Source organism: Actinomadura decatromicini (genome assembly GCF_008121305.1).
Lineage (GTDB): Bacteria > Actinomycetota > Actinomycetes > Streptosporangiales > Streptosporangiaceae > Spirillospora > Spirillospora syzygii.
Map to the genome: position 1 here is coordinate 1,034,855 of NZ_VSRQ01000001.1, position 53,988 is coordinate 1,088,842.

At 73.2% G+C, this 53,988-nt stretch carries 58 protein-coding genes, 1 tRNA gene and 2 riboswitches (2 of these 61 only partly in view); of the genes, 26 read left to right on the top strand and 33 right to left on the bottom strand.

Translation table 11 applies throughout. The features are described 5' to 3' along the window. Positions 1-111, top strand: the 3' end of a protein-coding gene (locus FXF68_RS04050; protein WP_148757525.1) for an SDR family NAD(P)-dependent oxidoreductase. The gene continues 750 nt to the left of window position 1, outside the view; only the last 111 of its 861 coding nucleotides appear in the window; its start codon lies off the left edge, out of view; it ends in the stop codon at positions 109-111. Between the two features lie 333 nt (positions 112-444). On the opposite strand, the gene FXF68_RS04055 is transcribed toward FXF68_RS04050, so the two are convergent. After that, complete coding sequence (locus tag FXF68_RS04055; RefSeq protein WP_148757526.1) at positions 445-1,221, bottom strand: hypothetical protein; 777 nt, start codon at positions 1,219-1,221, stop codon at positions 445-447. Between the two features lie 123 nt (positions 1,222-1,344). On the opposite strand from FXF68_RS04055, the gene FXF68_RS04060 reads away from it, so the two are divergent. After that, on the top strand, positions 1,345-2,871 hold the full coding sequence (locus FXF68_RS04060; RefSeq protein ID WP_148757527.1) for an ATP-dependent DNA ligase: 1,527 nt from the start codon (positions 1,345-1,347) through the stop codon (positions 2,869-2,871). On the opposite strand, the gene FXF68_RS43610 is transcribed toward FXF68_RS04060, so the two are convergent. After that, entirely contained in the window at positions 2,861-4,048 is a 1,188-nt protein-coding gene (locus FXF68_RS43610; RefSeq protein ID WP_246178297.1) for a hypothetical protein, read from the bottom strand. The two genes, FXF68_RS04060 and FXF68_RS43610, sit on opposite strands and share 11 nt — an antisense overlap. A gap of 80 nt (positions 4,049-4,128) precedes the next feature. On the opposite strand from FXF68_RS43610, the gene cds1 reads away from it, so the two are divergent. Beyond that, positions 4,129-5,226, top strand: a complete 1,098-nt coding sequence (cds1, locus tag FXF68_RS04070; protein WP_148757528.1) for an L-cysteine desulfhydrase Cds1 — start codon at positions 4,129-4,131, stop codon at positions 5,224-5,226. A 17-nt stretch (positions 5,227-5,243) separates the two neighbouring features. On the opposite strand, the gene FXF68_RS04075 is transcribed toward cds1, so the two are convergent. Next, entirely contained in the window at positions 5,244-6,545 is a 1,302-nt protein-coding gene (locus FXF68_RS04075; RefSeq protein WP_148757529.1) for a M50 family metallopeptidase, read from the bottom strand. A 151-nt stretch (positions 6,546-6,696) separates the two neighbouring features. Further along, positions 6,697-6,792, top strand: a riboswitch (glycine riboswitch). Position 6,793: 1 nt separating this feature from the next. Further along, positions 6,794-6,893: riboswitch (glycine riboswitch) on the top strand. A gap of 67 nt (positions 6,894-6,960) precedes the next feature. On the opposite strand from FXF68_RS04075, the gene gcvT reads away from it, so the two are divergent. From gcvT to FXF68_RS04095, 4 genes are all read left to right on the top strand, one after another. After that, on the top strand, positions 6,961-8,079 hold the full coding sequence (gene gcvT / locus FXF68_RS04080; protein ID WP_148757530.1) for a glycine cleavage system aminomethyltransferase GcvT: 1,119 nt from the start codon (positions 6,961-6,963) through the stop codon (positions 8,077-8,079). A 73-nt stretch (positions 8,080-8,152) separates the two neighbouring features. Further along, positions 8,153-8,557 (top strand): glycine cleavage system protein GcvH, encoded by a 405-nt coding sequence (gene gcvH, locus FXF68_RS04085; RefSeq protein ID WP_148757531.1) that lies wholly within the window; start codon positions 8,153-8,155, stop codon positions 8,555-8,557. 2 nt (positions 8,558-8,559) lie between these two features. Then, positions 8,560-9,816 carry a serine hydroxymethyltransferase gene (locus FXF68_RS04090; protein WP_281292122.1) on the top strand — a complete coding sequence of 419 codons (1,257 nt, stop codon included), beginning with the start codon at positions 8,560-8,562 and terminating at the stop codon, positions 9,814-9,816. A gap of 59 nt (positions 9,817-9,875) precedes the next feature. Next, complete coding sequence (locus FXF68_RS04095) at positions 9,876-11,249, top strand: L-serine ammonia-lyase (protein WP_148757532.1); 1,374 nt, start codon at positions 9,876-9,878, stop codon at positions 11,247-11,249. A 10-nt stretch (positions 11,250-11,259) separates the two neighbouring features. On the opposite strand, the gene FXF68_RS04100 is transcribed toward FXF68_RS04095, so the two are convergent. From FXF68_RS04100 to purU, 7 genes are all read right to left on the bottom strand, one after another. Further along, positions 11,260-12,759 (bottom strand): serine/threonine-protein kinase, encoded by a 1,500-nt coding sequence (locus FXF68_RS04100; protein ID WP_148757533.1) that lies wholly within the window; start codon positions 12,757-12,759, stop codon positions 11,260-11,262. Between the two features lie 311 nt (positions 12,760-13,070). Further along, positions 13,071-13,280: a hypothetical protein gene (locus tag FXF68_RS04105; RefSeq protein WP_148757534.1), complete on the bottom strand. Its 210-nt coding sequence runs from the start codon at positions 13,278-13,280 to the stop codon at positions 13,071-13,073. A gap of 48 nt (positions 13,281-13,328) precedes the next feature. Continuing rightward, positions 13,329-14,000 (bottom strand): response regulator, encoded by a 672-nt coding sequence (locus FXF68_RS04110; protein WP_148757535.1) that lies wholly within the window; start codon positions 13,998-14,000, stop codon positions 13,329-13,331. A gap of 73 nt (positions 14,001-14,073) precedes the next feature. Then, positions 14,074-15,696 carry a sensor histidine kinase gene (locus tag FXF68_RS04115; RefSeq protein ID WP_246178298.1) on the bottom strand — a complete coding sequence of 541 codons (1,623 nt, stop codon included), beginning with the start codon at positions 15,694-15,696 and terminating at the stop codon, positions 14,074-14,076. 308 nt (positions 15,697-16,004) lie between these two features. After that, positions 16,005-16,571 (bottom strand): hypothetical protein, encoded by a 567-nt coding sequence (locus FXF68_RS04120; protein WP_148757537.1) that lies wholly within the window; start codon positions 16,569-16,571, stop codon positions 16,005-16,007. Between the two features lies 1 nt (position 16,572). Beyond that, positions 16,573-17,223 (bottom strand): DUF6286 domain-containing protein, encoded by a 651-nt coding sequence (locus FXF68_RS04125; RefSeq protein WP_148757538.1) that lies wholly within the window; start codon positions 17,221-17,223, stop codon positions 16,573-16,575. A 117-nt stretch (positions 17,224-17,340) separates the two neighbouring features. Then, positions 17,341-18,189 (bottom strand): formyltetrahydrofolate deformylase, encoded by an 849-nt coding sequence (gene purU / locus FXF68_RS04130; RefSeq protein ID WP_148757539.1) that lies wholly within the window; start codon positions 18,187-18,189, stop codon positions 17,341-17,343. 134 nt (positions 18,190-18,323) lie between these two features. Between purU and FXF68_RS04135 the strand changes: the two genes are divergently transcribed. The 4 genes from FXF68_RS04135 to FXF68_RS44695 all read left to right on the top strand — a co-directional run bounded on the left by FXF68_RS04135 (position 18,324) and on the right by FXF68_RS44695 (position 21,750). After that, entirely contained in the window at positions 18,324-19,241 is a 918-nt protein-coding gene (locus FXF68_RS04135) for a CE1 family esterase (protein WP_148757540.1), read from the top strand. A gap of 63 nt (positions 19,242-19,304) precedes the next feature. After that, a complete protein-coding gene (locus FXF68_RS04140) occupies positions 19,305-20,489 on the top strand; it encodes an amino acid deaminase/aldolase (RefSeq protein WP_148758186.1) in 1,185 nt (394 codons plus the stop codon). A gap of 181 nt (positions 20,490-20,670) precedes the next feature. Beyond that, the gene (locus tag FXF68_RS04145) at positions 20,671-21,348 is read left to right on the top strand and encodes an SIMPL domain-containing protein (RefSeq protein WP_148757541.1); all 678 of its coding nucleotides are present in this window, start codon (positions 20,671-20,673) and stop codon (positions 21,346-21,348) included. 36 nt (positions 21,349-21,384) lie between these two features. Beyond that, entirely contained in the window at positions 21,385-21,750 is a 366-nt protein-coding gene (locus tag FXF68_RS44695; protein ID WP_222869793.1) for a zf-HC2 domain-containing protein, read from the top strand. On the opposite strand, the gene FXF68_RS04155 is transcribed toward FXF68_RS44695, so the two are convergent. Further along, positions 21,701-22,024 (bottom strand): DUF3618 domain-containing protein, encoded by a 324-nt coding sequence (locus FXF68_RS04155; protein ID WP_148757542.1) that lies wholly within the window; start codon positions 22,022-22,024, stop codon positions 21,701-21,703. The genes FXF68_RS44695 and FXF68_RS04155 overlap by 50 nt on opposite strands. A 150-nt stretch (positions 22,025-22,174) precedes the next feature. Here FXF68_RS04155 and bcp point away from each other — a divergent pair, with 150 nt between their 5' ends. Beyond that, complete coding sequence (gene bcp / locus FXF68_RS04160) at positions 22,175-22,642, top strand: thioredoxin-dependent thiol peroxidase (RefSeq protein WP_148757543.1); 468 nt, start codon at positions 22,175-22,177, stop codon at positions 22,640-22,642. A gap of 118 nt (positions 22,643-22,760) precedes the next feature. On the opposite strand, the gene FXF68_RS04165 is transcribed toward bcp, so the two are convergent. After that, positions 22,761-22,845 (bottom strand) — tRNA-Leu (locus FXF68_RS04165). A 245-nt stretch (positions 22,846-23,090) separates the two neighbouring features. Between FXF68_RS04165 and FXF68_RS04170 the strand changes: the two genes are divergently transcribed. The 3 genes from FXF68_RS04170 to FXF68_RS04180 all read left to right on the top strand — a co-directional run bounded on the left by FXF68_RS04170 (position 23,091) and on the right by FXF68_RS04180 (position 26,114). Further along, a complete protein-coding gene (locus FXF68_RS04170; protein WP_148757544.1) occupies positions 23,091-24,086 on the top strand; it encodes a sensor histidine kinase in 996 nt (331 codons plus the stop codon). A gap of 100 nt (positions 24,087-24,186) precedes the next feature. Continuing rightward, a complete protein-coding gene (locus tag FXF68_RS04175) occupies positions 24,187-25,116 on the top strand; it encodes an MEDS domain-containing protein (RefSeq protein WP_148757545.1) in 930 nt (309 codons plus the stop codon). 74 nt (positions 25,117-25,190) lie between these two features. After that, positions 25,191-26,114 (top strand): sensor histidine kinase, encoded by a 924-nt coding sequence (locus FXF68_RS04180; RefSeq protein ID WP_148757546.1) that lies wholly within the window; start codon positions 25,191-25,193, stop codon positions 26,112-26,114. Between the two features lie 10 nt (positions 26,115-26,124). Here FXF68_RS04180 and rdgB read toward each other — a convergent pair whose 3' ends face one another. From rdgB to clpS, 9 genes are all read right to left on the bottom strand, one after another. Beyond that, a complete protein-coding gene (gene rdgB, locus FXF68_RS04185; protein ID WP_148757547.1) occupies positions 26,125-26,730 on the bottom strand; it encodes an RdgB/HAM1 family non-canonical purine NTP pyrophosphatase in 606 nt (201 codons plus the stop codon). After that, complete coding sequence (rph, locus tag FXF68_RS04190; RefSeq protein ID WP_148757548.1) at positions 26,727-27,446, bottom strand: ribonuclease PH; 720 nt, start codon at positions 27,444-27,446, stop codon at positions 26,727-26,729. The genes rdgB and rph overlap by 4 nt, the downstream gene beginning before the upstream one ends. A 20-nt stretch (positions 27,447-27,466) precedes the next feature. Further along, a complete protein-coding gene (locus FXF68_RS04195) occupies positions 27,467-28,216 on the bottom strand; it encodes an MBL fold metallo-hydrolase (RefSeq protein ID WP_148757549.1) in 750 nt (249 codons plus the stop codon). Between the two features lie 348 nt (positions 28,217-28,564). Next, entirely contained in the window at positions 28,565-29,353 is a 789-nt protein-coding gene (locus FXF68_RS04200; RefSeq protein WP_148757550.1) for a thioesterase family protein, read from the bottom strand. Between the two features lie 77 nt (positions 29,354-29,430). Further along, entirely contained in the window at positions 29,431-30,378 is a 948-nt protein-coding gene (locus tag FXF68_RS04205; RefSeq protein WP_148757551.1) for a PLP-dependent cysteine synthase family protein, read from the bottom strand. Between the two features lie 20 nt (positions 30,379-30,398). Beyond that, positions 30,399-30,671, bottom strand: a complete 273-nt coding sequence (locus tag FXF68_RS04210) for a MoaD/ThiS family protein (protein ID WP_067903054.1) — start codon at positions 30,669-30,671, stop codon at positions 30,399-30,401. Between the two features lie 330 nt (positions 30,672-31,001). Continuing rightward, positions 31,002-31,430, bottom strand: coding sequence for a M67 family metallopeptidase (locus tag FXF68_RS04215; RefSeq protein ID WP_148757552.1), 429 nt, complete (start codon positions 31,428-31,430; stop codon positions 31,002-31,004). Positions 31,431-31,501: 71 nt separating this feature from the next. Continuing rightward, positions 31,502-32,026 carry a DUF2017 domain-containing protein gene (locus tag FXF68_RS04220; protein ID WP_148757553.1) on the bottom strand — a complete coding sequence of 175 codons (525 nt, stop codon included), beginning with the start codon at positions 32,024-32,026 and terminating at the stop codon, positions 31,502-31,504. Positions 32,027-32,028: 2 nt separating this feature from the next. After that, positions 32,029-32,325 carry an ATP-dependent Clp protease adapter ClpS gene (gene clpS, locus FXF68_RS04225; protein ID WP_148758187.1) on the bottom strand — a complete coding sequence of 99 codons (297 nt, stop codon included), beginning with the start codon at positions 32,323-32,325 and terminating at the stop codon, positions 32,029-32,031. A gap of 139 nt (positions 32,326-32,464) precedes the next feature. On the opposite strand from clpS, the gene FXF68_RS04230 reads away from it, so the two are divergent. From FXF68_RS04230 to FXF68_RS04245, 4 genes are all read left to right on the top strand, one after another. After that, positions 32,465-33,817 (top strand): nicotinate phosphoribosyltransferase, encoded by a 1,353-nt coding sequence (locus FXF68_RS04230; RefSeq protein WP_148757554.1) that lies wholly within the window; start codon positions 32,465-32,467, stop codon positions 33,815-33,817. A gap of 121 nt (positions 33,818-33,938) precedes the next feature. Next, positions 33,939-34,520: an isochorismatase family protein gene (locus FXF68_RS04235; protein ID WP_148757555.1), complete on the top strand. Its 582-nt coding sequence runs from the start codon at positions 33,939-33,941 to the stop codon at positions 34,518-34,520. Positions 34,521-34,526: 6 nt separating this feature from the next. Further along, positions 34,527-35,054, top strand: a complete 528-nt coding sequence (locus FXF68_RS04240; protein WP_148757556.1) for a gluconokinase — start codon at positions 34,527-34,529, stop codon at positions 35,052-35,054. Between the two features lie 99 nt (positions 35,055-35,153). After that, on the top strand, positions 35,154-35,735 hold the full coding sequence (locus tag FXF68_RS04245) for a Uma2 family endonuclease (RefSeq protein ID WP_148757557.1): 582 nt from the start codon (positions 35,154-35,156) through the stop codon (positions 35,733-35,735). A gap of 335 nt (positions 35,736-36,070) precedes the next feature. On the opposite strand, the gene FXF68_RS04250 is transcribed toward FXF68_RS04245, so the two are convergent. The 5 genes from FXF68_RS04250 to FXF68_RS04270 form a co-directional block, all read right to left on the bottom strand. Then, positions 36,071-37,825 carry a DEAD/DEAH box helicase gene (locus FXF68_RS04250; protein ID WP_148758188.1) on the bottom strand — a complete coding sequence of 585 codons (1,755 nt, stop codon included), beginning with the start codon at positions 37,823-37,825 and terminating at the stop codon, positions 36,071-36,073. A gap of 36 nt (positions 37,826-37,861) precedes the next feature. After that, positions 37,862-38,845 carry a zinc metalloprotease gene (locus FXF68_RS04255; protein ID WP_148757558.1) on the bottom strand — a complete coding sequence of 328 codons (984 nt, stop codon included), beginning with the start codon at positions 38,843-38,845 and terminating at the stop codon, positions 37,862-37,864. 195 nt (positions 38,846-39,040) lie between these two features. Then, positions 39,041-39,301 carry a DUF3039 domain-containing protein gene (locus tag FXF68_RS04260; RefSeq protein WP_174564937.1) on the bottom strand — a complete coding sequence of 87 codons (261 nt, stop codon included), beginning with the start codon at positions 39,299-39,301 and terminating at the stop codon, positions 39,041-39,043. 10 nt (positions 39,302-39,311) lie between these two features. Then, positions 39,312-39,887 carry a YqgE/AlgH family protein gene (locus FXF68_RS04265; RefSeq protein WP_148757559.1) on the bottom strand — a complete coding sequence of 192 codons (576 nt, stop codon included), beginning with the start codon at positions 39,885-39,887 and terminating at the stop codon, positions 39,312-39,314. 141 nt (positions 39,888-40,028) lie between these two features. After that, positions 40,029-40,244, bottom strand: coding sequence for a hypothetical protein (locus FXF68_RS04270; RefSeq protein ID WP_148757560.1), 216 nt, complete (start codon positions 40,242-40,244; stop codon positions 40,029-40,031). A 7-nt stretch (positions 40,245-40,251) separates the two neighbouring features. Here FXF68_RS04270 and FXF68_RS04275 point away from each other — a divergent pair, with 7 nt between their 5' ends. Beyond that, positions 40,252-40,674, top strand: a complete 423-nt coding sequence (locus tag FXF68_RS04275) for a hypothetical protein (protein ID WP_148757561.1) — start codon at positions 40,252-40,254, stop codon at positions 40,672-40,674. A gap of 125 nt (positions 40,675-40,799) precedes the next feature. Here the strand turns inward: FXF68_RS04275 and FXF68_RS04280 are convergent, their stop codons facing one another. Continuing rightward, positions 40,800-42,203 carry an NAD-dependent malic enzyme gene (locus tag FXF68_RS04280; protein WP_148757562.1) on the bottom strand — a complete coding sequence of 468 codons (1,404 nt, stop codon included), beginning with the start codon at positions 42,201-42,203 and terminating at the stop codon, positions 40,800-40,802. A 213-nt stretch (positions 42,204-42,416) separates the two neighbouring features. After that, the gene (locus FXF68_RS04285; RefSeq protein WP_187437704.1) at positions 42,417-43,373 is read right to left on the bottom strand and encodes a tetratricopeptide repeat protein; all 957 of its coding nucleotides are present in this window, start codon (positions 43,371-43,373) and stop codon (positions 42,417-42,419) included. 474 nt (positions 43,374-43,847) lie between these two features. On the opposite strand from FXF68_RS04285, the gene FXF68_RS04290 reads away from it, so the two are divergent. The 3 genes from FXF68_RS04290 to FXF68_RS04300 are packed head-to-tail and all read left to right on the top strand — an operon-like array spanning position 43,848 to position 46,793. Continuing rightward, entirely contained in the window at positions 43,848-44,735 is an 888-nt protein-coding gene (locus tag FXF68_RS04290; RefSeq protein WP_246178427.1) for an ATP-binding cassette domain-containing protein, read from the top strand. Further along, on the top strand, positions 44,728-46,044 hold the full coding sequence (locus tag FXF68_RS04295) for a hypothetical protein (protein ID WP_187437705.1): 1,317 nt from the start codon (positions 44,728-44,730) through the stop codon (positions 46,042-46,044). Before FXF68_RS04290 ends, FXF68_RS04295 begins: the two co-directional genes overlap by 8 nt. A 29-nt stretch (positions 46,045-46,073) precedes the next feature. Continuing rightward, positions 46,074-46,793, top strand: coding sequence for a DUF4230 domain-containing protein (locus FXF68_RS04300; protein WP_148757564.1), 720 nt, complete (start codon positions 46,074-46,076; stop codon positions 46,791-46,793). A 7-nt stretch (positions 46,794-46,800) separates the two neighbouring features. On the opposite strand, the gene FXF68_RS04305 is transcribed toward FXF68_RS04300, so the two are convergent. Next, the gene (locus FXF68_RS04305) at positions 46,801-47,991 is read right to left on the bottom strand and encodes an acetyl-CoA C-acetyltransferase (protein WP_148757565.1); all 1,191 of its coding nucleotides are present in this window, start codon (positions 47,989-47,991) and stop codon (positions 46,801-46,803) included. Between the two features lie 105 nt (positions 47,992-48,096). Here FXF68_RS04305 and mce point away from each other — a divergent pair, with 105 nt between their 5' ends. The 3 genes from mce (at position 48,097) to FXF68_RS04320 (ending at position 51,829) form a co-directional block, all read left to right on the top strand. Continuing rightward, positions 48,097-48,531: a methylmalonyl-CoA epimerase gene (mce, locus tag FXF68_RS04310; RefSeq protein WP_067903105.1), complete on the top strand. Its 435-nt coding sequence runs from the start codon at positions 48,097-48,099 to the stop codon at positions 48,529-48,531. Between the two features lie 350 nt (positions 48,532-48,881). Further along, entirely contained in the window at positions 48,882-50,204 is a 1,323-nt protein-coding gene (locus FXF68_RS04315; protein WP_148757566.1) for a DivIVA domain-containing protein, read from the top strand. A 161-nt stretch (positions 50,205-50,365) separates the two neighbouring features. Continuing rightward, the gene (locus tag FXF68_RS04320) at positions 50,366-51,829 is read left to right on the top strand and encodes an AI-2E family transporter (protein WP_246178299.1); all 1,464 of its coding nucleotides are present in this window, start codon (positions 50,366-50,368) and stop codon (positions 51,827-51,829) included. Between the two features lie 13 nt (positions 51,830-51,842). Here the strand turns inward: FXF68_RS04320 and FXF68_RS04325 are convergent, their stop codons facing one another. The 4 genes from FXF68_RS04325 to FXF68_RS04340 form a co-directional block, all read right to left on the bottom strand. Continuing rightward, entirely contained in the window at positions 51,843-52,634 is a 792-nt protein-coding gene (locus tag FXF68_RS04325; protein WP_148757567.1) for an alpha/beta fold hydrolase, read from the bottom strand. 64 nt (positions 52,635-52,698) lie between these two features. Continuing rightward, positions 52,699-53,421, bottom strand: coding sequence for an alpha/beta hydrolase (locus FXF68_RS04330; RefSeq protein WP_148757568.1), 723 nt, complete (start codon positions 53,419-53,421; stop codon positions 52,699-52,701). 22 nt (positions 53,422-53,443) lie between these two features. Beyond that, entirely contained in the window at positions 53,444-53,758 is a 315-nt protein-coding gene (locus FXF68_RS04335) for an ATP/GTP-binding protein (protein ID WP_148757569.1), read from the bottom strand. Between the two features lie 13 nt (positions 53,759-53,771). Beyond that, positions 53,772-53,988 carry the final stretch of a 3-hydroxyacyl-CoA dehydrogenase family protein gene (locus tag FXF68_RS04340; RefSeq protein WP_148757570.1) on the bottom strand. 1,355 nt of this gene lie beyond the right edge of the window, so only the last 217 of its 1,572 coding nucleotides appear in the window; the start codon falls outside the window, past its right edge; the stop codon is at positions 53,772-53,774.

A 53,988-nucleotide genomic window follows, 5' to 3' on the forward strand; every position in this document is an offset into this window, starting at 1 on the left:
AACAAGCCGGTGGTGCCCGTCACCGCCGAGGGCCATCTCCTGCGGGCGCTGTCGCGGGTCTCGCCCGCGTCCCTGCGCCTGCTGGCGCGAATCCCCGCGCCCCGCGGCTAATGGCATTCGGCGGCCATTTCCCGGTTTCCGAACGGGGAGTAGAAAATGGTTCACAAATGGTAGGCATTGGTACACCACCCGGAACCGAGGAGGCCGCGGAGCGGTGGTCCACTCCGCGGCCCGTCGACGTGAGAGGTTACTGACCTGGGCTCACCGGACCCAGGACACTCCTACCGATTGCACGGTCACGACGCCGACCTCCTCCTCCCCGGGCTGTGCGAGCACGCCGATCACCTGGCCTGCTCCGGGAGCAAGACCGGCGCACACCCGCCCCTTTACCGAATCACCCTAGAAGGTACTGACAGAAGATATGCCATGATCGGCCGATTCAGGTCAGAAATGATTTAGCGCCGTCATGACTTCGAGGGCGACGTCGGTCGCCTTGGCGAGACACGCGCGTTTCCGTTCGTCCTGCCGCCCCTTGGCCGGGGCGCGTTCGCTGTAACTGACGGTGAAGACCGCGTTGCGGAGCCGGGCGGTCACCTGCCCGACGACGGTCGGCTGGCCCTCGTCCGCCTTGAACCAGCGGTACGCCTCGTCGCCGAGCCCCTTGTGCGGCTCCAGGGAGATCGTCCGGACGAGGGGGGCGTGGTGCGCCTGCGTCCACTGCGCGTCGTAGTAGCTCTCGGCGTCGCGGACGGGGTTCGGGGTGTCGCCGGGCGCGTAGAGGTGCGCCTCGATGCGGAGCCAGCGGAAGTCCCGTCCGGTGGAGGAGTAGGTGCAGGTGGTGAGCGTCGAGTTCGCGCTCTCCCGCCGCGTCGCCTTCGGGACGGTCTTGTCGACGGTGCGCTGCGAGACCGTCCCGCAGGGCGCGGGCAGCGCCTTGACGACCTGGCCGCCGCTCTCCGCGGGCGTCTCGCCGTCCGTGGGCGTGCTGTCGGCGGTGGGCGTGCGGGACGTGGTGGCCGTGCGGGACGTGGTGGGACGCACGGCCGCGCCGTCCCCGCCGCCCCGGACGGGCGCGAGCAGGAACACCGCCACCGCCGCCGCGCCGAACGCGACGACCGCTACCAGCACCGCGACCCGCCGCGACCGGCGGCGGCCCGGCGACGGCGGCTCGGGCGCGGAATAGACCCGGTCGAACGGGTCCGGAGGACGCTGAAGGCCCAAACCCCGCTCCCCCTCCCCCGTAGCGCTTCCCGGTCCGCCACCCGTCAAGGTAGTAAGGACCGCGCCCGCTGACCAGGCCCCCTGACGGAGCCCGATGTCAGACCCCGTGGTCACAATGGAGGGGTGCTGATCGCGGACATCGCCCGGACCTCGGCGGACGTCGCCGCGACCTCGGGCCGGAAGGCCAAGGTGGCGTCGCTCGCCGAGTGCCTGCGCGCGGCCGAGCCCAGGGAGGCGGCGATCGTCGTCGCGTACCTGTCCGGCGAGCTGCCGCAGCGCCAGATCGGGGTGGGCTACGCGGCGCTGCGCGACGTCCCGCCGCCCGCGCCGGAGCCGTCGCTGACCGTGCTCGCGGTCGACGCGGCGTTCACCGAGATCGGCGCGGTGGCCGGGGCCGGGTCGGTGGCCCGGCGGCGCGAGCTGGTCGCGGCGCTGTTCGGCCGCGCCACCCGTCCCGAGCAGGACTTCCTGATCAGGCTGCTGGCGGGCGAGCTGCGGCAGGGCGCGCTGGACGGCGTGATGGCCGAGGCGATCGCGGCGGCGGCCGGGGTGCCGTCGGCGGAGGTGCGGCGCGCGGTCATGCTGCGCGGCTCGCTCGGCCCGGTCGCCACCGCCGCGCTCGCCGACGGGGTGGCCGGGCTGCGCGGCTTCGCCCTGGAGGTCGGACGCCCGATCAAGCCGATGCTCGCGGCGTCCGCGCCCGACGTCGACGCCGCGTTCGGCAAGCTGGCGGCCGAGGCCGCCGTGGAGTGGAAGCTCGACGGCATCCGCGCGCAGATCCACGTGTCCGGCGGCGAGGTGCGGGTGTTCACCCGGACGCTCGACGAGATCACCTCCCGGCTGCCCGAGGTCGTCGCGGCGGTGCGGGAGCTGCCCGTCCGCGACGCGGTGTTCGACGGCGAGCTGATCGCCCTCCGGCCGGACGGAAGCCCGCACCCGTTCCAGGTCACTTCCGCCCGCACGGCTACCCGCACCGCCAAGACCACCGGCACGGTGCCGCTCGCGGTGTTCCTGTTCGACGTGCTGCACCTCGACGGGCGCGACCTGCTCGACGCGCCGGGCGCGGAGCGGAACGCGGCGCTCGCGGAGGTCGTCCCGGAGGGCCTGCGCATGCCGCGCGTCGTCACCGCCGACCCGGCGCGGGCCAAGGAGGTGTTCGACGAGGCCGTCGCGCGCGGCCACGAGGGCGTCGTCGTCAAATCACTCGACACCCCGTACACGGCCGGGCGGCGCGGCGCGGGCTGGATCAAGGTGAAGCCCCGGCACACGCTCGACCTCGTCGTCCTCGCCGTCGAGTGGGGGCACGGGCGGCGCCGGGGGCTGCTGTCCAACCTGCACCTCGGCGCCCGCGACCCCGAGACCGGCGGGTTCGTCATGCTCGGCAAGACGTTCAAGGGGCTCACCGACGAGCTGCTCGCCTGGCAGACGGCGAAGCTGCGCGAGCTGGCCGTGCGGGAGGACGACTGGACCGTCCACGTCCGTCCGGAGCTGGTCGTCGAGATCGCGTTCGACGGCGTCCAGCACAGCCCGCGCTACCCGGGCGGCATCGCGCTGCGGTTCGCCCGCGTGCTGCGCTACCGCCCCGACAAGTCGGCGGCGGAGGCCGACACGATCGACACCGTCCGCGCCGTCGCGCCCGTCATGGACTAGCCGACGGTTCCTGGCGCTCTTCGCCCAGCCGCGCGGTGGCGTGGGTGGCGGTCGGCGGATCCTCCTCGGGGACGGGACGGCGCGCCCGGCGGGACGCGGCGCGCATCCGCAGCCGCGACGCGGGCTTCCCGCGCTCCCTGGCGACCCCGCGGTTCCGGGTCAGGGCGCGGCGCCGCTCGCGGGCCTCGGCGCGGCGTTCGGCCCAGGCCGCCTTGCGGCGTCCGGTGCGGCGGCCCGGCGACCGGCGTCCCGTGCGGGCGGCGGCCCGGCGCTCCAGGCGCACGGCGGCGCGCCGGTCCGAGCGGGCGGCGGCGCGGCGTTCGGCGCGGGCGGCGGCGCGCCGCCGGGCGCGCGCGGGCGAACGTCCGCCGCGCAGCCTGCGGCGCGCCCGCTCGGCCGCGTCGGCGCGGCGTTGCAGCAGCTCGGGCGGGATCAGGTCGTGCCGCCCGGCGATGAACTCCTGCACCCAGATCTTCCCGTTGATCAGCGGCCGCCGGTACAGCTTCTCCCGCCGGACGGCCCGCTGGTACCGGCGCGACCCCGCGTCGTACCGCCACCGCGCCCACGGCGACCCCGGCCGCGCCACCCGGACGGCCCCGACGACCAGCAGCGCGGGCACGAACAGCCCGATCAGGCCCGTCCAGATCTTGCCCTTGAGCAGCGTGATCACCGCCAGCGCGAGGTTGACGACGAGCGACGCCGCGTACAGGCGGCTGAGCGCGACGCCGCCCGGGTCGAGCCCGAGCCCGTCGTACCCGAACGGCCGGACGCCGAGCAGCAGCAGCCCGGTCACGGCGATGGCGACGAACACGGCGTCGACGGACGCGCGGCCCTTCTCCGTCCAGTAGACGTCGCTGAGATGCAGGATCAGGGCGAACTCGTCCAGGACGAGGGCGGAGCCCATCCCGAAGACGATGGCCGCGGCCAGTTCCAGGCGGACGTGCCCGTCCGGCACGGCGAGGCTCGCCACCCCGCCCGCCAGCATCAGCACGACCCCGAACACCACGTGGTGGATGTGCACGTCTCCGGCCGTCACGTTCCGGAACCAGCGCACGTCCGCCCGGATCATCCGGACGTTCACCCTGGTCAACACGAACGTGACGATGAACGCGACGAAGAAGCCGAACAGCGGCAGCCGCCCGGTCTCCACGATCCGCTCGTCGAACATCTCGATCATCTGCCCCCCGCAGCCTCCATGATGCCCGGCGACATGCACGGATATCGTGGGACCCCTGATGAGACGTCGGGGGGCCCCATTTGGATCGGATTGTTGACCGTTGTGATCCGGGCGGGCGGGCTTGGGTCGCCGAGGCCGTTCGGCTTGTCGATGCTGACGCCAACCGGAGCGCTGACACGCACCTGCACGTGTTCCCGCTGCCGCCTGAGTGGGGCATCGACCTCTACCTGAAGGACGAGTCCGTCCATCCGACGGGGTCGCTCAAGCATCGGCTGGCGCGGTCGCTGTTCCTGTACGGGCTGGCGAACGGCTGGATCCGCGAGGGGACGACGATCATCGAGGCGTCCAGCGGGTCGACGGCGGTGTCGGAGGCGTACTTCGCGCGGCTGCTCGGGCTGCCGTTCGTCGCGGTGATGCCCGCGTCCACCAGCCCGGAGAAGATCCAGCTCATCGAGTTCTACGGCGGGCACTGCCACCTGGTGGACGACCCGTCGTCGATCTACGCCGAGTCGCGGCGCCTCGCCGCCGAGTGCGACGGCCACTTCATGGACCAGTTCACCTACGCCGAGCGCGCCACCGACTGGCGCGGCAACAACAACATCGCCGAGTCGATCTTCGAGCAGCTGCGGCTGGAGCGGTTCCCGGAGCCCTCCTGGGTGGTGGTCGGCGCGGGCACCGGCGGGACGTCCGCGACGATCGGCCGGTACGTCCGGTACCGGCGGTTCCAGACGCGGCTCGCGGTCGTCGACCCGGAGGGCTCGGCGTTCCACGGCTCGTACGCCGACGGCGACCCGGAGCGGACGGCGGCGGGCTCGCGGATCGAGGGCATCGGGCGGCCGCGCGTCGAGCCGTCCTTCCTGCCGACGGTGATCGACCGGATGATCCGGGTGCCGGACGCGGCGTCCATCGCGGCGATGCGCTGGACGAGCGAGGTCAGCGGCCGGGACGTCGGCGGCTCCACCGGCACGAACATGTGGGGCGCGGCGGAGCTGATCGCGGGGATGCGGGCGCGCGGGGAGCGCGGCAGCGTCGTCACGCTGATCTGCGACGGCGGCGAGCGCTACAGCGGCACCTACGGGTCGGACGAGTGGCTCGCCGGGCAGGGCCTCGACATCGCGCCGTACCGGGCCGCGCTGGACGCCTTCATCAAGACGGGCGACCTGCCGGCGGTCCCGTGACGGCTATCCGGTGACGGCTATCCGGTGACGCGGACGGGGTTGAACAGGTCGGCGTAGATCAGCAGCCCGCCCATGACGATCAGCACGGCCGCCATCACGTACGTCACCGGCAGGGCCTTCGCGACGTCCACGTAGCCGGGGTCGGGCCTGCGGAACACCCGCGCGAACGCCTTCTTGATCGCCTCCAGCAGCGCGCCCGCGATGTGGCCGCCGTCCAGCGGCAGCAGCGGGACGAGGTTGAACAGCCCCACCGCGAGGTTCAGCGAGCCGAGCAGCATGACGAAGTAGGAGATCTTCTGCGTGCCGGTGAACTCCTGGGACGCGGCGACCTCGCCGCCGATCCGGCTGACGCCGACGACGCCGATCGGGCCGTTCGGGTCGCGCTTGTCGCCGCCGAACGCGGCGTTCCAGACGCCGACCATCTTCTGCGGCATCCGCACCAGCGCGCCCGCCGTGCGCGAGGTCAGGTCGCCCATCGTGCTCGCGACCGCGCCCGGCCCCTGCCGCTCGACGGCGCTGTCGGGCGTGATGCCGAGGAAGCCGACGTTGACGACCTTGTTCTCGTCCTCCAGGTCGTACATCTGGTTGCGGGTGATCGGGACGGTGAGCGTGATGTCGTGCCCGTCGCGCCGGACGGTCATCGGCACCGACTTGCCGCCGTCGCCGCGGATCAGCTCCTGCAGCTCGCGGTAGTCGCCGATCTTCTCGCCGCCGAACGCGACGATCCGGTCGCCGGGCTTGAGCCCGACCTGCTTGGCGGGCGTCGCGGGCGCGTTCGCCGGGCAGCCCTTGACGTCGGCCGACTGGCTCGCCGGGACCATGCACTCGGCGACCTCGCGGATCACCGGCTGCGGCTGGCTCGTCCCGATGCCCATCAGCAGGATCGCGAAGAACAGCACGGCGAGGACGAGGTTCATCGCGGGCCCGCCCACCATGATCAGCGCCTTCTGCCACCACTTCTTGGCGTAGAAGACGCGGTCCTCGTCGCCGGGCCTGACCTCCTCCAGCGCCGCGCCGCGGGCGGACTCGATGAGGCCCTGCCAGGGGCCGGTGCTGATCCGCCGGACCTGGCCGGGGGCGTCGCCGCGGCGCGGCGGCAGCATCCCGATCATGCGGATGTAGCCGCCGAGCGGGATCCATTTCACGCCGTACTCGGTCTCGCCGCGGCGCCACGACTTCATCGTCGGGCCGAAGCCGACCATGAACTGGGTCGTGCGGACGCCGAACAGCTTGGCGAACGAGAAGTGCCCGAGCTCGTGCAGGGCGATGGACACCAGCAGGCCGAAGAACAGGATCAACGCTCCAGCCAGGTAGGCCATGCGGATTGCCCCTCCGGGTCGTGCACCCCGCGCACCCAGGGTGATCTCCAGCAACCGTCTTAGAGTACGTCACGGGCCCGCATTCGGTTTAACGCACGAGCTCAGCCATAGGGCATGGACAAAGGGAACTGCTAGCCTTGCCCGCAGCCGACTATCCCGTGCGGGAGAGTCCCTCGCAGCCGGCGGGGGACGCCGAAGGAGCAAATCCTCCCCGGAACCTCTCAGGCCCACGGACCGCACGGGCCAGGCGACCTCTGGAAAGCGGGGACCGAGTCCCCCGCCGAAGGTGAAAGCCCGACCTCTCCGGGACGGGTGAAGCTCTCAGGCGCCGATGACAGAGGGGGAGGCACCGAGACGCCCGGTGCGCGGGTGGGACGATGAGGCCACGCGCGCCCGTGACGAAGGAGCCGAACCCATGTCCGCCGACAGGAACGACGCCGAGACCGCCGTGAAGAACCCGAAGAAGACGCCGCTGCACGACGTCCACGAGGGCCTCGGCGCGAACCTCGTCGACTTCGCCGGTTACCTGATGCCGCTGCGCTACGCGAGCGAGACGGCCGAGCACCAGGCCGTCCGCACCGGCGCGGGCCTGTTCGACCTGTCCCACATGGGGGAGATCTTCCTCGCCGGGCCGGGCGCGGCCGCGGCGCTCGACTTCGCGCTGGTCGGGAACCTGTCGCCGATGAAGGTCGGCAAGGCCCGGTACACGATGATCTGCGGGCCGGACGGCGGCGTCCTCGACGACCTGATCGTCTACCGCCTCGCCGACGAGACGTGGATGGTGGTCGCGAACGCCGCGAACGCCGACGTCGTGCGGGACGCGCTGACCGAGCGGGTCTCCGGCTTCGACGCCACCGTGGACGACAGGTCCGACGCCTACGCGCTGATCGCCCTCCAGGGCCCGCGTTCGCAGAAGATTCTCGAAGGCTTCACCGACGCTCCGCTGGCCGACCTGAAGTACTACGCGATCCTCGCCGGGCGGGTCGCCGGGGTCGACGCCCTGGTCGCCCGCACCGGCTACACCGGTGAGGACGGCTTCGAGCTGTTCGTCGACGCGGCCGACGCCGTCCCGCTGTGGAACGCGCTCGCGGCCGTGGACGGCGTCGTCCCGGCCGGGCTGTCCGCCCGCGACACGCTGCGCCTGGAGGCGGGGATGCCGCTGTACGGCAACGAGCTGACCGCCGAGACCACCCCGTTCGAGGCGGGCCTCGGCCGGGTGGTGAAGCTGGACAAGCCCGTCGACTTCGTCGGGAAGGCCGCCCTCGCGGCGCAGGCGCAGACCCCGCCGGGGCGCAGGCTCGTCGGGCTCGTCGCGCGCGGGCGTCGGGCGCCGCGGAAGGGGTATGCGGTCGTCGCGTCCGGCGGCACGCCGTGCGGGGTCGTGACGAGCGGCGCGCCGTCGCCCACACTGGGCACGCCGATCGCCATGGCGTACCTCGACAGCGGCGCCGCGGAGACCGGCCTCGCCGTGGACGTGCGCGGCCGGCAGGAGCCGGTGGACGTCGTCGACCTGCCGTTCTACAAGCGTTCCTAAGGAAGCCGTCCCGGGGGCGCGGGACCGACCGTCCCCCCGCAGCGAACCCCGTACAGAGAAGAGAGAAGTGATCGTGAGCGTTCCGGAGCAGCTCCGCTACAGCGAGGAGCACGAGTGGGTGGCGGGCCTCGGCCCCGCCGGTTCGACGCCGGAGGACGACATCGTCACCGTGGGCATCACCGCGCACGCCGCCGACGCCCTCGGCGAGATCGTCTACCTGGAGCTCCAGGTGGCCGAGGGCGGCGCCGTCGAGGCGGGCGAGGTCTGCGGCGAGGTCGAGTCGACGAAGTCGGTCAGCGACATCTACTCGCCGGTCAGCGGCGAGATCACCGCGATCAACTCGGCCGTGGTGGACGTCCCGAAGGTGATCAACGACGACCCGTACGGCGAGGGCTGGCTCTTCAAGGTGCGGCTCTCGGCGGAGCCGGGCGACCTGCTCGACCCGGTCGCCTACGAGAAGCTGATCGAGGAGGGCTGACCGTGGGCCTGAACGACCCGCTGGCCGCGGCCGACCCGGAGGTCGCCGCGGCCGTCGCCGCCGAGCTGCGGCGCCAGCAGTCCACCCTGGAGATGATCGCGTCGGAGAACTTCGCGCCGGTCGCGGTGCTGGAGGCGCAGGGCTCCGTCCTGACGAACAAGTACGCCGAGGGGTACCCGGGCAGGCGGTACTACGGCGGCTGCGAGCACGTCGACGTCACCGAGCAGCTCGCGATCGACCGTGCCAAGGCGCTGTTCGGGGCGGAGCACGCGAACGTCCAGCCGCACAGCGGGGCGCAGGCCAACACGGCCGTCTACTTCGCCCTGCTCCAGCACGGCGACACGATCCTCGGCCTCGACCTCGCGCACGGCGGGCACCTCACGCACGGGATGCGGCTGAACTACTCGGGCAAGGTGCTGAACGTGGTGCCGTACCACGTCCGCGCCGAGGACGGCCTGGTCGACATGGACGAGGTCGCCACCCTCGCCGAGGAGCACCGGCCCAAGATGATCGTCGCGGGCTGGTCGGCATACCCGCGGCAGCTCGACTTCGCGAAGTTCCGGGAGGTCGCCGACTCGGTCGGGGCGCTGCTCATGGTCGACATGGCGCACTTCGCCGGGCTGGTCGCGGCGGGGCTGCACCCGTCGCCCGTCCCGCACGCGGACATCGTCACGACCACCACGCACAAGACGCTCGGCGGCCCGCGCGGCGGGCTGATCCTCGCCCGCGAGGAGTACGCCAAGAAGATCAACTCGGCGGTGTTCCCCGGCATGCAGGGCGGCCCGCTGGAGCACGTGATCGCCGCGAAGGCGGTCGCGCTGAAGGTCGCCGCGTCGGACGAGTTCAAGGCCCGGCAGGAGCGCACGGTCGAGGGCGCGAAGCTGCTCGCCGAGCGGCTCCTCGCCGAGGACGCCGCCAAGGCCGGGGTGAAGGTGCTGACCGGCGGGACGGACGTCCACCTCGTCCTGGTCGACCTGGTCGACTCCGAGCTCACCGGCCGGGACGCCGAGGACCGCCTGCACGACATCGGCATCACCGTGAACCGCAACGCCGTGCCGAACGACCCGCGTCCGCCGATGGTGACGTCGGGGCTGCGGATCGGGACGCCGGCGCTCGCCACCCGCGGCTTCACCGCCGCCGACTTCGCCGAGGTGGCGGACGTCATCGCGCTGGCCCTGCAACCGTCGTTCGACCGGGCCGCGCTGGCGGCGCGGGTCTCGGCGCTCGCGGCCGCGCACCCCCTGTACCCGGACCTGTGACGTCCCGGCGCCCCCTCCCCGCGCGGGAGGGGGCGCCCGTGAACGGGGAGGCAAGCCCCATGGCCATCAGCGTTTTCGACCTCTTCAAGATCGGCATCGGCCCGTCGTCGTCGCACACCGGCGGCCCGATGGCGGCGGCGCACCGCTTCGCGCGGGGCTTGGAACGTGACGGGCTGCTGGAGAAGACGGCGTCCGTGAAGACGATCCTGTACGGCTCGCTGGGGCTGACCGGGAAAGGGCACGGCAGCGACAAGGCCGTCATCCTCGGGCTGGAGGGCGACAAGCCCGAACTGGTCGACGTGGACGGGGTCGACGAGCGGATCGAGCGCGTCCGCACGCTGGGCGAGCTGCGTTTGTTCGGCGACCACGAGATCCCTTTCGTGGTCGGCGAGCATCTGGTCTTCGAGCGCAAGGAATCGCTGCCCGGCCACCCCAACGGAATGCGTTTCACCGCGCTTGACGCCGACGGCAACGAACTGCGCTCGAAGGTGTACTACTCGGTCGGCGGCGGCTTCATCCTGGACGAGACCGCGACCGGCGCCGACCGGATCAAGCCCGACGACACCGTCCTGCCGCACCCGTTCGACACGGCCGCCGACCTGCTCGACCGGTGCCGCGAGACCGGCCTCTCGGTGTCGGCGCTGATGCTGGAGAACGAGCGGGCGTTCGGCCGCACCCCGGACGAGATCCGCGCCGGGCTGCTGGAGCTGTGGGCCGTGATGGCGGCGTGCGTCGAGCGCGGCTGCACCCGCGAGGGGCTGCTGCCCGGCGGGCTCAAGGTGCGGCGGCGGGCGCCGCAGCTGCACCGCCAGCTCACCGCCGAGAAGCCCGGCGACCCGCTGCACGCCATGGACTGGGTGACCCTGTACGCCCTGGCCGTCAACGAGGAGAACGCGGCGGGCGGACGGATCGTCACCGCCCCCACCAACGGCGCGGCCGGGATCATCCCGGCGGTGCTGCACTACTACGCGCGCTTCGTGCCGGGCTGCGACGACGACGGGATCGTCCGGTTCCTGCTGACGGCCGCCGCCATCGGGGTGCTGTTCAAGCAGAACGCGAGCATCTCCGGCGCGGAGGTCGGCTGCCAGGGCGAGGTCGGGTCGGCCTGCTCGATGGCCGCCGCCGGGCTGACCGAGGTGCTCGGCGGGACGCCGGAGCAGGTGGAGAACGCCGCCGAGATCGGCATCGAGCACAACCTCGGGCTGACCTGCGACCCGGTCGGCGGGCTCGTCCAGGTGCCGTGCATCGAGCGCAACGCGGTCGGCGCGATCAAGGCGATCAGCGCGGCCCGCATCTCGCTGCGCGGCGACGGCCGCCACTTCGTCTCGCTCGACAAGGCCATCGCCACGATGCGCGACACCGGCCGCGACATGCTGGACAAGTACAAGGAGACGTCGCGCGGCGGGCTCGCCGTGAACGTCATCGAGTGCTGATGGCGCGGCCTTAGAACACTTCGTCCAGGGCGAGGGCGGCGGCGCGGCGCAGGGCGTCGCGGTCGGCGGCGGCGATGTCGCGGGCCGAGCACGTGGCCATGGCGATCACGTTGCCCCGGCGCGCGACGACCTGCGCCCAGGAGTCCTTGGTCAGGCCCTCGCAGCTCTCGTCGCCGATCCCGTGGTCGGCGGACGGGGCGGTGCAGCCGAAGTCCGTCCCTCCGTGGAGGGCGTAGCGCGCCTCCTTCACGCCCTTGTCGGGGTCGTCGCGGTTGTAGAGGTTGAGCTGGATCTGGAACGTGTCCTTCGGCGGGAACCTGGCGGTGCCGAAGGCGCACAGCCGCCATTCGCCGTAGCCGTCGCGGCTGCTCTGCGGGATCCGCTTGCCCTCGGCGGCGCCGAGGCCGCGGAGCATCGTCCGCCCGTCGTCGGAGTCGTAGATCCGGCACATGTCGCCGGGGAGGGCGTCGACGGTGTCGTCCGGCCGCAGGAGCCGCTGGACGGCGAAGAAGGCGCCCGCGATCATCGCCGCGCTGACCGGCAGCGCGATGGCCGGGGCCAGCCAGACCCAGAGGCGGCGCCTGCGGCGCGGCGCGGCCGGCGCGGTCGTCGGCGGGACGCTCATCGGCGGGTGCGTGATCGGTGGCGGCCCGGTCGGCGGCAGCGACACCGGCGGCGCGGTGGTCTGCGGCAGGGCGACGGGGAGCGCCCAGGCGGCGGGCGCCTGGAGCCGCCCGACCAGTTCGGCGGCGGACGGACGCAGACCCGGATCCTTCGCCAGGCAGGACGCGACGAGGGGGCGCAGCCGTCCGTCCAGCCCGGAGAGGTCGGGCTCCTCGCTGAGGATCTGGTGGAAGAGGGCCTGGACGGAGTCGCGGGCGAACGCCGGATGCCCGGTCGCCGCGTAGACCATCGTCGCGCCCCACGCGAACACGTCGGCGGCGGCGGTCGCGGGACGTCCCTCGATCTGCTCCGGCGCCATGTACGCCGGGGTCCCGATCGGGCCCTTGGTCAGCGAGGACGTGACGTCCAGCGCGCGGGCGATGCCGAAGTCGATGACGCGGGGCCCGTCCGGGCCCAGCAGGACGTTGTGCGGCTTGAAGTCCCGGTGGACGACGCCGGCCTCGTGGACGGCGGCCAGCGCGGCGGCCGTGTCGGCGGCCAGCCGCTCCAGCGCGTCGCCGCGCCGCGGCCCCTCGGCCTTCACCGCCGCCTGGAGCGACGGCCCGTCCACGTACTCGCTGACCACGTACGCGCTGGTGGAGTCGAGCCGGACGTCGACGACGCGGACCGTCCAGGACGGCGCGACCCTGCGGGCCGCCTCGACCTCGCGCTCCATGCGGCGGCGGGCGTCGGCGTCCAGGGCGCGGAGCACCTTGACCGCGACGCGCTCGCCGCCCGGACCCGAGCCGAGGTAGACGACGCCCTGTCCGCCCTCCCCGAGCCGTCCCAGGATCCTCCAGGGGCCGACGAGCGGGGGATCCCCCGCCTCCAGCGGCATCGCGGACATCCGACTCCCTTCCGGCAGATCCCCCTTCTCTATCGCATTCCGGGAGTGTTCGCGGTGTCACCCGCGCATGAAAGAACCCGGGGGCCGCGACGTCATCGCCGCGGCCCCCGGGCCATCGGGCCGCTCAGCGGGAGGGGCCCATGCCGTGGTCCGTCTGTATCCCTACGTAACGTCCAAGGGCCCCCTGGTGGAGCCGCCCGAAGCCGGAAGATCGGACAAGCAGCACCCCCTCATCGCCCTCGACGCCAGGTTCCCCTCGGACGCTAGTCCGGTGAACCGCGATTGACGCCCAACAGACGTCAAAGGCTTCGTCAGGATTGGGACGACCGCTCCGACGCGCGCCCCGACGACCCCGCGCGGTCGGCGCCCTTGAACATCTGGCGCATCTTGCGCGCGGCGTCGCCCGGCTTGCGCTTGGGCTGGTCAGGCTGGGGCTTGCCCTCGGCGGGCGGGCGCCTCCCGCGGTCGGTGCCGGTGCTGCCCGTCGTCTCGTCCTCGGCCCGGCCAGGCTTCTCGTTCACGACGACTCCCCCCGATGTCGTTTCACGGTCGTCACATGCGTACCCCGTCTACCGCGGGTAGAAGCGCACTTCGGGACGGCCGACCTGCCCGTAGTGCGGCTTGCGCCGGGCGAGCCCGTTCTCCGCGAGGTACTCCAGGTAGCGGCGGGCGGTGACCCGGGACACGCCCGCGAGGTCGGCCGCCGCGGCGGCGGACAGCCCGCCGGCCGCGCTCGCCAGCACCTCGGTGACCGCCTGGAGCGTCTCGGCGCTCATGCCCTTCGGCAGCGAGCGGTGGTCGGGGGTGCGGAGGGTGGCGAGCATGCCGTCCACGTCGGCCTGGCCGGCGACCTCCCCGGCGCCGCCCGCCTGCTCGCGGAACGCCGCGTACCGGACGAGCTTGTCCCGCAGCGACGCGAACGTGAACGGCTTGAGCAGGTACTGGACGACCCCGACCGACACCGCCGACCTGATCACCGCAAGGTCCCGCGCGGACGTGACGGCGATGACGTCCACCTCGCTGCCCCCGGCCCGCAGCGCCCGGCACACGGTCAAGCCGTGCGTGTCCGGCAGGTAGAAGTCCAGCAGGACGACGTCGACGCGGTTGCGCTCGCAGAACCGGAGCGCGTCCGCGCCCGAGTGGACGACGCCCGCCACGCTGAACCCCGCGACCCGCTCGACGTAGGAGCGATGCGCCTCGGCGGCGACGGGATCGTCCTCGACGATCAACACGCTGATCATCGGGCCCTGCCTTCCTGGGGGGCGCCCCCCGGACCCCCGGGCCGGAGGCCCGAAGATCCTCGCTTCGCTCCGGTCATCGGGTCTCCAAGGGAAGCCGGACGGTGAAGACAGCGCCGCTGCCTCCGGGACCCGAGCCGACGCGGACGTCGCCGCCGTGCCGCCGCACCGCCTGGCCGACGAGCGCTAGGCCGAGGCCGTGCCCGACCGGGCCGCCGGACGTCTTGGTCGTCCAGCCGCGGCGGAACATCTCCGGGACGGCGTCCGGGTCCACGCCGGGCCCGCTGTCGGACACCTCCAGGACGAGCCCGCCCGCGTCCCGGCGGACGCCGACCACGACCCGCGGCGGACGCTCCGCGGCGCCCTCGATGGCCGCGTCCACCGCGTTGTCGATCAGGTTCCCGAGGATGGTGACGAGGTCGCGGGGCTCCACCACGCCGTCGATCACGGTGTCCTCGGCGACGGCCAGCTCGACGCCGCGCTCCCCCGCCTCCGCCGACTTGCCGAGCAGCAGGGCGGCGAGCACCGGCTCCGACACCGAGCCGACGACCCGGTCGGTGAGCCGCTGCGCCGTCTCCAGCTCGGCGGTGGCGAACTCGACGGCCTGCTCGGGACGTCCCATCTCCACCAGCGACACCACCGTGTGCAGCCGGTTCGCCGCCTCGTGGGCCTGCGAGCGCAGCGACTCGGCGAAGCCGCGGACGGTGTCCAGCTCCCCGGTCAGGCCCTGCAGCTCGGTGTGGTCGCGCAGGGTGACGACGTTGCCGCGCGCCCTGTCCCGCGACCGGACGGGCGAGGTGTTCACGACCAGGACGCGGGTGTCGCCGACGTGGATCTCGTCCGACCGGGGCTCCGCCGACACGAGGGTCGCGACCAGCTCGTCGGGGAGGCCGAGTTCGGCCACCGGGCGTCCGCGCGGGTCGCCGTGCATGTCACCGTGCAGGTCGAGCAGCTCGCGGGCGGCGTCGTTGCAGAGGACGACGCGCCCCTCCCTGTCGAGCAGCAGCAGCCCCTCCCGGACCGCGTGCAGGATCGCCCGGTGGTACTCGAACATGTCGCTCAGCTCGCCGGGCGCGACGCCGCGGGTCTGCCGGCGCAGCCGCGCGGACACAAGGTAGCTGCCCGCCATCCCGGCGGCGAGCACGGCCAGCGCGACCCCGCCGAGGTAGTACAGCCGGTGCCGCAGCTCCTTGGTGATCACCCGGATCGTGATGCCGACCGCGACGAGCGCCACCACGCGGTGCCCGTCGTCGAACACGGGCGTCACCGTGCGGACGGACGGGCCGAGCGTCCCCGTGTAGGTCTCGGTGAACGTGCGCCCGGCGACGGCGGGCGCGGTGTTGCCGACGAAGTGCCCGCCGATCCGCGCCGGGTTCGGGTGCGTGTAGCGGATCCCGGCCGGGCTCATGATCGTGACGAAGTCGACGCCGGTGTCGCGGCGGACGCGCTCGGCGTACGGCTGGAGCGACCGGCTCGGGTCGCGGGTGGCGAGCGCGGCGTGGACGTTCCGGCCGTCCGCGATGCTGATCGCGACGGCGGTCACCGTTCGCCCGGCGGCGTCGTCGGCGGACTGGCCCGCGTCCAGGTAGGCGGCGGTCACGCCGACCGCCACCAGCAGCCCGACGATCGCGGCCTGCAGCACGAGGAGCTGCCGGGCAAGGCTCCAGCCGCTCGGCACCGTCCATCCCGGACGCCGCACGTCAGCCCCTTTCGTCCACCCGCCGCCGTGAACGAAATGTACACAAGGGTGACCACCCTCACAGGACGGCGGATAGTCCAGATTGCACAGGCCCCGAGGCCCCCGCCGACCATGCTCCCCCGACCTGCGACGGCCCACCCGAGTGCAGGCGCCCGCCGTGTGCATGCGCCCCTCTCCGCTGGCGCATGGGCGTCTGCCGGAGCGCGGGCGCCCGTCCGGAGGTCCGCGCCCGTGCCAGGCGCAGGACCCGGACGGGCGCCGCCGCCCCGAGGACCCCGGCCCCGGACGCGGGCGCGCGCCCCGCGCGGTCAGGCGGGCCCGGGCCGCGGGCGGCGGCGCCTCCCGCCTCGCGCCGCGGCCGTCCTGAACCTGATCACGACCGGCAGGTCGGGCATCCCGACCGCGCGCCGGAACCGCTCGACCGGGCCCGCGCCGAGCTCCCCGTACACCTCGCCGACCAGGGCGTCGCGCGCGCAGTCGACCCGCATCCTGAGGCGCGGGCGGTGCGCGGAGCCGGTCAGCCTGACCCGCGCGTCCTGGACGCCGGGCATCTCCCGCGCCGCCAAGGCCAGCTCGCCGGACGCGACATCGGCGAGCGCGCGGATGCGCGGATCGACGTCCGGCCAGCGCCGCTGGACGAGCGCCCTCCCCTGGAGCACCAGCCACAACTGCCCGGCGAGCGCGACCGCCTCCGCCGTTCCGGCCGCGACGGGCAGGAACCAGCCCTCGTCCCGCGCGTACCGCACGAGCGACGGATCGAGCGGGGGCCTGCCCGACAGGGCGCCGAGCGCGTCGAACGCGCCGAGCCCGGCCGCGAGCGCCGCGCTCCCGCAGAGGAGGAGGACGGCGCCGGTCACCGCGAGCGGGATCCTCATGTCAGTCCTTCCGCCAGCCGAGCCGGACGTCGACCCGCGGCCGGTGCATGGGCTCCACGCGGTCCAGCCGCTCGTCGACCGCGTCGCGGACCAGGTCGTCCAGGTTCGCCGGGTTGCGGTAGTAGGTGGTCGCCCGGACGACGAGGCCGCGGCGGAACGTCCCGCGCCCCCACCGGCGGGCGCGGACGCGGACGCGCTCGATGCCGGGGACGGCGAGCGCCGCGTCGGCGAGCGTCCGGCGCAGGTCGGCGCGGCCGAGGCCGCCCGCGAGGCGCGGGTCGGCGCCGTCCAGCGGGACGCCGCGCGGCCGTCCGGGCAGCGCGGCCAGCAGGAACGCCAGGCCGAGCGCCAGCGCGGCGCCCGCCCCGGCCAGCACGGCCGGATCGTTCCAAGAGCGGTGCCGCAGCGCCTCCGTCACCGCCGCCGCGCCGGGCAGCGGATGGACGCCCGACCCGAGCGCCGCCGCGAGCAGCTCCACCGCCGCCGTCCCGCCGGCGGCGGTCACCAGCAGCGCCGCCGCGATCCCGGCGAGCGGGCGCGGCGGCCGGAACTCCCGGACGGCGAGCCGCCGCGCGGCCCGCTCCCGCTCGACCGCGTCCCGCGTGATCTCGTCCTGCCCGAGCACGTCCTGTACGAGTGTTGTCTCGGCCACAGCCACCCCCGTGAGCCATCGGCACGTCCGACGTCACTCATCGTGCGTCATGGTCACGCGGAGCGAAACCCGCCATGCCGATCTCGCCCGCCTTTGCCGGAACGGGGAAAGCGCAGGTCAGCGGAAGACGACCGTGCGGTCGCCGTTGAGCAGGACGCGGTGCTCGCAGTGCCAGCGGACCGCCCGGGCGAGCGCGAGGCACTCGACGTCGCGGCCGACCGCGACCAGCGCCTCGGGGCTGTGCGTGTGGTCGACCCGCGCGACCTCCTGCTCGATGATCGGGCCCTCGTCCAGGTCGGCGGTGACGTAGTGCGCGGTCGCGCCGATCAGCTTGACGCCGCGCGCGTGCGCCTGGTGGTAGGGGCGGGCGCCCTTGAAGCTCGGCAGGAACGAGTGGTGGATGTTGATGATCGCGCCGGGCAGCTTGGCGCAGAAGTCGTCCGAGAGGATCTGCATGTACCGGGCGAGGACGACGAGGTCGGCGCCGTAGTGCTCGACCAGCGTCAGGATCTCGGCCTCCTGCGCGGCCTTGCCGCCCGGCCCGGCCGGCAGGTGGTGGTAGTCGATCCCGTACGACTGGGTGAGCGGCCTGAGGTCGGGGTGGTTGGACGCGACCGCGACGATGTCGATGTCGAGCAGCCCGGACCGCGTCCGGTACAGGAGGTCGTTCAGGCAGTGCCCGCCCTTCGACACCATGATCAGCACGCGCGGGCGCTCGGCCAGCGTGTGCAGCCGCCACTCCAGCCCGAGCTCCGGGACGAGCGAGGCGAACGCGCCGCGCAGCTCGTCGGCGTCGGCGCCGTCCGGGGCGCCGAACTGCACCCGCATGAAGAACGTGCCGGACCCGCCGTCGCCGAACTGCTGGCTCTCCACGATGTTGCAGCCGCGCTCGGCGAGCAGGCCGGAGACGGCGGCGACGATGCCGGGCCGGTCCGGGCAGGACAGGGTCAGCACATATTCGTTCACGGTCTCAACTCTCGGCGGGAGCGACGGAATGGCGGATCGGATCGCTGCCGAGCTTACGCGGCGTCCGGCCGTCCCCGGCGCGTTCCATGCCGGCTGCCCGTGTCGCGTCGGAGGCCGGGGCTACCTTGGCCTTCATGCGGCGAATCGTGGTGATCTCGGCGGTGATCGCGCTCGCCGTCGCGGGATGTACCGGGACGCCCCGGAAGGCGGGGAGCGGGCGGCCCGCGACGGTCGGCGGCGTCCCCACGTCCGCGGGCACGCACAAGCAGAAGCTGGACGTCGGGACGTTCGGCCACCGCGAGTACCTGCTGCACGTCCCGGCCGAGGTGTCCGGCGGGCGGTGGGAGGACGGCAGGCCCGCCGACCCGCCCGCGCTGGTCGTCGCGCTGCACGGCGGGCTGGCCACGATGGGCCAGATGGAGAAGCTGACCGGGTTCGACCGGCTGTCCGACGAGAAGGGCTTCCTGGTCGCCTACCCGGACGGGTTCATGACCACCTGGAACGCGGGCGACTGCTGCGGCCCGGCCAAGGTCGGGGACATCGACGACGTCGGGTTCCTGGCCAAGCTGATCGACCGGCTGACCGGGGCCGGGCTCGCCGATCCCCGCCGCGTCTACGTCACGGGCTTCTCCAACGGCGCGGGGATGGCGTACCGGATGGCGTGCGAGCGTCCCGGGAAGATCGCGGCGATCGGGGTGGTGGAGGGCGCGCTGGTCACGAAGTGCGATCCGGGCCGCCCGGTCTCGGCGATGATCTTCCACGGGACGGCGGACGAGAACGTCCCCTACCACGGCGGCGGGCGCCGCGACTTCAACGACGGCCGCCCGTTCCCGCCCGCGTCCCGCGCCGTCGCCTTCTGGCGCCGGGTCGCCGGACTCCCCGCCAAGGGTGAGAAGATCAACACGAGCGTCTCCGGCGCCCGCTGCGAGAGCAGCGGCGCGGACGGAGTCGCGGTCGCCTTCTGCACGGTCGACGGCGGTACGCACCGGTGGCCGCCGGGCGCGAGCGCCGTGCTCTGGGATTTCTTCGCCGCGCATCCACGTGCCCGCTGACCGGCCCGAACGGTGGACGTGAGAGGATTTCATATTTGCCGCTAGGCTGGCACCGTGACGAGCATGAACCTCCGGGACCGCTACGACGCCGCGACGGCCGGGATCGAGGCCCCGTTCGCCGCCGTCGACCTGGCGGCCTTCCGCGCCAACGCCGCCGGTCTCGTGCGCCGCGCCGCCGGGAAGCCGATCCGGGTCGCGAGCAAGTCGGTGCGGTGCCGCGCCCTCCTCGCGGACGTCCTCGCCATGGACGGCTTCGCCGGGATCATGGCCTTCACCCTCCCGGAGGCGCTCTGGCTCGCCGCGGAGGGCGTCAGCGACGACATCCTCGTCGCCTACCCCACCACCGACCGGACGGCCCTCGCCGCGCTCGCCGCCGACCCGTCCGCCGCCCGCGCCGTCACGCTCATGGTCGACTGCCCCGAGCACCTCGACCTGATCGAGGCGGCGGTGGGCGACCGCCGCATCCGGGTCTGCGTCGACGTCGACGCCTCGTACCGCCCCCTGGGCGGACGGGTCCGGATCGGCGCGCTGCGCTCCCCGCTGCGCACCCCCGCCGAGGTCGCGGCGTTCGCCGAGCAGGTCATCAAGCGGCCGCCGCTGCGCCTCGTCGGGCTGATGGCCTACGAGGCCCAGATCGCCGGGGTCGGGGACGTCCCGCCGGGCCGGCCCGCCCGGGGCCGGGTGATCCGCGCCATGCAGCAGCGGTCGCGGACCGAGCTGGCGCGGCGGCGGGCGGCGATCGTCCGGGCCGTGCGGGAGCTCACCGACCTGGAGTTCGTCAACGGCGGCGGCACCGGCAGCGTCGAGAAGACCGCCGCCGAGCGCGCCGTCACCGAGGTCGCGGCCGGGTCCGGGCTCTACCAGCCGCACCTGTTCGACCAGTACTCCAACTTCGCCGGACGTCCCGCCGCGCTGTTCGCGCTGCCCGTCGCGCGCCGTCCCGCGCCCGGCGTCGCGACCTGCCTCGGCGGCGGGTACCTGGCGTCCGGCCCGGCGGACGCCGTGCGGCTGCCCCAGCCGTACCTGCCGACCGGCCTGTCCTACGACCCGAACGAGGGCGCGGGCGAGGTGCAGACGCCGCTGCTCGGCCGCTCCGCCGACCTGCTGTCCGTCGGCGACCGCGTCTGGTTCCGGCACACCAAGGCGGGCGAGCTCTGCGAGCGCTTCGACGCCCTCCACCTGATCGACGGCGACCGTGTCGTCAGGACCGTCCCCACCTACAGGGGCGAAGGGAAGACGTTTCTATGAAGGGGGGCGACCCCCTTCGACCCCCGGCGAGCCGGTCGATCCTCACGCCACTCTTGCGGTTGATGTGACCGTGCGGGTCTGTGCGTGGCGCTCCGGTCGACCGGCTCGGCGGGTCGTGCGGCCTCCGGGCGTGGCCGCCCTCCGGCCGCACGACCCGTGCGCCTGGGCTTAGGTTGGGGGTATGAGCGACGCGCCCCTGATCAGTGTTCGCGGCGAGGCGGTGCTGGAGGCCGAGCCGGAGATCGCGCGGCTGTCGGTGCACGTCCAGTCGCAGGAGTCCGACCGGCGGGCGGCCCTCGACCGGCTCACCGAGCGCAACCAGCGGTGCCTCGACCTGGTGAAGTCCTACGGCGAGGCCGTGGAGAGGCTGGAGACGGGCGGGCTGTCGATCACGCCGGTGCTCAAGTACCGGCGGCGCGAGGGGGACGTCCGCGCCTACCGCGGCACCGTCTGGATCAAGATCACGGTCAGCGACTTCGGCGTGCTCGGCGAGCTGGTCGCCCGGCTCGGCGACCTGGAGCGCACGTTCGTCGACGGCCCGCAGTGGGACCTGCGCCGCGACAGCGGGGTGTACCGGGAGGCGGCGCGGCAGGCCGCGCACGAGGCGGTCGAGCGGGCCCGCCGCTACGCCGACGCGCTCGGCAGCGAGCTCGTCGGCCTGGTCGAGCTGTCGGACGAGGGCCTCGGCCGCGACCAGGGCGGCGGGCCCGTCACGCTGGCCGCCGCGTACGGCGGCGCGCCCGGCGCCGCCGCCTCCGACGAGCCCGAGCCGATCGACCTGGAGCCCGCGACGCAGATCGTCCGCGCGGCCGTCGAGGCCCGCTTCACGGTGAGCCCGCCCGACCTCGGCTCCCGCTGACTGAACGCGCCCGGCGCCGCGCCCGTATTCCAGGACGTGGGACGAACGGACTGCGGGGAGTACCGCCTCGGCCTCGGCGGCTACGCGCTCGGCCGGCTGCCGGGGGCGGAGGCGGCCGAGCTGGCGGCGCACCTGCGCGGCTGCCCGCCGTGCCGGGCCGAGCTCGCCGAGCTGCGGAAGGTCGCCGAACTCCTGCGCCGCACCGTCCGCCCGCCCGCCGCCTCACGACGCTCCGCCTCACGACGCTCCGCCCTAAGACGCTCCGCCCTAAGACGCTCCGCCCTGGACCAGTCGGGCCGAAAACGCCGAAGCGCCGACCGCGGATCGCGGGCCGGCGCCTCCGGGACGGGCTTCAGCGCCGTCTGCGCCTACGGCCCCAGAGGACCAGGGCGGTCACGGTGACGGCGGCCCCGACGCCCACCAGCAGCAGCCGCTTGTCGATCCCGCCTTCCGCGTCGTCGCGGTAGTCGTCCACCGCGCCCTCGGCCGGACGCACCAGCGCGCGGGCGGCCTTCGCGACCTGGCCCGCCTCCTCCTTCAACCGCTCGGCGCCCCGGTGCGCCACGTTCTTCGGGTTGACCCGGTCGGCCAGCTCGTCGATCGTGCGGGCGAGCTCCCGGCGGGTGCGCTCGATCTCCCGCTCCAGCTCCTCCGGGTCGCGGGACCTGTCAGCCATGCCGTGTCCTTAATCGTGTCGGGCGGTCGGGCGGAACCATGAGCTGCGAAGCATGGTCCGAACAGTGTGGCAGGTCCGGGCCCCGGACGTCCGCCGCACCCCGGCCGCGGGTACCGTTGGACCAACCATTCGAACGAAAGGCGGGTCAGGGTGTCCGAGCGGCTGCAGCCGGGCGACGTCGCCCCCGATTTCGAGCTTCCCGACGCCGACGCCTCCCCGGTGTCGCTGGCGTCCCTGCGCGGGAAGCGCGTGATCCTCTACTTCTACCCGGCGGCCCTGACGCCCGGCTGCACCAAGGAGGCCGTCGACTTCCAGGGCAGCCTCGGCGACCTGGAGGCCGCCGGGGTCGCCGTCGTCGGCATCTCCCCGGACAAGCCCGCCAAGCTCGCGAAGTTCCGCGAGAAGGAGGGCCTGACGTTCCCGCTGCTCTCCGACCCGGACGCCGAGGTCCTGCGCGCCTACGGCGCCTACGGCGAGAAGAAGCTCTACGGCCGGACGGTCGTCGGCGTGATCCGCTCGACGTTCCTGGTGGACGCCGACGGGAAGATCGAGAAGCCGTACTACAACGTGAAGGCCACCGGCCACGTCGAGCGCCTCCGCCGCGAGCTCGGCCTCTGATCGGACACGCCCGCGCGGGCGCGTCCGGGATTCGGGCGCGCCGCGGGTCTGCGCGTTTGAGCGTGCACATAAAGGCGGCCCGCGCGTGGCGCGCGGGCCGTTCCGGTGTCCCGGCCGGTGCGGGCGGGGGGATTCGAACCCCCACGGTGTCGCCACCAACAGGACCTAAACCTGCCGCGTATACCTGATTTCGCCACGCCCGCCCTACTCCCGCGTGGGAACTTGTTCAGCCTATCGCCATGATCCGCTGGCGTGGTGCCGTTATCCGGCCCGGACGGCCGTGTCCGGCCGTCCCACGCGAAGCCCGTCCCCGTATGGGACGCCCCTCTCTGCGATTGCGGACACGACCTCCGGCAATCTTGCCACTGCATTTGCAGCACGCCCTCGGCAGGGCGCGCCCGGGCGGCCTAGGCTTGACGGGTCCGTCCGCCACCCAGTCGGTGACTCCATGACCACAAGCCCGGCGGGGACCGCCGCTAGCGACTCCTTCACGCACCGCGTGCTCCCTTACGACGGCCCCGGCCAACTCCTCGCGGGCGCCGTCCCGTTCCTCCTCGACGGGGTCGACGTGGGCGACCGCGTGCTCGCCGTGTGCCGCCCCGACCGCGAGTCCCTGTTACGGGACGCTCTCGGCCCCGCGGCCGAGAGCATCGAGTTCACCGACGCCGCGACCTGGTACGGGCACCCGTCCCGGACGCTCGCCGACTGCCTCAGCGACGCCGACGACACCGCCTGGCGGGGCCGCCGCCTCCGCGTCCTCGGCGATCCGGTGTGGGCGCGGCGGTCGCGGCTCGAGGTCGTCGAGTGGCAGCGGGTGGAGGCCGTCCTCAACGTCGCGTTCCGCGGCACCGGCGCCGCGCTGCTCTGCCCGTACGAGGCGTCGCTGCCCGCGGGCGTCGTCGCGGCCGCCCGCCGGACGCATCCCGAGACGGTGCGCGGCGCGCGGGCCGTCCCGAACCCCGGTTTCGTCGACCCGTGGGCGTACTCGGCGCAGTGCGACGCCGAGCCGCTGCCCCGCCCGCCCGCCGGCGCGGACACGCTGAAGCTCGAACGCCCCGACCTGTTCTGGCTGCGCGCCTACGTCACCGACTACGCGCGGTCGACGCCCCTGCCCGAGGACGACCTGCAACGCCTCCTCGTCGCCGTCACCGAGGTCGTCACCAACGCGTGGCGGCACGGCGAGCCGCCGATCGTCCTGCGGATGTGGACGGATGCGCCGGACGGCGTCCCCGCCCTGGTCTGCGAGGTCAGCGACGGCGGGCGGTGGGCGTCCGGCAGCGGCTACGGGCTGATCCCGCCGCGTCCGGGCGGCCCCGCGTCCGGCGGGCGGTTCGGGCTGTGGGCCGTCCGGCTGCTGTGCTCGATCGTCCAGATCCGGACGGGCGACGGCGGCAGCGTCGTCCGCCTGCGGCTTGCCCTGCCCGAACCCGGTGCGAAGGGGTGAGCGGAGGGGTGAACAGAGCGTGAGGAACTCCGTGCGTTGGGCTTCCAAAAACCGGGTCACGGCGTACGCTGAACAAATCACCGACCTCGATGGACAGGCCATGGAGACACCCTGGTTCGCCAAGCGTCCCGTCAGCCAAGTGCGTCCGGGCGACCACGCCTGGCTGGCCTACAGCGGCGCCGAAGAGCGTGACAGCGTCATCGGGCCCTTCGTCCGGGAAGGGCTGGCGACGAACGAGAAGGTCGTCTACGTCACCGACGCCCCCGCCGACCGCCTCCCCGGCCTCGGCCCGCGGCACTTGGTGGACGTCCACGCGCACGGCAGGTCCGGCCAGCTGCGGGTCATCTCGCGGCGGGACGCCTGCCTCGACCGGCACGGCACCTTCGAACCCGCGATGATGCTCGACACGCTCGCCCGCGAGGTCGACGCGGCGTTCGGGCAGGGCTTCCGGGCCGTGCGCATCACCACCGACTACAGCTGGCTGGTGAACGAGCCGGGGCGCTCCGATCTCGGCCCGGTGCTGGGTTGTGAGCACCGGGTCGGCGACGCCGTGTCCCCGAGCACGATGGCGATGGCGATCTGCCAGATCGACCGCCGCGCTTGCCGGCGCGACGAGCTCACCGCCCTCCGCGACGCACACGAGGTCCTCGTGGAAGTGAACCCCGAATTCGACGACGGGATCCTGAAGATAGTGCGCACGTTCCAACCCGACGGCCTGCGGGTCGAGGGCGAGTTGGACGCCGCGCGGCACACGGTGTTCGCCGAGCAGCTCGTCCAGGTGAGCACCCGCCGCTCCGGCGTGCCGCGCGGCGGCCTCCACCTCGACCTGTCCCGGCTCGGCTTCATCGACCTCGGCGGCCTCAACCTGCTGGCGCAGCACGCCGTCGCGCTGCCCGCGGGCGAGCCGCTGGTGCTCGACAACCTCACGCCGAACGTGGAGCACGTCATCGAGATGGTCGGCTGGCACCGCCTCCCCGGCCTCACCCGCGGCGCCGAACGAACGACGGGTGGAGAGGAGACCTCCCGGTGACGGCGGCGAAGCGCGGGTTTCCGGGGGCCCGCTCCGGGAACCTCGCGGGAGGTCCCTCGGAGAGGCGGAGCCCGATGAGCCTGGAGCACAGGGCCTTCCTGTACCGCGACGTCGACGAGTTCCTCGCCGTGACCGTCCCGTTCCTGAAAGCCGGTCTTGAGCGCGACGAGGCCGTGGTCGCCGTCGCCCGCGAGCCGAACCTGTCCGCGCTGCGCGACGTGCTCGGCACGGCGGGCACGCCGATCCTGTACCGCGACTCGGCCGAGTTCTACCGGCATCCCGTCCACACCCTGCGCGACTACCAGGCGATCGTGAAGAAGAGCGAGCCGCGCACCGTCCGCGCCCTCGCCGAGCCGGTCTGGGACGGCTGGGACGAGCGCCAGACCCTCGAATGGGTCCGCTACGAGTCCCTCATCAACGTCGTGTTCGAGAACTCCGGGGCCCGCGCGCTGTGCCCCTACGACACCGAGGCCCTGCCGCCCCGGGTCGTCGCGGAGGCGCGCCGCACCCACCCGCTGCTGCTCGCGGGCGGCGACAGCGCTCCCAGCGAGGAGTACATCGACCCCGAGACGTTCGGGTCGGGGTGCGACCGGCGGGTCCGCTTCGACCGTCCGCGCGGCGCCGACTACCTCCCGATCGACGGCGACGACCTGCACAGGCTCCGGTCGTTCGTGGGCGAGCGGGCCCGCCGGAACGGGCTCGCCGGGCAGCCCGCGCGCAACCTCGTCACGGCCGTCAACGAGGTCGCCGCGAACGCCCTCCAGCACGGCACGCCCCCGATCGGGCTGTGGCTGTGGCGCGACGGCTCCAGCCTGATCGCCGAGGTCGGCGACAACGGCTTCTGGCGTCCCGGCCCGAGCCCGCTGACCGGGTTCATCCCGCCCGACTCCGCCCTCCAGCGCGGCTTCGGGCTGTGGACCGTCCGGCTCCTCGTCGACCTGATGGAGCTCCGCGCGGGCTGGGACGGCACGTTCGTCCGCCTGCACGTGAAGTGCTAGCTCAGAATTGCTAGTTGAGCGCCTGGGGGATCAGCTCGGCCAGGGCGCGGAAGGCCCGGCCGCGGTGGCTGACAGCGTCCTTCTCCTCGGCGGAGAGCTCGGCGGTGGTGCGCGTGCCGCCGTCCGGGACGAAGATCGGGTCGTAGCCGAACCCGCCCGTGCCGCGCGGCTCGCGGATCACCGTGCCGCGCAGGCGGCCCTCGACGCAGTGCTCCACCCCGCCCGGGACGACCAGCACGGCCGCGCACACGAACGCCCCGCCGCGCAGCTCGTCGGGGACGTCCGCGAGCTGGTCGAGGACGAGCCGCAGGTTCGCGGTGTCGCGGTCGCCGGTGGCGGCGCCGTAGCGTCCCGACCAGCGGGCGGACAGGACGCCCGGCATGCCGTTCAGCGCGTCCACGCAGAGGCCGGAGTCGTCGGCGACGGCGGGCAGGCCGGTGAACGCGGCGACGGCGCGGGCCTTCAGCAGCGCGTTGCCCTCGAACGTCAGCTCGGTCTCGGCGACGTCGGGGGCGCCGGGGAACTCGTCGAGGCCGACGACGTCCAGCGCGCCGAGGATGCGGTGCAGTTCGGCGACCTTGCCCTTGTTGTGGGTGGCGAGGACGATCCGCGTCATCGGGCGAGGGCCTCGTTCTGGAGGCGGGTCAGCTCGGCGCAGCCCGCGGCGGCGAGGTCGAGCAGGGCGTCCAGCTCGGAGCGGTCGAACGGGGCGCGCTCGGCGGTGCCCTGCACCTCGGCGAACCGGCCGTCGCCGGTGCAGACGACGTTCATGTCGGTGTTGGCGGCGCCGTCCTCCTCGTAGCAGAGGTCGAGGCGGGGCTCGCCCTCCACGACGCCGACGCTGACCGCGGCCACGGACGTGATCAGCGGGTTGCCGCGGAGCAGCTTGCGGCCGCGCATCCAGGACACGGCGTCGGCGAGCGCGACGTAGGCGCCGGTGATCGCGGCGGTGCGGGTGCCGCCGTCGGCCTGGAGGACGTCGCAGTCGAGCTGGACGGTGTTCTCCCCCAGCGCCTTGAAGTCGACGCAGGCGCGGACGGAGCGTCCGATCAGCCGGGAGATCTCGTGGGTGCGGCCGCCGATCCGGCCCCGGACCGACTCGCGGTCGTTGCGGGTGTTGGTCGCGCGGGGCAGCATCGCGTACTCGGCGGTGACCCAGCCGAGCCCGCTGTCGCGCCGCCAGCGCGGCACCGACTCCTGGACGGAGGCGGCGCACAGGACCCGCGTCGCGCCGAACTCGACGAGCACCGACCCCTCCGCGTGGTCGAGCCATCCGCGCTGGATCCGGACGGTACGGAGCTGGTCATTGGCGCGATCATCGGGACGGGGCATGCGCTCCACCCTAGCGGGGTTCACAGGGTGTACCGGGCCCCCACCTCGGCGAGGTCGATGGGTCCGTCGTAGCCGCTGTCCCTGGCCTCCTTGAGCGACACGTCGGCATCGTTCCACGGCACGAGATGCGTGAGGACGAGGCGTCCCGCGCCGGCGCGGGCGGCGTGCTCGCCGGCCTCGCGGCCGGTCAGGTGCAGGCCCGGCGGGAGACCGGGGCCTTCCAGGAAGGACGCCTCGCAGAGGAACAGGTCGGCGTCGCGGGCCAGCTCGATCAGCGTCTCGGAGGCGCCGGTGTCGCCCGAGTAGGCGAGCGTCCGGCCGCCGTACTCGATGCGGAAGGCGTACGCCTCGACAGGGTGCGGCATCAGCGCGGTCGTCACCCGGAACGGGCCGATCTCGTAGGGGCCGCGGCGCAGCGTCCGGAAGTCGAAGGCCCCGGACATGCCGGGCTCCGGGTCGAGGTCGTACGCCCGCGCCATCCGGCGGTCGGTGCCCTCGGGGCCGTGGACGGGGATGCGCGGCGCCGGGCCGTTCGGCCGATAGGTGCGGGCCACCCAGTAGCCGCACAGGTCCATGCAGTGATCGGCGTGCAGGTGGGAGATGCACACGGCGTCGATCTCGTAGAGCGAGCGGAAGCGCTGCAGGGAACCGAGCGCGCCGTTGCCCAGATCGAGGACGAGCGCGTAGCCTTCGGCCTCGATCAGGTAACTCGACGCGGGGCTGTCCGGCCCCGGAAAACTGCCGGAACAGCCGATCACGGTGACCCGCACGCTCACTCCTCCTTTGTGTCCCCCGAGGAATCAGGCGTTCAGAGCCTTGTTCAGGGCGGCGCTTGACACCAGTGTGACCCGCTCTCCCGCGACATTCGAGACGACGCCGGTCAGCGGCGGGTAATGCGATCGGGATGCGTGCGGCATGGTGCACAAGGCTAGGCGACACGGCCGTGCACGGGCGCGTCATGCGTTCGACATCACACCGTCACGCGCGTGCGGCGCCCCGCCTCGGCGGAGGGACGCTCCGGATCGGGGACGGGTGAGGCTCGGTCCGGCGCGCGGGACGAGGTCAGGCGCGAAGGACAGGGTCAGGCGCGAAGGACACGGTCGGGCGCTGGGGACGAGTCAGGCGCGCGGGACGCGGGCGAGCTGCCTGCTCTGCGCGACGAGGCGTCCGGCCGAGTCCCAGACCTCGACCTCCTCGTCGAACCAGCCGTCCGCGAGGAGCCGCCCGGTGCCGTGGAGGGCGAGCCAGCCGGGCGCGGGGACGGCCCGCATGTGCCAGGTCAGCTCGACGGTCGGGGCCCAGCCCTGGGCGCCGAGGTTCAGCGCGACGGGCGGCAGGGCGTCCACGGCGAGGGCGAGGGAGCAGGCGTCCGGCTCGTGGCCGCCGCGGAGCCGGAACCAGGCGCGGACCTCGGGACGGCCGCTCGGCCGCCCGTCCAACCAGCCCATCGTCGTCCGGTCGAACCGCATGTCGACCTGGTCGGCGAAGCCGCGGGAGCCGTTGGGCGGGAGGTACTCGGTGCAGTCGTCCAGGGGCGGCAGGCCGGTCGGCCGGTCGCCCGCGTAGCCGGGCTCGGCGGCGGCGTCGAGCGTGCCGGTGACGATCAGCGCGTCCACCGTGGGACGGTCGTCCTGGACGAGCGTGACCAGCGCGGACGCGGCCGTCCTGCCCTCCTTGCGCGGCTCGACGACCACCTGCGCGGGGCCCGCCTTCGCGACGCGGTGGAAGTTCGCGGCGGTCGAGACGGGGTGCGCGTGCGGCGACGCGTCCATGGCGGCGCGGGCGAGGACGGCCATCAGGTAGCCGCCGTTGAGCGCCTCGCCGATGGCGAAGCCGCCGCCGAGGTCGGCCTTGTACCGGCCGTCCTCGACCCGCTCGACGGCCGTGGCGTCGCCGAACCCGGTCATCTCCGCGCACCCCCGGAACAGTTCTAGAACTACGTTCGAGAACGCACTCTACCCCGAGGGTGCGACAGCCGGACGGGTCAGGCCCAGAGCTGCCCTTCGAGACGGGCCTCGGCCTCTTCGAGCGTCCCGCCGTAGGCGCCGGTGGACAGGTACTTCCAGCCGCCGTCCGCGACGACGAACACGATGTCGGCGCGCTCGCCCGCCTTGACCGCCTTGTTCGCCATCCCGATCGCCGCGTGCAGGGCGCCGCCGGTGGAGATCCCGGCGAAGATGCCCTCCTGCTCCAGCAGCTCGCGGGTGCGGCGCAGCGCGTCCCCGGACGTCACCGAGAAGCGCGTGGTCAGCACGGAGTCGTCGTACAGCTCGGGGATGAAGCCCTCGTCGATGTTGCGCAGCCCGTACACGAGGTCGCCGTACCGGGGCTCGGCCGCGACGATCTTCACGTCCGGCACCCGCTCGCGCAGGAACCGGCCGACGCCCATCAGCGTGCCCGTCGTGCCGAGCCCGGCGACGAAGTGCGTCACGGTCGGCAGGTCGTCGAGGATCTCCGGGCCGGTCGTCTCGTAGTGCGCGAGGGCGTTGGCCTCGTTGCCGTACTGGTAGAGCATCACCCACTCGGGGTTCTCCGCCGCCAGCCCCTTCGCCACCCGGACGGCCTCGTTGGAGCCGCCCGCGGCCGGGGAGAAGATGATCCGCGCGCCCCACATCTCCAGAAGCTGGCGGCGTTCGGCGGAGGTGTTCTCCGGCATCACGCACACCATCTCGTAGCCGCGCAGCTTGGCGACCATGGCGAGGGAGATGCCCGTGTTGCCGGACGTCGGCTCCAGGATCGTGCAGCCGGGGGTGAGCAGGCCCTCCTTCTCCGCCTTCTCGATCATGAAGAAGGCGGGGCGGTCCTTCACCGAGCCGGTGGGGTTGCGGTCCTCCAGCTTGGCCCAGAGCCGGACGTCCCCGCCCGGCGACAGCCGGGGGAGGCCGACGAGCGGCGTGCGGCCGAGCGAGTCCAGCAGCGAGTCGAAGCGCATGCGGGGGCGTCCAGACCGGCTCAGCCGCCGGCCACGGCGGGCAGGATGGTGACGCTGTCGCCGTCGGCGACCGCCGTCTCCAGGCCGCCGAGGAAGCGGACGTCCTCGTCGTTGAGGTAGACGTTGACGAACTTGCGCAGGCCCTTGTCGTCCACGAGCCGGTCGCGGAGCCCGGCGTGCCGGGTGTCCAGGTCGGCGAACAGCTCGTCGAGCGTGCCGCCCTTGCCCTCGACGGCCTTCGCGCCGTCGGTCAGGTTGCGCAGGATCGTCGGGATCCGGACCTCGATCGCCATCGCGGTGATCTCCTTCTACGTCGTACGGGGCTGGCCCGCCCCCTGCACACAACCGGGCGGGTGGCGGGATGATTCCAGGGCTTGCCTCGGGGCTTGATCCGGCGTCCCCCGGCCCTGGTCCAGGCGTGGTCTCGGGCGTGGTGTCGGGCGGAGCCGGCGGCGCGTCAGCGACAGTCGTAGACGACCTCGGCGCGCGAGTGCCCGAACAGGAAGCTCTGCACGGGTGGCACGGGCGCTGACCCGGCGCGGCGCCGTACGCCGCACGTCAGCCGCCCGGTTGTCCACATGCCGCCCAGTTTACCGGGCGCGGCCCGGCCGTCCCCGCCGCCGTCAGGCGTACGACTCGACGATCTCCACCTCCTCCTCGACGATCTCGCCGTCGACGAGGAGGTAGGAGCGGAACTCGACCTCGTCCGGGGCGCGGGTGGAGACGAGCACCCGGTGGATGCGCGGGTCGGCCAGCGACGACCGGAGGTAGTCGAGGTCCGTCCGGGACGGGTACGCCTCGGTCGAGGTGTGGGAGTGGTAGTGGACGATCGGCTCCTCGTCGTTGTCGTCCATCTCCCGGTCGACCCAGTACCACTCCTGGTCGTCGAACCGGTGGTAGGTGGGCGAGCGCTCGGCGTTGGTCATCGGGATGAACCGGGTCGGGCGGTCCGAGCCCTGGGGGCCGGCCACGATTCCGCATGCCTCGTCCGGGTGGTCCGCGCGGGCGTGCGCGATGATCTTGTCGACGAGGGCACGTTCGATCGTCAGCATGCCCCGAAGGCTACCCGGCGGGCCGCCCGCGGGCCGACGCCGGGCGGCTCACCGCCGGACTCGGGGGCGGCTCACCAGAGGGCGCGGACCAGCTGTTCCTGGAGCAGCGTCAGCCAGTCGTAGGCGGCGAACATGGGGGCGCGCGGGTCGTCCGCGGTCATCCGCTCGGCCTCCTCGTACCACTCCTCGGTGATGTCGAGCCGGGTGCCGAGCGCCAGCCGGACGTCGTTCAGCGCCCGCAGCCACGCCTGGGCGCGCTCCTCGTCCAGGACGATCTCGCCCTTCCCCTCCAGGGAGGCGAGCACCGTCCCGGCCGCTTCGCGCTTGCCGTCCCGCAGCCCCATCTCGGTGTAGCGGCGGAACTCCTCGGCGGCCTTGCCGTCGTCGCGGTAGGCGTCCGGGAACAGCCGCGCGAGGACCGGGTCGTCCGGCTTGACGGCGTTCTGCGAGATGCCCATGGAGGCCAGCTCGTCGTCCGCGCCGGGGGCGTCGCCGAGCAGGGCGAGGAGCTGCTCCATGAGGGCGCGCAGGAGCGCGACCTCCTCGGTCTCCAGCCGGACCCTGATGCCCTGCCGGGTCCGCTTCACGTTGCTCACGGCTAGTCGTCCCGCCTCACGGTCGCCCACAGGCCGTAGGAGTGCAGGATCTCGACATCGCGCTCCATCTCCTCGCGGGTGCCGTTCGCGACGACCGCCCGGCCCTTGTGGTGGACGTCGAGCATCAGCTTCTCGGCCTTGGGCTTCGCGTACCCGAACACGGCCTGGAACACGTATGTGACGTACGACATCAGGTTGATCGGGTCGTTCCAGACGATGGCCAGCCAGGGACGGTCGGCGCTCACGTCCTCCTCGGCGCCCGGCCGCTCCAGTTCGACGGGCGCCGGCGCCGTGCCCATCGCGGTCGCCGTGCCAGCGACGGCCGTTACGCGCGCGCTCATGGCGCTCATTCCGCGTGCCCCCTCTCTCCGTCAGGTCGGTCCGCCCACCGCACCCGATGCTATGCGCGCTCCCCCGGGTGCGGCGGCCTGCCCGACCATGGTGCCCACAGTGGGCCTTAGGGTTCCACTTGTGGACCTTGGTGACGGCACCGCCCTGCTGACGGACAGGTACGAGCTGACCATGCTCCAGGCGGCGCTGCGCAGCGGGACGGCCGACCGCCGCGCCGTCTTCGAGGTGTTCGCGCGCAGCCTGCCCGCCGGGCGCCGGTACGGCGTCGTCGCCGGGACGGGACGCCTCCTCGACGCCCTCGACGCTTTCCGGTTCGACCCGGACGAGCTGGAGTACCTGTCCGCGAACGGCATCGTCGACGAGCCGACCGCGCGCTGGCTGGAGAAGTATCGCTTCACCGGCGACGTCTGGGGCTACGCCGAGGGCGATTGCTATTTCCCGGACTCGCCGATCCTGGTGGTGGAGGGGACGTTCGGCGAGGCCGTCCTGCTGGAGACGCTCGCCCTGTCGATCCTGAACCACGACTGCGCGATCGCGTCGGCCGCGTCCCGGATGGTGCGGGCCGCGCAGGGGCGGCCGATCATCGAGATGGGGTCGCGGCGCACGCACGAGCGCGCCGCCGTCGCCGCCGCCCGGGCCGCCTACGTCGCGGGGTTCGCGACCACGTCCAACCTCGCGGCGGGACGGCTGTACGGCGTCCCTACCGCGGGGACGAGCGCGCACGCGTTCACCCTCCTGCACGACAGCGAGCGGCACGCCTTTGAGGCGCAGCTCGCCTCGCTCGGCGCGAGCACGACGCTGCTGGTCGACACCTACGACGTCGAGCGGGCCGTCCGGACGGCGGTGGAGCTGGCGGGGCCCTCGCTCGGGGCCGTCCGGATCGACAGCGGCGACCTCGGCGTGGTGGCGCGGCGCGTCCGCGACCAGCTCGACTCGCTCGGCGCCCGCGACACCCGCATCGTCGTGACCGGCGACCTGGACGAGTACGGCATCGCCGCCCTCGCCGCCGCGCCCGTCGACGGGTACGGGGTCGGGACGTCCCTGGTCACCGGCTCGGGCGCGCCGACCGCGTCGCTCGTCTACAAGCTCGTCGCCCGCGCGGACGGCCCCGCGGACGACGCCCCCATGCGCCCGGTCGCGAAGCGGTCCACCGGCAAGCCGAGCCGGGGCGGGCGCAAGACCGCCGTCCGGCGGGTGGACGGGCACGGCACCGCCTACGCCGAGACGGTCTCCACCGGCGAGCCGGGGGCCGGGCCGCGCGACCGCGTCCTCCAGGTGCCGCTCGTCCGGGACGGCGAGGTCGTCGGCCGCGAGCCGCTCCGCGCGGCCAGGGAGCGCCACGCCCGCGCCGTCGCGGAGCTGCCGCCGACGGCGACGCAGCTGTCCAAGGGCGAGCCCGCCGTCCCGACCGAGTTCGTCGACGGCGGCCCGCGCCACTGAACCGGCGCCGCTGAACCGGCACCATTGAACCGGCACCGGGGGTCGCGCCCTTCACGGAGGAATCCGCGTCGCTGGGGTACGGTCCCCAGTGAGCCCTCTTTTCATCTTCCGGGGAGCGGTCATGGGCAAGAAGGCGCTGATCATCGTTGACGTCCAGAACGATTTCTGCGAGGGCGGCTCGCTCGCCGTCGCGGGCGGCGCGGACGTCGCCACCGCGATCTCCGGGCACGTCGCCGGGCACCGGTCCGACTACGCGCACATCGTCGCGACCCGCGACTTCCACCTCGACCCGGGCGACCACTTCTCCGCCGCGCCCGACTTCGCCGACACCTGGCCGCCGCACTGCGTGATCGGGACGCCGGGCGCCGACTTCCACCCGAACCTCGCACTCGCGCCCATCGAGGCCGTGTTCAGCAAGGGCCGCGAGTCCGCCGCCTACAGCGGCTTCGAGGGCGTCTCCGACGACGAGCAGCCGCTCGCCGACTGGCTCGCCGCCCGCGGCGTGGACGCCGTCGACATCGCGGGCATCGCCACCGACCACTGCGTCCGCGCGACCGCCGTGGACGCCGCCCGCGCGGGGCTGCGGACCACCGTCCTGCTCGACCTCACCGCCGGTGTCGCCAAGCCCACCGTCGACCGCGCCCTGGAGGAACTGGCGGACGAGGGCGTCACCCTCTCCGGCGCCCCCGTAGTGGCCTCCTGACCCGCGATGACGCCCCCCAAAGTCATCATCGTCGCGGGAGTCGCCGGAAGCGGGAAGACCACGGTCGGCGCCATCCTCGCCGAGCGCCTCGGCTGGGACTACGCCGAGGCCGACGTCTTCCACACCGAGGCCGCCATCGAGAAGATGCGCTCCGGGCGCCCCCTCACCGACGCCGACCGGCTCCCCTGGCTGCGCGCCATCGCCGCCTGGATCGACGACCGGCTCGCCACCGGCCGTCCCGGCGTCGTGAGCTGCTCGGCGCTCAAGCGCCGGTACCGGGAACTGCTGGCGGACGGCCGCCCCGGCGTCCGGACGGTCATGCTGGACGGCGACCGCGACACGATCGCCGCCCGGATGCGCTCCCGCGAGGGCCACTTCTTCGACGTCGCCCTGCTCGACAGCCAGTTCGCCGCCCTCGAACGCCCGACCCCGGACGAGAACGTCCTCGTCCTCCCCGTGACCGGCACCCCCGAGGAGACCGTCGACCGCATCCTCACCGCCCTCGACCTCGCCCCCGGGCACCTGCGCGCCTAGCCTCCGCCGAGGGGAATTCTCCGGCCTCTCACGCCACGATGCCGCTGCTAGGTTGGGGAATACGACGCCACCACCGTCGAACCCACGAGGAGAACTCCGATGACGGCGATGCCGGACGGGGCCATGCCTGAAGAGCCGTCGTTCGTCCGTGAAGACCTGCGCGAGGCGTTCGCCGCGCTCGAAGTGATGCCCGGCTTCCGGGCCGAACTCATAGATGGAGAGATCATCGTGTCGCCGACCCCCGACGGGCAGCACGAGACCATCGTCGTGGCGATTTACGACTGGCTGCGCGACACGCATGACCTACGGTTGCACAGCAATCTGACGCTGATCAGCCCCGAGGGAGAGTACGTACCCGACGGGATCGCCGCCCCCAAGGGGACATTCGCTGGGCGCGACTGGCACAGCAAGCCTGACGGCGTGGTCATGGTCGTGGAAGTCACCTCCGGTCGGCGGGGAGACCGCAAGGGGGCAGAACGCGACCGGGGGCCCAAGCGCCAGGGGTACGCCGCCGCCGACATCCCGCTGTACCTGTTGATCGACCGGCTGGAGGGAAAGGCCACGATCTTCTCCGAGCCGCGAGGCAACGAATACACCCACAGCGCCTCGGTCGCCTTCGGCGAAGACCTGCCCATTCCCACGCCACTCGAAAGCGTCCTCCCCACCGACGAGTTCTTCTAGGCCGCGCACCAACCGTTCGGCGTCGGCGCTCCGACGACGAGCGACCGGCGGGCAACGCTCAAAGAAGCGTCACGGCCCGACCCGCGCGGGGCTGTGCACCTCGGCGGACTGGCGGGCTGCTGCGCGGGCACGGGTACACCGCCGACGTCGTGGCCGGGCGTCTCCGGGCCCCGGACGGCCCGGACCTCTGGGGCGGGGTGGTCGAGTGCGGGGAACGGCCCCACGATGACAACCGCCCGTGGGCGGAAGGGGTCTCCTGGGTCTGTGAGGCCGACCACCCGACCGCGCCCTGGTGACGGTCAAGGCCGCGCTGAGAGGGGTCGACACATGAGCCTCTAGTGGCGGCGTTTGGCGGCCCAGTCTCGGATCTTCGCGATGCGTTTGCGGATGTCGGCGGCGCTGGCCTGGGCGACCGGCGGGCCGCCGCAGGTGCGCTGCAGTTCGTTGTAGATGACGCCCTGCGGCTGCCCGGTGCGGTGGTTCCAGGCGTTGACCAGGCCGTTCAGCTCACGGCGCAGGGCCGCCAGGTCTTCGGCGGCGGTGCGGTCGGCGCGGTCCTCGCGGGGGTCGCCGGTCTTGCGGCGCCGCTCGTTGGCGAGCTGGTCGGCCTGCCGCTTGCGCAGCAGCGCCGACACCTGCTCGGGCTCCAGCAGGCCGGGGATGCCGAGGTACTCCTCCTCCTCGGCCGAGCCGGGCTGGGCGTGCATGCCGAACTCGCCGCCGTCGTAGAGGACGCGGTCGAACGTCGCGGACGCCTCGACCGTCTCGAACGGCAGCTCCTCCCCCACCGCGTCGGGGGTGTCCTGCTGCCGGTTGGCCTCGGCGAGCAGGTCGTCGTCGAGGCCGTCCTCGCGGACGGGACGGTCGAGCACGTGGTCGCGCTCGGTCTCCATCTCGGCGGCGTGCCCCATCAGCGTCGGCACCGACGGCAGGAACACCGAGGCCGTCTCGCCGCGCTTGCGGGCGCGGACGAAGCGCCCGATGGCCTGCGCGAAGAACAGCGGCGTGCTGGTGGACGTCGCGTACACGCCGACGCACAGCCGCGGGATGTCGACGCCCTCCGACACCATCCGGACGGCGACCATCCACCGGTCGTCGGTCTCGCCGAACGCCTTGATCTTCTTGGACGCGGACGGGTCGTCCGACAGCACGACCGTCGCGCCCTGCCCGGTGACGCCGCGCAGCATCTTGGCGTAGGCGCGGGCGGTCTCGTGGTCGGTGGCGATGACGAGGCCGCCCGCGTCCGGGATGACGCGGCGCAGCTCGGTGAGGCGGCGGTCGGCGGCGGCGAGCACCTGCCCGATCCAGTCGCCCTTCGGGTCGAGCGCGGCACGCCACGCCTGGGCGGTCTGGTCCTGGGTGAGGGGCTCGCCGAGGGTCGCGGTGATCTCGTCCCCGGCGCGGGTGCGCCAGCGCATCTCGCCCGCGTACGCCAGGAAGATCACCGGCCGGACGACGCCGTCCGCGAGCGCCGGGCCGTAGCCGTAGGTGTAGTCGGCGCGGCTGCGGCGGACGCCGTCCGGCCCCTCGTCGTACTGGACGAACGGGATCGGGTTGATGTCGGTGCGGAACGGCGTGCCGGACAGCCCGAGCCGCCGCGTCGCGGGCTCGAACGCCTCCCGGACGGCGTCGCCCCAGGACAGCCCGTCGCCCGCGTGGTGCACCTCGTCGAAGATGACCAGCGACTTGCGGGACTCGGTGCGGTTGCGGTGCAGCGCCGGCCGCGCCGCCACCGTCGCGTAGGTGACGGCAATGCCGTGGAAGTCCTTGCCGACCGGCCCGTCGCCGTTCTGGTACTCCGGGTTGATCTTGATGCCGACGCGGGCCGCCGACTCGGCCCACTGCCGCTTCAGGTGCTCTGTCGGGCACACGATCGTGATCGCCGAGACGACGCGGCGCTCCATCAGCTCGCGGGCGAGCCGGAGCGCGAACGTCGTCTTCCCGGCGCCCGGCGTCGCGACCGTGAGGAAGTCTCGCGGGCCGGGCTGCTGCCCGTCCCTCCCGAAGTATGCCTCCAGCGCCTGCTGCTGCCAGGCGCGCAGGGACGACGCCGTCCCCCAGGCGGCCCGCTCGGGGAAGGCGGGAGGCATGCTCGACGCTGCGAAGGTGCTCACGGTCATCGAAGGCTACCGAGACCCGCCGACAGATCGGGCCGCTCCGGGCGCACGTGTGCCGAGATCCACACCGCGGCCGGTCCGCCGCGCGGCCGGATCGGCGTGCCGGTGGCCGCGCCGCCCGGACCGGTACGCCGCCCACGCGGCGCGGATCCGGCGGCCCTGACCTGCGGTGAACTCGCGCATGCAGGTGTCGTGGCCGTAGTCCATGAAGTTGTGCACCGGGTCGCGGCCGCGCTGCGGGCACGTGTCGCGGTAAGTCGGGCATCCTTCCGCCGGGTCGGCCTCGTACGGTGTGTCGGCCACCCCGTCCCCCGGCGGGACGCAGCCGCCCTGGAACGTGTGCAGCAGGCCGAGCCAGTGCCCGATCTCGTGGACGGCCGTGTACCCCCGGTCGAACGGCCCGCCCGCGTTCTTCGGCAGCGCGCGGTAGTCGATGACGACGCCGTCGAGCCTCGGGTGCTCGCGGTACCACTGCGGGAACGTGGAGAAGCCGAGCACGTCCGTTCCCACGGCGGCGGTGTAGACGTTGAGGGTGCCGCGCCCGCCCCTCCGGAGCCGCTTCTTCATCGACCCTTCGTACTCCTGCGGGTCGCTGAACCAGTCGGAGTCGTTCGTCCAGTCGGCGCTCGCCAGGCGGAACCGGACGCCGGTGTCGGCGCCGCCCCTGCGTCCCCCGTAGGCGGCGTTCAGCGTGGAGACCTGGCGCCGGACGACCGACGCGGGCACCCGCCCCCTGCTCCCGCTGTGGACGACGTGGAACCGCACCGGCACGACCAGCCGGGCCCTGCGCAGCGCCATGTCGAGCCGCTGCTCGTCGGACGTCCCGAACCGGCCGAGGAGCGTCCGCCGCAGATCGCCGAGCAGCGCGGCGGACTGCTCGCCGCCGAGATCGGCCCGGTCCCCCGGCCGGGCCCGGCGGGCCGTGCCCGCCCGATCGCACCCGTCGCCCCGCGCGGCGGCCGGAACGGCCCTGACCCGCGTCCTGTCACCCATCGCGCCTGATGCGCCACACACCGTAACCAACAGTGCGCACAACGAAATCCCGGCGAGCCGCCGCAATTCATCCCCCGTGAAATTGTGCGCGCCGGGCCCCCCGCCCGGCGCGGAACGCCGGCCGCCGAGCGGCGGCCGGTCCGATCAGGTCAGCCCCAGATCAGGTCAGCCCGGATCAGGTCAGCCCGGATCAGGTCACTCGTCGCCCTCGCGGCCCGGCTGCATGGATTCGTAGATCTCCTTGCACTCCGGGCAGACGGGGAACTTCTTCGGGTCCCGGTTCGGCACCCAGACCTTGCCGCACAGCGCGATCACCGGCGTGCCGGACACGGCGCTCTCGGTGATCTTCGCCTTCTTCACGTAGTGCGCGAACCGCTCGTGGTCCCCGTCACCGTGCGAGAGGTCCGGCCGCACATCTGTCTGGGTGTCGCCGTCGGGCAGGATCTTCGTACTCACGTCGCTCACCTTAGTTCAGCGTCGGGTCCTCGGGGAAAGTGGAGACGAACGCCAGGTCGCCGCCCTGCCTGCGCAGGACGTGCTGCCAGAGCCGCGCCGGGTCGCCCGCGAAGACGTCGCCCGCCTCGGCCGGGACCAGGTACCAGGAGCCGTCCTCGATCTCGGAGCGCAGCTGCCCGGCCGACCAGCCCGCGTATCCGGCGAACACGCGCAGCTGAAGCAGCTCCGCCGCGAGCAGGGCCGGCGGTGCCTCCAGGTCGACGAGGCCCACCCGCGCGACCTCGGCGCCGCCGTCCAGCGCGCGCCAGCCGAGCGGCTCGTCCTCTCCCGGGAGGCGGGCCAGGGCGAGCGCGTTCTCCAGCGCGACCGGGCCGCCCTGGAAGACCACCGCGGGCCCGGTGACGAGCTCCGCCCACGGCGGCAGGACGCGGTCGACCGGGATCTCGGTCGGCCGGTTGAGGACGACCCCGAGCGTGCCGCCGTCGATGTCGTGCTCGACCAGCAGGACGACACTGCGCCTGAAGTTCGGATCCTCCAGCTGGGGGGTCGCCACCAGCAGCAGCCCGACCCTGATGCCGTCTTCCATGGGTTCCATCATGCGTTGCGCGGACCTCCGGCGGCACGTCCCCCCGCTCGTTAGCCTGTTACGCATTCCTATCGATGGGGATATCGGCACCACGAGAACCTAGGTTAAGAATGATCTAGGATCATCTGCCACCCGTGTTAACTACGGGCCGGGGAGGACAGCGATGCAGTTGCCCAGGGTCGTCATCGCCGCCGTGTTCTTCGTGATCGGAGCTCTGATCGCGATTCCGGCCCTGGTCCGAGCGGTGTCGCCGGACTCGGAGCCGTCCGCGTCCGCGACCACCTCGCCGACCGCGACGACGCCGAAGCCGTCGGGGACGCCGACCGGCGATCCGGCGCGGCCGGTGTCGGCCTCCATCGGGACAGTGTCCTGCCCAGCGCGGACGGTGAACGTCACCGTCCGGAACACCGGCACCCAGAACGAGGACTTCGGGATCGAGAAGAACGACGACACCGCCGCGATCCCCGGCGAGCTCCGCCCGAAGGCCACCCGGACGATCGCCGTCAAGCTCCGCGAGGACCGCGCCACCCGCGTCACGGTCAACTGGGCGAACAAGCGCATCGAGGCCCGGACGCTCAAGGCGAACTGCAAGAAGGCGGGGACGTCGCCCGCGCCGTCCAAGACCAGGACTCCGCCGCCGGCCAGCCTCCCGCACACCGGCCCGGACACCATGCTCTGGGCCCGGGCCGCGACCGGCGTCGGCATCATCCTCACCGGCGCGATCATCTTCTGGTACGGCGGCATCTGGCCGCGCCGCCGCGACCAGATGTTCGCCAAGAAGAACTGACCGGGATGAGCAGGGACCCGCGCGGCTCAGGCTCGCGCGGGTCACGCCTCAGCGGGTCCATGCTCAGTGCGGGTCCAGCTCAGTGCGGGTCACGCCGTCTCAGCGCGGGTCACGCCCGCGCGGGGTCACGCCTCGGTGCGGGGGCGGCCGCCCGCGGCCTCGCGGACGGCGCCCGCGACGCGGGTGGCCACGTCCGGGTGGAAGACGCTCGGGACGATGTAGTTCGGCCCCAGCTCGTCCGGCGTGACGACCTCGGCCAGCGCCGTGGCCGCCGCGGCGAGCATCTCCAGGGTGACGCCGTCGGCCTGCGCGTCCAGCAGCCCGCGGAAGACGCCCGGGAACGCCAGCACGTTGTTGATCTGGTTCGGGTAGTCGCTGCGGCCGGTCGCGACGACGGCGGCGTGCTCGCGGGCCTCGTCCGGCGACACCTCGGGCTCGGGGTTGGCGAGCGCGAACACGATCGCGTCGTCGTTCATCGTCGCGATGTCGTCGCCGTTCAGGATGCCGGGCGCGGACACGCCGACGAACACGTCGGCGTCCTTCACCGCGCCGCGCAGGTCGCCCGCGTAGCCGGACGCGTTGGTGTGCTCGGCGATCCAGCGGAGCGAGTCGTCGAGGTCGTCGCGGCCCTTGTGGACGGCGCCCCGGTAGTCGCACACGACCAGGTCGCGGGCGCCCGCGTGGATCAGCAGCTTCAGGATCGCGCTGCCCGCCGCGCCCGCGCCCGCCATCGTGATCCGGACGGCGCCGATGTCCTTGCCGACGACGCGGAGCGCGTTGGTCAGCGCGGCGAGCACGCAGATCGCCGTGCCGTGCTGGTCGTCGTGGAACACCGGGATGTCGAGCAGCTCGCGCAGCCGCGCCTCGACCTCGAAGCAGCGCGGGGCGGAGATGTCCTCAAGGTTGATGCCGCCGAACGCGGGCGCGAGGATCTGCACCGTCCGGACGATCTCGTCGGTGTCCTGGGTGTCGAGGCAGATGGGCCAGGCGTCGATCCCGGCGAACCGCTTGAACAGCGCGGCCTTGCCCTCCATCACCGGCAGCGCGGCCTCCGGGCCGATGTTGCCGAGGCCGAGCACGGCCGACCCGTCGGTGACGACGGCGACGCTGTTGCGCTTGATCGTCAGCCGCCGGACGTCCTCGGGGTTGCGGGCGATGGCGAGCGACACCCGCGCGACGCCCGGCGTGTAGGCCATGGACAGCTCGTCGCGGTTGCGCAGCGGCACCTTCGACTGCATCTCGATCTTGCCGCCGAGGTGCATCAGGAACGTCCGGTCGCTGACCTTGTGGATCTTGACGGCGTCGATGCCCTCCAGCGCCGCCGCGATCGACTCGGCGTGCTGGGTGTCGCGGGTCGCGATCGTGACGTCGATGCGCAGCGTCTCGTGCCCGGCGGTGTTGACGTCGAGCGCGGTCACGATGCCGCCCGCGTTCTCCACGACGTGGGTGATCTGGCTGACGGCACGGCCGCCCGCCGGGACCTCCAGCCGGACGGTGATGGAGTACGACACGCTGGGCACGCTCGCCACGAAACTGCTCCCTCTACTCCGGGATGACCCCGTCGCGGCCCAGCACGCCCCGTACAGCACGCTCCCGCCGCGTCAACCGAGCATACGCTCCGCGGCACGGTCGGGTGTCGCGGTCGTCCCCGCTCGTCCCGCGGGCACGCGCGTCAGACCGCGGTCTCGACGCCGTCGTGGTCGGCCGCGCTCGTCCGGCGGGCGCGCCGCGCCGCGAACCCGTCAGAACAGCGCGGACTGGAGGGAGCGGCGCGCCTTGGCGATGCGCGGGTCGTCCGGCGGCAGGACGTCGAACAGCGACAGCAGGTGCCGGCGCGCGGCGTCGCGGTCGTCGCCCGCGCTGCTCCGCACGGCCTTGAGCAGCCGCTCGAACGCCTCCTCCAGGCGCCCGTACACCATCTCCACGTCGGACGCGCTGATCTGCGCCTGCACGTCGCCGGGCTTCTCCGCGGCCTCGCGCAGGACGCGCTCGGCGTCCAGCCCGCGGGCGCGCAGGCTCAGCTCGACCGCCGCGAGGCCCTGCTTGGCCTGGACGTCGCGGGGGTCGCGGGCGATCAGCTCCTCGAACGCGGTCTTGGCGGCGTCGAGGTCGCCGCTCTGCAGGGCGTCCTCCGCCCGCTGCGAGAGCGGGTCGAGCGCGGGCGCCCCGGTCGCGTCGGCGGCCTGCTCCTCGCCCGCGGGGGCGTCCGGCAGGATGCCCTCCTTGCGGAGCGCCTCGAAGAGCTGGTCGATGGCCTGGCGGACCTGCGGCTCGGGCGCCGCGCCGTTCAGGAAGGGCAGCAGCTGCCCGGCGACGACCGCCGCGACGAACGGGATGCCCCGCACGCCCATCTGCTGCATGTACGCGCCGAGTTGCGGGTTGGCGTCGATGTCGACCTTGGCCAGGATCCATTTCCCGGCGGCCTCGGTGGCGAGCTTCTCCAGGATCGGGCCGAGCTGCTTGCACGGCCCGCACCATTCGGCCCAGAAGTCCACCAGGACGGGGACGGACTGCGACCGCTCCACCACCTCGGTGTTGAACGTCTCGTCGGTGACGTCCACGACGTACTGGCCGGCCGCGCCGCTCGCGCCCGCCGCCGCGCCGCCGCCCTGGGCCCGGCGCTCCTGCTGTTTCCTGGCGGCCGCCTGGCGCGCCCCCAGGTCGATGGCCCCGTGCAACGAAAAGTCCCGAGAAGGCATGGGTCCATCCTGCCCCATGAGCGCCCGTGCCTGCGCGCCCGTCCGCTCGGAGCGGAGCGCGCGGCGGGCCGGCCGTGGCGGGTCGGCCGTGGTGGCCGACCGTGGCCGGACGTCCGGCACGTCCCGGCCAAAGGTACGGTTCGGCAATTGTCCGCCTTTTTCTAATTCTCCGATTCGGCGGGGTCGGCAAAGAATCCAGGCGGACCGACGTTAAAGGCAAAAAGATTGCTGACAGCCATCACCAAGCCCGGTTATAGTCACGCTGTCGATGCATCGCGGCACGGCAAAAGCGACCGGCACGCCGGGCCCGCCGAAGGCGGAGGCCCGGTACGGCGGGAGCCGGGTGGCAGGGTTGGGGGACCGAGGCCACCGGCGCACCCGCGCGGCCGGACGCGCGCCGGCCGCCGCGACCGCATGACGAGCTATGGGGGGAATCTTGTGATCGCGGAGCACTCCGTGATCGTGGCCCGAGGAATGGGTGTCCGCCGCGGGGGCCGGTGGCTCCTGCGCCCGGTGACCTTCGGGGTGCCCGAAGGCGTGGTCGGCCTTGCCGGACCACCCGGCGCCGGTAAATCCACTCTGCTGGCCACGTTCGCGACCTTGCGCCGGCCTAACGCCGGCGCGCTGCACATTCTCGGACACGACATCACGAACGCCGCCGGGCAGCGCGCCGCGCGCGCCGCCATCGGCTACCTGCCCGCCCGGTTCGCCCGGGCGGACCACATGACGGCCGGCGAGTTCGTCGAGTACGCCGCCTACTACAAGCGGACCAGCGTGTCCGCCGCGCGCTCGGTGGCGCGGCGGCTCGACCTCGCCGAGGCCGCCCGCACCGAGCTGGCGCTGCTGCCGCCCGACGTCCGCCTCCGCGCCGGGCTCGCGGCCGCGTGCGTCCACGAGCCGGACGTGGTGCTCCTCGACGACCCGTTCGGCGAGCTGTGCGCCGCCGCCGAGCCGTGGCCCACCGGCGCCGCCGGTCCGGGCGGCCACACGCTCACCGCCGCGATGGCGGAACTCGTCCCGGTGCTCCGCTCCCTCGCCCCCACGGTGGTCGTCACCGCCGACGCCACCGAGACGCTCACCGGCTGGTGCGACCGGCTCCTCACCCTCGCCCGCGGGCGGCTCACCGAGCAGCCCACGCAGTCGGCCGCCGCGCGGCGCGGCCGGTCGGCCGCCGACCGGCGCGGCGCGGACGTGCCCGACCCGCGCGGCGCGGTCCCGCAGGCCATCCTCGCGTCGGGCCGCCGCCCGGCGCCACCGCGCCGGCGCGCCGCCCGGCGCACGCTGTCCGACGTGCCCCTCCCCCGGCTGACGCTGCCGCGCCTCGCGAGGCGGCCGCCCGCCCGGAGCGCCACCGGTGTCTGACCTCGGACGGGTGCTCCGGCTGGACGCCCGCCGCACGGCACTGCTCGTCTCGGTGCCGCTCCTCACCCTGGTCGGGACGGCGGCGGCCGCGCTGTCGCTGTGCCCGTCGGTCGCCTACTGGGACAACGCCGTCGTCGCCCTGGTCAACGCCGTCCGGCTGCTGGGCCCGGTCGCGGCGGCGCTGGCGGCGTGGACGGCGGTCCGCGAGCGCCCGCTCGACTATCTGCGCGACCTCACCGCGCGCTCGCCCGCGACCGGGGTGCTGTTCGACCTGCTGCTGCTCGCGGCGGCGGCGCTCGTCTCCTACGGCGCGGTGACGGCGGTGGTCGTCGCCGCCACGCTCGCCCGGGACCAGGCGGGCCACCCGCAGCCGATGGGCGTCGCCGCCGGGGCGGGGTCGCTCGTCCTGCACGTCGTCGCCGGGTACCTGGCGGGGCGGCTCGTCCCGCACCGGGCGACGGCGGGCTTCGTGCTCGGCCTGACGGCGGTGTGGGCGGCGGCGCGCGTCCCCGGCGTGTCGTGGTGGAGCCTGCTCCCCCCGGCGGCGTTCGACCGCATCGCGCTGTTCACCGCGCTGCGGCCGGAGGTGCTCGCCGACCAGGTCACCTGGGCCGCCGGGCTGACCACGGCGCTGATCCTCGGCTACGTGATGTGGGCGACGCGGCGGTTCCTGCTCGTCCTGCCGCTGGTGGTGGCGCTGGCCGCGACGGTCACCGCGACGCTCGGGCTGCACCGCACCGGCGGCGGGACGGTCGCGCCCGTGGCCGCCGAGCCGGTGTGCCGCGAGTGGCCGCTGACCGTGTGCGTCCACCCCGCGCTGCGGGACGCGCTGCCCCGGCTGGTCGCGGCCGCCACCCCCGTCGCCGCGCGGCTGAACGGGACGCCGGGCGCGTTCACGGCGCTGGAGCAGCGGCCGATGTGGGTGCCGGTCGCGGTGAACGGCGGCGTGGCGACCGTCCATCTCGACGAGGAGCTGTCCGGCGGGTACGCGGCGCGGGCCGTCCGGCAGATCAGCGACAGCCTCAAGGACGCGACGGCCTGCGCCGCCCCGCCGAACGAGTACCGGGCCCTCGTCGACGCCTGGCTCCTCGACGACGAGCCGCCCGCCGTCCCCGACCCGGACGCCGCGCGGCGGTTCGCGTCCTGGAGCGAGACGGCGCGGCGCGCGTGGCTGCGGCAGCACTTCGCCGCCTACCGGACGTGCGCGCTGGTGCCCGCCGACTTCCGGACGGAGCGGCCGCGGCGTCCCGTCCTCGCCAAGCACGTGCGGCACCCGGCCTCACATCGACCTAACCGGTCCGCTAGGTAAGAGACCGGCATGCCGGGAAAATGCGGTACATGGCTCGCTCTGATGCGAAGAATGCCGAGACGAAGAAGTCGGACGCGAAGAACGACGCGCCCCGGAAGCCATATGCCCGGCCCCGGCGCGGGGTGGCGGGGCCCGTGCTCATCATCGTCGCGACGGTCGCGGTCGTGCTGGCCGGGCAGCAGATCCTGCGCGGCCTGCCCGGCTGGCTGAACCCGTTCGCCGAGGAGACGAAGGACCGGAGCGGTCCCGTCCTGCTGAAGTCGATCCGCGACCTGCACCGGTACGAGGCGGCGAGCGGCAACTTCCAGGTGGTGGTCGACCTGGAGAAGGACGCGAAGTTCCTGCCGGGCGCGCTGCGCGGCAAGCGCACCCTGTTCGTCGGCAACGGGTCCGTCGATGCCTACGTCGACTTCTCGAAGCTGGGCGAGGGCGCGGTGAAGGTGAACCCGGACCGGACGTCCGCCGCCATCACCCTCCCCCGCGCCCGGCTCGAACCCACCAACCTGGACACGAAGAACAGCTACGTCTACGCGACCGAGCGCGGCCTGTTCGACCGCTTCGGCGACTTCTTCAGCAGCAACCCGAACAACCAGCAGCAGCTCTACATGCTGGCGTCGCAGAAGATCCAGACGGCGGCCGGGCAGAGCGGCCTGACGGAACGCGCCGACGCCAACACGAAGACGATGCTGGAGAACATGCTCAAGGCGCTGGGGTTCGAGACCGTCACCGTCAGCCTCGGCGCCCAGTGACCGCGGGTCAGCTAGCGGGCACCCGGAGGATGAGCGCGTCGCCCTGGCCGCCGCCGCCGCACAGGCCCGCCGCGCCCACGCCGCCGCCGCGCCGCTTCAGCTCGTAGGCCAGGTGCAGGACGATCCGCGCCCCCGACATGCCGACCGGGTGGCCGAGCGCGATGGCGCCGCCGTTGACGTTGACCTTGTCCGGGCCGACGCCGAGGTCGCGCATCGACTGGACGCCCACGGACGCGAACGCCTCGTTGATCTCGATGAGGTCGAGGTCGTCCACGCCGAGGCCCGCCTTGCCGAGCGCGTGCTTGATCGCGTTGGACGGCTGCGACTGGAGCGAGTTGTCGGGCCCGGCGACGTTGCCGTGCGCGCTGATCTCCGCCAGCCACGTCAGCCCGAGCTCCTCGGCCTTGGCCTTGGACATCACGACCACGGCGGCGGCGCCGTCGGAGATCTGCGAGGACGAGCCGGCGGTGATCGTCCCGTCCTTGCTGAACGAGGGGCGCAGCTTCGCGAGGACCTCGGCGGTGGTGTCGCCGCGCACGCCCTCGTCCGTCGCGAACGTGATCGGCTCGCCGCGCCGCTGCGGGATCTCGATCGGGGCGATCTCCTCGTCGAAGACGCCGTTCTTGATGGCCGCGGCGGCGCGCTGGTGGGAGCGGGCGGAGAACTCGTCCTGCTCCTCGCGGGTGATGCCGAGCTTGGCGTTGTACCGCTCGGTCGACTCGCCCATGGAGACGCCGTCGAAGGCGTCGGTCAGCGCGTCGAGGGCCATGTGGTCGAGTACCTCGACCGAGCCGTACTTGTAGCCGCCGCGCGACTTCGGCAGCAGGTGCGGGGCCTGTGTCATCGATTCCATGCCGCCCGCGACCACGATGTCGAACTCGCCCGCGCGGATGAGCTGGTCGGCGAGCGCGATCGCGTCCAGCCCGGACAGGCACACCTTGTTGATCGTGATCGACGGGACGCTCATCGGGATCCCCGCCTTGACCGCCGCCTGCCGGGACGGGATCTGCCCCGCGCCCGCCTGCAGCACCTGGCCGAGGATGACGTACTGCACCTGGTCACCGGACACCCCGGCCCGCTCCAACGCCGCCTTGATGGCATGCGCGCCGAGGTCGGCGGCGGAGAAGTCCTTCAGCGAGCCCAGCAGCCGCCCGACGGGGGTGCGCGCTCCTGCGACGATCACGGACGTGGCGGTCATGAGGGGCCTCCAGAATGGTGCTCGGCGACGTTTGCCACGATACCCACGGGGACGCCGACCGGTTCGGTTCGCCCCCGCCTGGCCGCATGAGTAGGGAGAAGGCCCATGCTGACCCGTATCGACCACATCGGCATTGCTTGTCGCGATCTCGACGCCACCGTCGAGTTCTACAAGGCGACCTACGGCTTCACCGACGCGCATTTCGAGGTGAACGAGGAGCAGGGCGTCCGGGAGTGCATGCTCAAGATCAACGAGACCGGTGACGGGGCGGCGAGCTACCTCCAGCTCATCGAGCCGATCCGGGACGACTCGGCGGTCGCGAAGTGGATGGAGAAGAACGGGGAGGGCGTCCACCACATCGCGTTCGGGACGGACGGGACGGTCGCCGACGAGGCGGCTGGGATCGCCGGGAAGGGGGTGCGCGTCCTGTACGACGCGCCGCGCAACGGATCCATGGGATCCTTGATCAACTTTTTGCATCCGAAGGACTGCCACGGCGTCCTGACGGAGCTCGTGCAGAAGCGTCCCGACCCTGCATGATCTTGCGGGGCCCCCGCAGCCCGCGCGCGACCGGATCGTGACGCGTTCGATATCCCGATCGCGGACGGCGGGGCGGCGACCGCCCCTCTGTGACCGTTCAGACACATCTGGTGGATTTGTACCGGCCAGACGCGGGGTACCGGGGGCCCGGAAGGCAAAATCGCAAACCGGACAAACCACGCAGCGCGTCAAGATGAACCCCCAACACGGCAGTGTCCGGAGTAGGCTTCATTCGCCGGAAGAGGTTTAGGGCACGTCTGGGGCACTGAGCCCGTCGCGGAGCCCGTCATGCCAGGAATCGACCGGTCCCCGGAACCACCCGTAGCCCCGTCACATCAGGATTGAGCCACATGCAGTCCGACATCGACGCCCAGCTCAGCAACTTCTTTGAAGACACGCCCCCGCGCGAGTTCGACGTGGTGCTTCGCGGCTACGACCGGCACCAGGTCGACGAGCACATCAAGTCGCTCGACAACGAGGTCCGGCAGACTCGCGAGCAGACCCAGGCCCTGCAGCGGGAGCTGTCGGACGCGCACCGGCAGTTGCAGGAACAGGAACGTCCCACCTACTCCGGCCTAGGCGCCCGGATCGAGCAGTTGCTGCGGCTGGCCGAGGAGCAGGCCACCGAGCTCGTCCAGGCCGCCCGGTCCGAGGCGAACGAGATCAAGGCCGCGGCCAAGGTCGACGCCGCCGAGCAGCGCGCCAACGCCGAGAACGACGCCGCCGAACTGCGTGCCAACGCCCAGCGCGAGGGCGACGACATGCGGGGCGCGGCCGAGCGCGAGGCCGAGGAGGTGCGCACCTCCGCCCGCCGCGAGGCCGACGAGCTGACCTCCACGACCGAGCGCGAGGTCGCGAAGCTGCGCGCCACCGCCGACCACGAGGTCGCCGAGAAGCGCGCCAGCGCCGAGCGCGAGATCGCGAAGCTGCGCACCACAACCGAGCGCGAGGTGGCGCAGTTGCGCGCGTCCACCAAGCGCGAGCGCGACGAGATCCTCACCACGGCGAAGCGGCAGGCCGACGAGATGCGCGCGCAGGCCCAGCGCATCCTGGAGGAGAGCGAGGCCCAGCGCGCCCAGGCCGAGGCCGAGTTCGAGATCCAGCTCGCGGCCCGCCGCGAGGAGGCCGACCGGCAGGACGCCGAGCGCCACGCGGCCGCCCAGGCCGCCACGCAGAAGCTCGTCGCCGAGGCCGAGCAGCGCGCGGCGTCCGCCGAGCAGCGCGCGGCGAAGGCCACGCAGCAGGCCGAGCAGACCCGGCGCGAGGCCGACTCGCACGCCAAGCAGCTCATGGCGAACGCGCGCAAGAACTCCGACAACGTGATCGCCGAGGCGAAGTCGCAGGCCGAGCAGCTGCTCGCCGAGACCAAGTCCGAGGCCGACCGCGTCCGGACGGCGGCGCAGCGCCAGGTCGACGAGCTCACCCGGCAGCGCGACAGCATCACGAGCCACCTCAACCAGCTCCGTCAGCTCATCGGCGGCGTCGCCCCGACGATGGGCGCCGAGCCGGAGCTCGCCGCCCCGCCGGAGAAGGCCGCCATCCCGGCGGCCGAGCCGAAGTCGGCTCCGGCGCCGCAGGCCCAGCCGAAGCAGCAGCCCGCCGCGAAGGCCGCCGCCAAGCCGGGCCAGGCCAAGAAGTCCGACGAGGACGACGAGGACTGGTGGCAGGAGTGACCCAGCCTGGCTGACCGTGTGACGCGGTCGACGAACGACGGGAAAGCCTAGAGGCCGAAACGCCTCTAGGCTTTCCTACGTCTCACCCCCGTGGTGGCGCTGATCGGGGCCCGGCCCGGCGGCCGGCGCGCCACCGCGGACGGACGGAAGAGGAGAGCGGCGTGCCCGACGACACCCCCCACGAGGACAGGCCCGAGGCGGCCCCCGGCACGGGACGCCCGGCCACCGGACGCACGGTGCCCGCCCCCTCCCGCCCCGCCGACGACGACGACGAGGAGACGGCGGCGGACGCGGCCCCGCGAAAAGGCGAACCGGCCCCGAACGAGCCGGCCGCCGAGGCGGAGCCGGACGACGAGCCGCAGCTGGACGACGAGGCGCTGGCGCCCAGCGGGGCGCTCCGGCCCGAGGAGATCGAGGAGCCCACCGGCGAGCGCGACCCGGCCACCGGGACGCCGGTCCGGCTGCCCGCAGCGGCGGACGCCGTCGAGCAGGTGGAGCCCGAGCCCGGCGCGCCCGACCCGGCGCACGACGTCGAGCAGCGCAGGCGCGAGGCGGGCGTCGACCACCGCTTCCCGTTCGGACGCCCCGGCCAGCCGTTCGGCCGGGCGCACCCGTTCGTTTTCGGGTTCACCGCCGCGCTCGGCGTCATCACCGCGTGGATGCTGGTCAGGGCGGCGACGAACGCCAAGTCCGTGATCGTGATGATCGTGGTGGCGATGTTCCTCGCGGTCGGGCTGAACCCGGCGGTGGAGCGGCTGCGCAGGTTCGGGCTGCCGCGCGGCGCGGCGGTCGCGGCGGTGTTCTTCGCCGTGATCCTGTTCTTCGCCGGGTTCGTGGCGTCGCTGGTGAAACCGGTGTCCGAGCAGGTCACGAACCTGCGGGAGAACATCCCCGACTACGTCAACCAGCTCCAGCACAACGACCGCCTCGCCGAGTGGGACAAGCGGTACGGCCTGTTGGAACGCGCCGAGAAGACGGTCAACAGCGACGGCTTCCAGAACCAGCTCACCGACATCGCCACCGGCATCGGCAACGTCGCCGTCAACGGGATCTTCCAGACGATCACGATCCTGATCCTGACGCTCTACTTCATGAGCTCGCTGCCGCAGATCAAGACGTTCTTCTACAAGCTCGCGCCGCGGTCCCGGAGGGCCCGGGTGGCCTTGCTGGGCGACGAGATCCTCGACCGGATCGGCGGTTACGTCGCCGGGCAGTTCACGATCGCGTTCATCGCGGGCGTGTGCTCGTTCGTCTTCCTGTCGGTGCTCGGGGTGAAGTACGCCCTCGCGCTCGCGCTGATCGTCGCGGTGACCGACCTGATCCCGCTGATCGGCGCGACGATCGGCGCGGTGGTGGTGTGCCTGGTCGCGTTCCTCACCGGGGACGTCACCAAGCTCATCGTCTGCGCGATCTTCTATCTGATCTACCAGCAGGTGGAGAACTACGTCGTCTACCCGAGGGTGATGAAGCGGACGGTCGACGTGCAGCCCGCGGTGACGATCGTGGCGGCGCTGATCGGCGGAACGCTCCTCGGCGTCGTCGGCGCGCTGCTGGCGATCCCGACGGCCGCGGCGATCTCGCTGCTGGTCCGCGAGGTCGTGATCCCGCGCCAGGAGACGTTGTAGCGGCCGGGCGCGGTCAGCGGGACGTGCGGGCCAGGGCGGCGGCGAACTCGGCGACGGCCTGGTTGAACAGGTCCGGCTGCTCGACCGAGCACAGGTGCCCGGCGCGCGGGACGACCTGGAGTTCGGCGTTCGGCATGGCGTCCGCCATCGCGCGGGCCTCGGCCTCGGTGGCGAGGGTGTCCTCGTCCCCGACCATGACGAGGGCGGGCACGCGCAGGGCGCGGAGCGTGCCGAACGCCTCGGGGCGTCCGGCCATGGCGCGCTGCGCCCACGCGGCGGCGCGCGGCGGCGTCGCCTGGACGAGCCCGCGCACCCGCCCGTAGACGAGGGCGCGCTGCCGGTAGGTGGTGGGGCCGACGAGGGCGGGGAGCACCTCGTCCAGCAGGACGCGGGTCGTTCCGTCACGTTCCAGAAGCTCGGCCTGCCGCAGCCGGGTCGCGCGGTCCTCCTCGGTGTCGGCGGCGGCGCGGGTGGCGGCGAGCACCAGCCCGAGGACGAGCTCCGGGTGCCTGCGGCTCAGCGCCACGGCCACGTGGCCGCCCATGGACAGCCCGCCGACCACCGCCCGCCGGACGCCGAGCCGCCGGCACATGCGCGCGACGTCGTCGGCCATCGCGTCCACGGACGGCTCGTCGTCGCCCAGCTCGGAGCCGCCGAAGCCGCGCAGGTCGGGGGTGACGACCCGGAACCGCTGGGCGAGGCCCTCGCGCTGGGCGAGGAACATCGCCGAGGAGAGCGGGAACGCGTGCAGCAGGACGAGCGCCGTGCCGGAGCCGATATCCCTCGCGTACAACTGCACGGTCATAGGCACATCGGTACCCGCTCCCGCGGTCCGGGTGACGCGGGTGGCCGCCACCGGCCGCCTGGGACTAACCGCCCGGTTCGTCCCATTCCGTGGGAAGGGGGGCGGCTTCCGGCACGACCCGCTTCACGATCTCGTTCAGCACGATCCGGACGTAGGGTTCGCCGACCCACAGGTGCTTGGCGTTCGGGACGCCGACGACCTCGGCCTGCGGGACGCGCTTGAACCGCTCCCTCGCCTCGTCCGGGCGCAGGTAGTCGTCGAACTCCGGGACGAGCGCGAGGACGGGACGCCCGTCGGCGCCCCACGCGTCCAGGTCGGCGTCCGTGGCCCGGTGCAGCGGCGGCGACAGCAGGATCGCGCCCTCCACCAGCGGGTCGCGTCCCCATTTCAGCGCCAGCTCGGTGCCGAACGACCAGCCGAGCAGCCACGGGCGCGGCAGGTCGTGGTACTCGGTGTACTCCAGCGCGGCAGCCACGTCGAACCGCTCGGTCTCGCCCTCGCCGAACTCGCCCTGGCTCGTGCCGCGCGCCGACGTCGTCCCGCGCGTGTTGAACCGCAGCACCGCGAGCCCGGCCAGCGCGGGCAGCCGGTAGGACGCCTTGCGCAGGACGTGGCTGTCCATCATGCCCTCGGCCGTCGGCAGCGGATGCAGGCAGACGAGCGTCGCGGCCGGCGGCCGGTCCGGCGGCAGCGCCAGCTCGCCGACGAGCTCCAGCCCGTCGGAGGTGTGCAGCGTGATCTCCTCGCGCCGCGCCGGCAGCACCGTCGCCGCCCTGATCTCCGGCATGGGTCTCCTTACTTCCAGATGCTCAGTGGCGGGGCGCGTTCCGGGACCGCGGGACGCGCGGCGAGCGCCGGCCGCGGGCCTGCCAGCAGGGGCGGTGCCAGTGCCGCCGGTCCTCGCCGCCGCGGTCGTCGGTCCGCCAGGCGACGACGTGCGCGACGCCGGGCGGGATCTCCTGGTCGCAGCCGGGGCACCGGTACGCCTTCACCGCGCCGGACCCGGAGATGGACCGGACGACCCACTCCCCGTCCGGCGCGTCCTCGGTCTCCTGGGCCCACGCCCCACCGCCGCCCGCGGGGGGATGCCCGGACCCGGCACGACGATTCTTGCGGGGGCTCATGCTTCGAGGATATTCAGCGCAGCGAACTACTTGCGGTCGCGTGCTCCGTCAGGAGGGGGTCGGGCGCGAGGGACGGGTCGCGGGTCTCGGTGTGGAGGGCGTTCAGGACGGTGACGGCGCGGTCGGCGCCGAGGCGGTCCAGGTCGGCGATCGGGCCGGACGGGTAGCCGCAGCCGAGCGTCATCGCCGCGTCGATCGAGTCGGCGTCGGCGTAGCCCGCGCCGAGCATG

What these genes read in the sequence shown, in the direction of transcription:
- FXF68_RS04180 (WP_148757546.1), top strand. Translation starts at nt 25,191, where the DNA reads ATGAGCCTGGAGCACAGGGCCTTCCTGTACCGCGACGTCGACGAGTTC.
- FXF68_RS04175 (WP_148757545.1), top strand. Translation starts at nt 24,187, where the DNA reads ATGGAGACACCCTGGTTCGCCAAGCGTCCCGTCAGCCAAGTGCGTCCG.
- FXF68_RS04335 (WP_148757569.1), bottom strand. Translation starts at nt 53,758, where the DNA reads ATGAGCCCCCGCAAGAATCGTCGTGCCGGGTCCGGGCATCCCCCCGCG.
- FXF68_RS04285 (WP_187437704.1), bottom strand. Translation starts at nt 43,373, where the DNA reads ATGCCTTCTCGGGACTTTTCGTTGCACGGGGCCATCGACCTGGGGGCG.
- FXF68_RS04290 (WP_246178427.1), top strand. Translation starts at nt 43,848, where the DNA reads ATGGGTGTCCGCCGCGGGGGCCGGTGGCTCCTGCGCCCGGTGACCTTC.
- FXF68_RS04245 (WP_148757557.1), top strand. Translation starts at nt 35,154, where the DNA reads ATGACGGCGATGCCGGACGGGGCCATGCCTGAAGAGCCGTCGTTCGTC.
- mce (WP_067903105.1), top strand. Translation starts at nt 48,097, where the DNA reads ATGCTGACCCGTATCGACCACATCGGCATTGCTTGTCGCGATCTCGAC.
- FXF68_RS04205 (WP_148757551.1), bottom strand. Translation starts at nt 30,378, where the DNA reads ATGCGCTTCGACTCGCTGCTGGACTCGCTCGGCCGCACGCCGCTCGTC.
- FXF68_RS04075 (WP_148757529.1), bottom strand. Translation starts at nt 6,545, where the DNA reads ATGGCCTACCTGGCTGGAGCGTTGATCCTGTTCTTCGGCCTGCTGGTG.
- gcvT (WP_148757530.1), top strand. Translation starts at nt 6,961, where the DNA reads ATGTCCGCCGACAGGAACGACGCCGAGACCGCCGTGAAGAACCCGAAG.
- FXF68_RS04265 (WP_148757559.1), bottom strand. Translation starts at nt 39,887, where the DNA reads ATGGAAGACGGCATCAGGGTCGGGCTGCTGCTGGTGGCGACCCCCCAG.
- FXF68_RS04200 (WP_148757550.1), bottom strand. Translation starts at nt 29,353, where the DNA reads ATGACCGGGTTCGGCGACGCCACGGCCGTCGAGCGGGTCGAGGACGGC.
- FXF68_RS43610 (WP_246178297.1), bottom strand. Translation starts at nt 4,048, where the DNA reads ATGATCGAGATGTTCGACGAGCGGATCGTGGAGACCGGGCGGCTGCCG.
- FXF68_RS04145 (WP_148757541.1), top strand. Translation starts at nt 20,671, where the DNA reads ATGAGCGACGCGCCCCTGATCAGTGTTCGCGGCGAGGCGGTGCTGGAG.
- rdgB (WP_148757547.1), bottom strand. Translation starts at nt 26,730, where the DNA reads ATGACGCGGATCGTCCTCGCCACCCACAACAAGGGCAAGGTCGCCGAA.
- FXF68_RS04270 (WP_148757560.1), bottom strand. Translation starts at nt 40,244, where the DNA reads ATGGAGGCCGACACCGGCCGCGCCGGATCGCCGGTCGGCGTCCCCGAC.
- FXF68_RS04155 (WP_148757542.1), bottom strand. Translation starts at nt 22,024, where the DNA reads ATGGCTGACAGGTCCCGCGACCCGGAGGAGCTGGAGCGGGAGATCGAG.
- FXF68_RS04305 (WP_148757565.1), bottom strand. Translation starts at nt 47,991, where the DNA reads ATGACCGCCACGTCCGTGATCGTCGCAGGAGCGCGCACCCCCGTCGGG.
- rph (WP_148757548.1), bottom strand. Translation starts at nt 27,446, where the DNA reads ATGCCCCGTCCCGATGATCGCGCCAATGACCAGCTCCGTACCGTCCGG.
- FXF68_RS04250 (WP_148758188.1), bottom strand. Translation starts at nt 37,825, where the DNA reads ATGCCTCCCGCCTTCCCCGAGCGGGCCGCCTGGGGGACGGCGTCGTCC.
- FXF68_RS04315 (WP_148757566.1), top strand. Translation starts at nt 48,882, where the DNA reads ATGCAGTCCGACATCGACGCCCAGCTCAGCAACTTCTTTGAAGACACG.
- FXF68_RS04210 (WP_067903054.1), bottom strand. Translation starts at nt 30,671, where the DNA reads ATGGCGATCGAGGTCCGGATCCCGACGATCCTGCGCAACCTGACCGAC.
- FXF68_RS04325 (WP_148757567.1), bottom strand. Translation starts at nt 52,634, where the DNA reads ATGACCGTGCAGTTGTACGCGAGGGATATCGGCTCCGGCACGGCGCTC.
- FXF68_RS04100 (WP_148757533.1), bottom strand. Translation starts at nt 12,759, where the DNA reads ATGTCCGCGATGCCGCTGGAGGCGGGGGATCCCCCGCTCGTCGGCCCC.
- FXF68_RS04230 (WP_148757554.1), top strand. Translation starts at nt 32,465, where the DNA reads ATGGTGCCCACAGTGGGCCTTAGGGTTCCACTTGTGGACCTTGGTGAC.
- FXF68_RS04140 (WP_148758186.1), top strand. Translation starts at nt 19,305, where the DNA reads ATGAACCTCCGGGACCGCTACGACGCCGCGACGGCCGGGATCGAGGCC.
- FXF68_RS04215 (WP_148757552.1), bottom strand. Translation starts at nt 31,430, where the DNA reads ATGCTGACGATCGAACGTGCCCTCGTCGACAAGATCATCGCGCACGCC.
- FXF68_RS04095 (WP_148757532.1), top strand. Translation starts at nt 9,876, where the DNA reads ATGGCCATCAGCGTTTTCGACCTCTTCAAGATCGGCATCGGCCCGTCG.
- FXF68_RS04240 (WP_148757556.1), top strand. Translation starts at nt 34,527, where the DNA reads ATGACGCCCCCCAAAGTCATCATCGTCGCGGGAGTCGCCGGAAGCGGG.
- FXF68_RS04110 (WP_148757535.1), bottom strand. Translation starts at nt 14,000, where the DNA reads ATGATCAGCGTGTTGATCGTCGAGGACGATCCCGTCGCCGCCGAGGCG.
- FXF68_RS04170 (WP_148757544.1), top strand. Translation starts at nt 23,091, where the DNA reads ATGACCACAAGCCCGGCGGGGACCGCCGCTAGCGACTCCTTCACGCAC.
- clpS (WP_148758187.1), bottom strand. Translation starts at nt 32,325, where the DNA reads ATGGGCACGGCGCCGGCGCCCGTCGAACTGGAGCGGCCGGGCGCCGAG.
- FXF68_RS04330 (WP_148757568.1), bottom strand. Translation starts at nt 53,421, where the DNA reads ATGCCGGAGATCAGGGCGGCGACGGTGCTGCCGGCGCGGCGCGAGGAG.
- FXF68_RS04135 (WP_148757540.1), top strand. Translation starts at nt 18,324, where the DNA reads ATGCGGCGAATCGTGGTGATCTCGGCGGTGATCGCGCTCGCCGTCGCG.
- FXF68_RS04235 (WP_148757555.1), top strand. Translation starts at nt 33,939, where the DNA reads ATGGGCAAGAAGGCGCTGATCATCGTTGACGTCCAGAACGATTTCTGC.
- FXF68_RS04255 (WP_148757558.1), bottom strand. Translation starts at nt 38,845, where the DNA reads ATGGGTGACAGGACGCGGGTCAGGGCCGTTCCGGCCGCCGCGCGGGGC.
- FXF68_RS04120 (WP_148757537.1), bottom strand. Translation starts at nt 16,571, where the DNA reads ATGAGGATCCCGCTCGCGGTGACCGGCGCCGTCCTCCTCCTCTGCGGG.
- FXF68_RS04300 (WP_148757564.1), top strand. Translation starts at nt 46,074, where the DNA reads ATGGCTCGCTCTGATGCGAAGAATGCCGAGACGAAGAAGTCGGACGCG.